50 protein-coding genes (2 of these 50 running past the window's edge) are annotated in these 57,671 nt (G+C 33.6%); 27 read left to right on the top strand and 23 right to left on the bottom strand.

All coding sequences use genetic code 11. The features are described 5' to 3' along the window. Window positions 1-424 carry the 5' end (the start) of a lytic transglycosylase domain-containing protein gene (locus tag HNV08_RS06850; protein ID WP_173280430.1) on the bottom strand. 530 nt of this gene lie to the left of the window's left edge, so the window shows 424 of its 954 coding nt (coding positions 1-424); it begins with the start codon at window positions 422-424; its stop codon lies beyond the left edge, outside the window. A gap of 55 nt (window positions 425-479) precedes the next feature. Beyond that, a complete protein-coding gene (locus tag HNV08_RS06845; protein WP_173280429.1) occupies window positions 480-1,142 on the bottom strand; it encodes an alpha/beta hydrolase in 663 nt (220 codons plus the stop codon). Window positions 1,143-1,304: 162 nt separating this feature from the next. Here HNV08_RS06845 and HNV08_RS06840 point away from each other — a divergent pair, with 162 nt between their 5' ends. Beyond that, the gene (locus tag HNV08_RS06840; RefSeq protein ID WP_173280428.1) at window positions 1,305-1,601 is read left to right on the top strand and encodes an N-acetyltransferase; all 297 of its coding nucleotides are present in this window, start codon (window positions 1,305-1,307) and stop codon (window positions 1,599-1,601) included. Between the two features lie 85 nt (window positions 1,602-1,686). Here HNV08_RS06840 and mtaB read toward each other — a convergent pair whose 3' ends face one another. After that, the gene (gene mtaB / locus HNV08_RS06835; protein ID WP_173280427.1) at window positions 1,687-3,000 is read right to left on the bottom strand and encodes a tRNA (N(6)-L-threonylcarbamoyladenosine(37)-C(2))-methylthiotransferase MtaB; all 1,314 of its coding nucleotides are present in this window, start codon (window positions 2,998-3,000) and stop codon (window positions 1,687-1,689) included. 145 nt (window positions 3,001-3,145) lie between these two features. On the opposite strand from mtaB, the gene HNV08_RS06830 reads away from it, so the two are divergent. The 3 genes from HNV08_RS06830 to HNV08_RS06820 are packed head-to-tail and all read left to right on the top strand — an operon-like array spanning window position 3,146 to window position 7,742. Further along, the gene (locus tag HNV08_RS06830) at window positions 3,146-4,297 is read left to right on the top strand and encodes an ATP-binding cassette domain-containing protein (RefSeq protein WP_173280426.1); all 1,152 of its coding nucleotides are present in this window, start codon (window positions 3,146-3,148) and stop codon (window positions 4,295-4,297) included. A 16-nt stretch (window positions 4,298-4,313) separates the two neighbouring features. After that, the gene (locus HNV08_RS06825) at window positions 4,314-6,107 is read left to right on the top strand and encodes a hypothetical protein (RefSeq protein ID WP_173280425.1); all 1,794 of its coding nucleotides are present in this window, start codon (window positions 4,314-4,316) and stop codon (window positions 6,105-6,107) included. A 3-nt stretch (window positions 6,108-6,110) separates the two neighbouring features. Next, the gene (locus tag HNV08_RS06820) at window positions 6,111-7,742 is read left to right on the top strand and encodes an ABC transporter substrate-binding protein (protein WP_173280424.1); all 1,632 of its coding nucleotides are present in this window, start codon (window positions 6,111-6,113) and stop codon (window positions 7,740-7,742) included. Between the two features lie 9 nt (window positions 7,743-7,751). Here the strand turns inward: HNV08_RS06820 and HNV08_RS06815 are convergent, their stop codons facing one another. The 3 genes from HNV08_RS06815 to HNV08_RS06805 form a co-directional block, all read right to left on the bottom strand. Continuing rightward, entirely contained in the window at window positions 7,752-8,705 is a 954-nt protein-coding gene (locus HNV08_RS06815; protein ID WP_173280423.1) for a TolB family protein, read from the bottom strand. Further along, window positions 8,674-9,849: a GlmU family protein gene (locus tag HNV08_RS06810; RefSeq protein ID WP_173280422.1), complete on the bottom strand. Its 1,176-nt coding sequence runs from the start codon at window positions 9,847-9,849 to the stop codon at window positions 8,674-8,676. The genes HNV08_RS06815 and HNV08_RS06810 overlap by 32 nt, the downstream gene beginning before the upstream one ends. 133 nt (window positions 9,850-9,982) lie before the next feature. Then, complete coding sequence (locus tag HNV08_RS06805) at window positions 9,983-10,234, bottom strand: type B 50S ribosomal protein L31 (protein ID WP_173280421.1); 252 nt, start codon at window positions 10,232-10,234, stop codon at window positions 9,983-9,985. Between the two features lie 158 nt (window positions 10,235-10,392). Between HNV08_RS06805 and HNV08_RS06800 the strand changes: the two genes are divergently transcribed. The 7 genes from HNV08_RS06800 to HNV08_RS06770 all read left to right on the top strand — a co-directional run bounded on the left by HNV08_RS06800 (window position 10,393) and on the right by HNV08_RS06770 (window position 17,529). Further along, window positions 10,393-10,905 (top strand): DUF4199 domain-containing protein, encoded by a 513-nt coding sequence (locus HNV08_RS06800; RefSeq protein ID WP_173280420.1) that lies wholly within the window; start codon window positions 10,393-10,395, stop codon window positions 10,903-10,905. Window positions 10,906-10,958: 53 nt separating this feature from the next. Beyond that, entirely contained in the window at window positions 10,959-11,909 is a 951-nt protein-coding gene (locus HNV08_RS06795; RefSeq protein ID WP_173280419.1) for a glycosyltransferase family 2 protein, read from the top strand. Between the two features lie 93 nt (window positions 11,910-12,002). Then, a complete protein-coding gene (locus tag HNV08_RS06790; protein WP_173280418.1) occupies window positions 12,003-13,730 on the top strand; it encodes a phospho-sugar mutase in 1,728 nt (575 codons plus the stop codon). 3 nt (window positions 13,731-13,733) lie between these two features. Next, the gene (locus HNV08_RS06785; protein ID WP_173280417.1) at window positions 13,734-15,560 is read left to right on the top strand and encodes an ABC transporter ATP-binding protein; all 1,827 of its coding nucleotides are present in this window, start codon (window positions 13,734-13,736) and stop codon (window positions 15,558-15,560) included. A 350-nt stretch (window positions 15,561-15,910) separates the two neighbouring features. Next, window positions 15,911-16,453: an RNA polymerase sigma factor gene (locus tag HNV08_RS06780; protein WP_173280416.1), complete on the top strand. Its 543-nt coding sequence runs from the start codon at window positions 15,911-15,913 to the stop codon at window positions 16,451-16,453. Window positions 16,454-16,526: 73 nt separating this feature from the next. Beyond that, entirely contained in the window at window positions 16,527-17,033 is a 507-nt protein-coding gene (locus HNV08_RS06775) for a hypothetical protein (RefSeq protein ID WP_173280415.1), read from the top strand. Window positions 17,034-17,085: 52 nt separating this feature from the next. Continuing rightward, the gene (locus tag HNV08_RS06770) at window positions 17,086-17,529 is read left to right on the top strand and encodes a hypothetical protein (RefSeq protein WP_173280414.1); all 444 of its coding nucleotides are present in this window, start codon (window positions 17,086-17,088) and stop codon (window positions 17,527-17,529) included. A gap of 35 nt (window positions 17,530-17,564) precedes the next feature. Here HNV08_RS06770 and HNV08_RS06765 read toward each other — a convergent pair whose 3' ends face one another. The 15 genes from HNV08_RS06765 to HNV08_RS06695 form a co-directional block, all read right to left on the bottom strand. Beyond that, window positions 17,565-18,686, bottom strand: a complete 1,122-nt coding sequence (locus HNV08_RS06765; protein WP_173280413.1) for a WD40/YVTN/BNR-like repeat-containing protein — start codon at window positions 18,684-18,686, stop codon at window positions 17,565-17,567. A gap of 81 nt (window positions 18,687-18,767) precedes the next feature. After that, window positions 18,768-20,066 carry a sulfatase-like hydrolase/transferase gene (locus tag HNV08_RS06760; RefSeq protein ID WP_173280412.1) on the bottom strand — a complete coding sequence of 433 codons (1,299 nt, stop codon included), beginning with the start codon at window positions 20,064-20,066 and terminating at the stop codon, window positions 18,768-18,770. A gap of 4 nt (window positions 20,067-20,070) precedes the next feature. After that, window positions 20,071-20,649 (bottom strand): hypothetical protein, encoded by a 579-nt coding sequence (locus HNV08_RS06755; RefSeq protein ID WP_173280411.1) that lies wholly within the window; start codon window positions 20,647-20,649, stop codon window positions 20,071-20,073. Further along, window positions 20,650-21,726, bottom strand: a complete 1,077-nt coding sequence (locus HNV08_RS06750) for a YHYH protein (protein ID WP_173280410.1) — start codon at window positions 21,724-21,726, stop codon at window positions 20,650-20,652. Window positions 21,727-21,881: 155 nt separating this feature from the next. After that, window positions 21,882-22,577: an SCO family protein gene (locus tag HNV08_RS06745; protein WP_173280409.1), complete on the bottom strand. Its 696-nt coding sequence runs from the start codon at window positions 22,575-22,577 to the stop codon at window positions 21,882-21,884. Beyond that, window positions 22,546-23,127, bottom strand: coding sequence for a toxin-antitoxin system YwqK family antitoxin (locus HNV08_RS06740; RefSeq protein WP_241697192.1), 582 nt, complete (start codon window positions 23,125-23,127; stop codon window positions 22,546-22,548). Before HNV08_RS06740 ends, HNV08_RS06745 begins: the two co-directional genes overlap by 32 nt. Before the next feature lie 50 nt (window positions 23,128-23,177). Further along, window positions 23,178-23,963 (bottom strand): YHYH protein, encoded by a 786-nt coding sequence (locus HNV08_RS06735; protein WP_173280407.1) that lies wholly within the window; start codon window positions 23,961-23,963, stop codon window positions 23,178-23,180. Between the two features lie 61 nt (window positions 23,964-24,024). Continuing rightward, a complete protein-coding gene (locus HNV08_RS06730) occupies window positions 24,025-25,170 on the bottom strand; it encodes a YHYH protein (RefSeq protein ID WP_173280406.1) in 1,146 nt (381 codons plus the stop codon). A 48-nt stretch (window positions 25,171-25,218) separates the two neighbouring features. After that, on the bottom strand, window positions 25,219-26,418 hold the full coding sequence (locus HNV08_RS16335; protein WP_173280405.1) for a YHYH protein: 1,200 nt from the start codon (window positions 26,416-26,418) through the stop codon (window positions 25,219-25,221). A gap of 54 nt (window positions 26,419-26,472) precedes the next feature. Continuing rightward, window positions 26,473-27,000 (bottom strand): EF-hand domain-containing protein, encoded by a 528-nt coding sequence (locus HNV08_RS06720; RefSeq protein ID WP_173280591.1) that lies wholly within the window; start codon window positions 26,998-27,000, stop codon window positions 26,473-26,475. Window positions 27,001-27,016: 16 nt separating this feature from the next. Continuing rightward, on the bottom strand, window positions 27,017-28,609 hold the full coding sequence (locus HNV08_RS06715; protein WP_173280404.1) for a carbohydrate-binding domain-containing protein: 1,593 nt from the start codon (window positions 28,607-28,609) through the stop codon (window positions 27,017-27,019). Window positions 28,610-28,827: 218 nt separating this feature from the next. Next, window positions 28,828-29,118, bottom strand: coding sequence for an EF-hand domain-containing protein (locus HNV08_RS06710; protein WP_173280403.1), 291 nt, complete (start codon window positions 29,116-29,118; stop codon window positions 28,828-28,830). Window positions 29,119-29,240: 122 nt separating this feature from the next. Continuing rightward, complete coding sequence (locus tag HNV08_RS06705; protein WP_173280402.1) at window positions 29,241-29,747, bottom strand: hypothetical protein; 507 nt, start codon at window positions 29,745-29,747, stop codon at window positions 29,241-29,243. 2 nt (window positions 29,748-29,749) lie between these two features. Then, complete coding sequence (locus HNV08_RS06700) at window positions 29,750-30,064, bottom strand: hypothetical protein (RefSeq protein WP_173280401.1); 315 nt, start codon at window positions 30,062-30,064, stop codon at window positions 29,750-29,752. A gap of 39 nt (window positions 30,065-30,103) precedes the next feature. Next, on the bottom strand, window positions 30,104-30,682 hold the full coding sequence (locus tag HNV08_RS06695; protein WP_173280400.1) for an RNA polymerase sigma factor: 579 nt from the start codon (window positions 30,680-30,682) through the stop codon (window positions 30,104-30,106). A 176-nt stretch (window positions 30,683-30,858) separates the two neighbouring features. Between HNV08_RS06695 and HNV08_RS06690 the strand changes: the two genes are divergently transcribed. From HNV08_RS06690 to purL, 4 genes are all read left to right on the top strand, one after another. Then, window positions 30,859-32,070, top strand: a complete 1,212-nt coding sequence (locus HNV08_RS06690; protein ID WP_173280399.1) for an RsmB/NOP family class I SAM-dependent RNA methyltransferase — start codon at window positions 30,859-30,861, stop codon at window positions 32,068-32,070. A 36-nt stretch (window positions 32,071-32,106) separates the two neighbouring features. After that, window positions 32,107-33,186 carry an endonuclease gene (locus HNV08_RS06685; RefSeq protein WP_173280398.1) on the top strand — a complete coding sequence of 360 codons (1,080 nt, stop codon included), beginning with the start codon at window positions 32,107-32,109 and terminating at the stop codon, window positions 33,184-33,186. Window positions 33,187-33,407: 221 nt separating this feature from the next. After that, on the top strand, window positions 33,408-35,192 hold the full coding sequence (locus HNV08_RS06680) for an endonuclease (RefSeq protein ID WP_173280397.1): 1,785 nt from the start codon (window positions 33,408-33,410) through the stop codon (window positions 35,190-35,192). Between the two features lie 150 nt (window positions 35,193-35,342). After that, window positions 35,343-39,002, top strand: a complete 3,660-nt coding sequence (purL, locus tag HNV08_RS06675) for a phosphoribosylformylglycinamidine synthase (RefSeq protein ID WP_173280396.1) — start codon at window positions 35,343-35,345, stop codon at window positions 39,000-39,002. 66 nt (window positions 39,003-39,068) lie between these two features. Here the strand turns inward: purL and HNV08_RS06670 are convergent, their stop codons facing one another. After that, a complete protein-coding gene (locus tag HNV08_RS06670; RefSeq protein ID WP_173280395.1) occupies window positions 39,069-41,681 on the bottom strand; it encodes a chondroitinase-B domain-containing protein in 2,613 nt (870 codons plus the stop codon). A gap of 261 nt (window positions 41,682-41,942) precedes the next feature. Here HNV08_RS06670 and HNV08_RS06665 point away from each other — a divergent pair, with 261 nt between their 5' ends. From HNV08_RS06665 to HNV08_RS06605, 12 genes are all read left to right on the top strand, one after another. Then, complete coding sequence (locus HNV08_RS06665) at window positions 41,943-43,712, top strand: AMP-dependent synthetase/ligase (RefSeq protein WP_173280394.1); 1,770 nt, start codon at window positions 41,943-41,945, stop codon at window positions 43,710-43,712. A gap of 141 nt (window positions 43,713-43,853) precedes the next feature. Further along, window positions 43,854-44,252, top strand: a complete 399-nt coding sequence (locus tag HNV08_RS06660) for a hypothetical protein (RefSeq protein WP_173280393.1) — start codon at window positions 43,854-43,856, stop codon at window positions 44,250-44,252. Between the two features lie 130 nt (window positions 44,253-44,382). Then, window positions 44,383-44,838 carry a MarR family winged helix-turn-helix transcriptional regulator gene (locus tag HNV08_RS06655; RefSeq protein ID WP_173280392.1) on the top strand — a complete coding sequence of 152 codons (456 nt, stop codon included), beginning with the start codon at window positions 44,383-44,385 and terminating at the stop codon, window positions 44,836-44,838. A 1-nt stretch (window position 44,839) separates the two neighbouring features. Continuing rightward, window positions 44,840-47,248: a 3-hydroxyacyl-CoA dehydrogenase/enoyl-CoA hydratase family protein gene (locus tag HNV08_RS06650; RefSeq protein WP_173280391.1), complete on the top strand. Its 2,409-nt coding sequence runs from the start codon at window positions 44,840-44,842 to the stop codon at window positions 47,246-47,248. A gap of 81 nt (window positions 47,249-47,329) precedes the next feature. After that, a complete protein-coding gene (locus HNV08_RS06645) occupies window positions 47,330-48,523 on the top strand; it encodes an acetyl-CoA C-acyltransferase (RefSeq protein WP_173280390.1) in 1,194 nt (397 codons plus the stop codon). A gap of 48 nt (window positions 48,524-48,571) precedes the next feature. Further along, window positions 48,572-48,922 (top strand): four helix bundle protein, encoded by a 351-nt coding sequence (locus HNV08_RS06640; protein ID WP_173280389.1) that lies wholly within the window; start codon window positions 48,572-48,574, stop codon window positions 48,920-48,922. Window positions 48,923-48,963: 41 nt separating this feature from the next. After that, window positions 48,964-50,772 (top strand): acyl-CoA dehydrogenase family protein, encoded by a 1,809-nt coding sequence (locus HNV08_RS06635; RefSeq protein ID WP_173280388.1) that lies wholly within the window; start codon window positions 48,964-48,966, stop codon window positions 50,770-50,772. A 108-nt stretch (window positions 50,773-50,880) separates the two neighbouring features. Continuing rightward, entirely contained in the window at window positions 50,881-52,149 is a 1,269-nt protein-coding gene (locus HNV08_RS06630; protein ID WP_173280387.1) for a nuclear transport factor 2 family protein, read from the top strand. Between the two features lie 7 nt (window positions 52,150-52,156). Then, window positions 52,157-53,308, top strand: coding sequence for a DUF6265 family protein (locus tag HNV08_RS06620; protein ID WP_241697191.1), 1,152 nt, complete (start codon window positions 52,157-52,159; stop codon window positions 53,306-53,308). A gap of 3 nt (window positions 53,309-53,311) precedes the next feature. Continuing rightward, window positions 53,312-54,658 (top strand): M28 family peptidase, encoded by a 1,347-nt coding sequence (locus HNV08_RS06615; RefSeq protein ID WP_173280386.1) that lies wholly within the window; start codon window positions 53,312-53,314, stop codon window positions 54,656-54,658. A gap of 4 nt (window positions 54,659-54,662) precedes the next feature. Then, window positions 54,663-56,300 (top strand): M1 family metallopeptidase, encoded by a 1,638-nt coding sequence (locus tag HNV08_RS06610; protein ID WP_173280385.1) that lies wholly within the window; start codon window positions 54,663-54,665, stop codon window positions 56,298-56,300. After that, entirely contained in the window at window positions 56,300-56,875 is a 576-nt protein-coding gene (locus HNV08_RS06605) for a YdeI/OmpD-associated family protein (protein ID WP_173280384.1), read from the top strand. Before HNV08_RS06610 ends, HNV08_RS06605 begins: the two co-directional genes overlap by 1 nt. Before the next feature lie 3 nt (window positions 56,876-56,878). Here the strand turns inward: HNV08_RS06605 and HNV08_RS06600 are convergent, their stop codons facing one another. After that, window positions 56,879-57,671 carry the 3' portion of a MoxR family ATPase gene (locus HNV08_RS06600; RefSeq protein ID WP_173280383.1) on the bottom strand. 662 nt of this gene lie beyond the right edge of the window, so only the last 793 of its 1,455 coding nucleotides appear in the window; its start codon lies off the right edge, out of view — the gene reads right to left on this strand; the stop codon is at window positions 56,879-56,881.

The following is a 57,671-nucleotide window of genomic DNA, read 5'->3' as shown; positions in this document are numbered from 1 at the left end:
AAACACCACTTGCACCAGCTGGCGATTTCGCGGTTTGAACTAATCCACTTTCTATGACTGCCAAATATTTAAAATCATCTGGAATACCATTTTTTTCGAGTATTGGCTCTATAATTGGAAAATACTTTTGAGCACGCTTAAACATTAAAAGTCCATTAGACTGCCAATAGGTATTCACCAACAATTCACGGTCCATACGCTCATAAATATCTGGATTTTCTACAGGTACAGGTTCACCAGCAAAGTTTAAGTTTTCTGGCATTTCTAAGGCATATACGTTATAATTATTAACGATAGGATCTTCCTTACCTAATTGGTAATCTGATGGTGCTTTTTCATCCGGAGATTTTTGCATTGCAAAAATAAATAAGCCAGATATACAAACAACTCCTATTAACGCTAATATATTTTTTAAGACTTTCATAAGTATTCTTTTTTCTAATTTATAAATGTAATCAATCTATAAGCAACATTCAAATTCAATGATTAATTAGTTTTGGTAAATTTTCGTTAAACCATTTATACTTATTAATAATCATTATATGAGAACCACCTTCTATAATGATAGAATTTCCTACACACGAATTCGGAAAAACAGCATCCTTACTTCCATGAATATATATCGCATCTGGATGCGCTTCTTCTTGATCCCAACATACCACTTGTTTTATTGACCAATCGAGATAAGTTTTATCATTAACAGAAAGGTACTTCTTATATAAATCTACACGTTTTTTAATGGTTTCACCAAACGCATACTTTGCTAATAAATCTATATTACTAACTAATTGTGTCGGTAAAAAATTATACGCTTTTGTAACTTTAAGTAATTTTAATCGTTTTGGCAGTTCATAATGTGATTTTACGCTAGACACAACAAACAATTTTTTTACGCTTATAAACTTACTCATTTCTTGCACTAATATGCCACCAAAAGAAACACCGAGCAACACAACATTATCATGCTTTATAAACGTACACATGCGTTGTGCATAGGCCTGAAGCGTCTCGCTTTTATTAGGAATTTGCCATTCTAACCAGTGTATCTTAAACTGGTCCTCTGGCAATTTAATATATTCAAATATCAATGGGTTTGCAGCCATGCCTGGCATTAAATATACATGTGTGATTTTGGGATCCATAGGTCTTAAAATAATTTAAATGGGACGTCCTAATTATTTACAATTTAAGGTTTTAACAACTACAATTAATTACTTTCGTTGATTTTTTGTACCTTTGCAAAGCAAAACTATATAATTTTATAGTATCTACACGCCAACCGCTAATCTTAAATTAAAGAAATTATGACAGAAACTGCTGAATTGATTGACAATGATTTTCTTCGTCAATTTGAATTAAAGGTTGAAAACGACATGGCCATTATTGAATATTCATTACAAGAACGTAAGATCTTCTTAACAAAAATGATTATTCCTGATGCCATAAGAACAGATGAATTTGAATTAGATTTTATAGACCTTGTATTCGCTAACATTAAAGAAAGAAACATTAGTGTAGTGCCAACCAGTCCTGAAATCGCAAAATTTGTAAGACGAAATAGAAAATATAAGCGCATGTTACCAGTAGGAATTCGCATATAATTTCAAAAACATAACAACTAAAAAATCCGAAACTAAACAGTTTCGGATTTTTTTTATTTATCAAAGTAAACTTGAGGAGTTCGATTTATAAAAACTCAAACCTAACCAAACCATCTTCATCAATTTTTTTGAGTTTAACTTTATGTAAGGTATTTACTAATTCTGGATTCCAAGGCGATTTTACTTTAACATAATTCTCTGTAAAACCATGGATATAACCTTCCTTATTTTCGCCTTCAAATAAAACCGTGCGTTCCGTTTCTAGTTGTTTTTCGTAGAATGCACGACGCTTTTTTGCAGATAAACCTCTTAGCATTTTACTGCGTTTTGCTCTTACATTTTTATACACCACACCTTCCATAGTTGCTGCTTCAGTATTATCGCGTTCTGAATAAGTAAACACATGCAGATACGATATATCGAGCTCGCTTAAAAAGTTATAGGTTTCTAAAAAATGCTCATCTGTTTCTCCCGGAAAACCAACAATAACATCCACACCAATACATGCATGTGGCATAACTTCTTTTATTTTAGCAACGCGATCTACGTACAATTCTTTCATGTAACGCCGTTTCATCTTTTTCAAAATATCGTTGCTGCCACTTTGTAATGGCACATGAAAATGTGGTACAAATGCTCTCGATTTAGACACTAAATCAATCGTTTCATTTTTAAGTAAATTGGGCTCTATAGATGATATTCTTAGCCGCTCTATGCCTTTTACCTTATCGAGTTCAGTGACTAAATCTAAAAAAGTATGTTCGTGTTTTTTATTCCCAAACTCTCCTTTACCGTAGTCGCCAATATTTACACCTGTTAATACAATTTCTCTAATGCCTTGTTCTGAGATTTCTTTTGCATTCTTTAAAACATTACTCATCGTATCACTACGCGATATGCCTCTTGCCAAGGGAATTGTACAATAGGTACATTTATAGTCGCAACCATCTTGCACTTTTAAAAAAGCTCTTGTTCTGTCACCTATAGAATAACTCCCAACATAAAAATCTGCCTCTTCAATTTCACAAGAATGGACTTCTCCAAAATCATTTTTTGTTAGATCATTTAGATAATCTGTAATCTTAAATTTTTCAGTAGCACCTAAAACTAAATCTACACCATGGACATCTGCCAATTCTTCTGGTTTTAATTGGGCATAGCAACCAATAGCCGCAACAAATGCTTCTGGATTATTCTTTTGCGCCTGTTTTACAATAGATTTAAATCGCTTATCTGCATTTTCTGTAACTGAACAGGTATTAATTACATAAATATCTGCTTTTTCCTTAAAGTCTACACGATAAAATCCTTCATCCGAAAAACTTCTTGCTATAGTCGAAGTTTCAGAAAAATTAAGTTTACAGCCTAAGGTATAAAAAGCTACTTTTTTTGATTCCATTTTTTGTCGTCCTAAATTTGTTTCAGGCTCTTTTTAATTTATATTTACTTATTGCAAAAATTTAAGTGCGCAAATTTACGTAAATGTTAGTGGTCTTGCAATCAAATAGACAGCACTAACGTTAAAATCATTAAATACTTAGTATATGTCTAAAGCCAAAAATCGAATTAGCGAAGTTATTTCATTTTATAAAAATAATGATACCGATCTTGGCTATCGTAAACTAATGGATTGTGTTATTGACACCCAAGACTTAGACTTGTATCGCGCTGTTATTGATTTAACAGAATGGAAAGAAAATAATCCTGATAAGACCTCTGAATTTATCGAAAAATCATTAGCTATTCTAGAGCGTGCATCTCAACTCCCAATTACAGTATACGCTACTGATATACCTGTAGTTTCTGGTAAAGCTTTAACCAAAAGTTATGGTACAAACCGATTTCAGCTAGGTCCTATTTCTGTAGATATCAACAAAGGAGAAGTTTATGGTTTGGTTGGTGAAAACGGAAATGGTAAAACAACCTTACTTCGCATATTAGCCAAAGAAATAAAGCACAATACAGGTTCTTTAGATTTTAATTTTGACACCTCTTACAACTCAAACTACGACCTAAGAACTAACTTAGTCTACATACCGCAGCGCACGCAAAAGTGGTATGGTAGCTTAAAAGACAATCTAAAATTTGTTTTGTCTAACTATGGTATTTCTCCAGAAGAAAACGAAACTAGAGTGCTTATGATGATCGCTCGTTTTGGGTTATGGAATTATAAACATTTAAAGTGGAATGAATTATCTTCTGGCTACAAAATGCGTTTTGAATTGGCCAGAACCTTACTTAGACAGCCTGAGTTACTTTTACTAGATGAGCCTTTGGCTAATTTAGACGTTTTAGCACAGCAAGTGATTTTAGAAGATTTAAAATCTATGTGTAATTCTCTCAATAACCCAATTGCATTGATTCTTAGTTCTCAACAATTATATGAAGTTGAAAAGATTTCAGATAAAGTAATATATCTGAAAGATGGAAAATACAAAGACAATAAAACTTCAAACAAGGCGGAAAGCAATCAATTAATTGTAGAATTAGATAGTACTGCAGAACGCCAAGCGTTACTTAATGTATTTAAAGACTTAAATCTTGAAAAATTAATCTTTAATGGCGGAATTTACGTAGCCTATTTTCATAACACTACCAGTTTTTCTTCTGTGCTTGAAGCCTTAGGAAAGCATAACATTGAAGTTACCTATACTAGAAATATAACCGCCTCAACCCGTCGTTTTTTTGTTTCTTAAATACTAGAATTTACTTATGAAAAAATTTATACATAAAACCAACCAATATTTACTAGAACGTTATCCTACCATTTGGAATACGCGGTTAGTTTGGATGCTATTAAGTGCCTTTTTGCTACACTTACTATTTTTTGTTGTTGGATTTCTGACCCTTACCAATCCAGAAATTCTACATGAACACAATGTAAAAGACGTCTTTTTTAAAAATGGAGCTGTCTATTTTACCACCATGGTTTCCATTCTGCTGCTAGTAGGTTGGCTCATTTATATGTTTAAAAACAATGGGTTTAAAAATTTCTACCCAACATCTAATTTAAAACTATATGGTCAATTTATCAGCTATATAATTATCATATATAGTTGTAGTACCTTTTTCTTATCGTATAATTTTGGAGTAAAATCATACATAGCGTTTAAATATCCAGACGCGCAGATATCTAAAGAAATTGGCATTGCCAATGATGTCGCCATGTTCTTTTCTGAAAACGTTAACGATTATACAATTAATCGTCGTAATTATCCTCAACTATTTTTCGATTTGTATTGCGAAACAACAGCTGATTTTATTGACGAGCGTTTACCCTTTGAAGAATTCGCTGGAGAGAAGTATCAATTTTTTAATTTAAGTACAAAAGAAATATCAATAGACGAATACCAGGTTTATAATTCTTACAATACAATAGAAGATACGACATTAATTACTCCTATTTATACAAAGGAATTAGACAGTACTGTTGTTTTATATTTTAAAGATTCAGTAGTGAATATTAAACCTTATTTAAAAACAATTAACCCAAGTTATTACAATGCTTCTTCTACCTTTTATATAGCCAAAAACGACACTTTAATTGACCATCACTTTAAAGACTACACATACAATTCTAATGTATATATTGATTATGAGTACAATTCTTATGACGATCGTGTATTTACATTGAGAGATTTTTACAGAAACAAAAAAAACGCTGAACTTTTAGACCGAAATGACAAAGCTGAAATCACTACTTTAATTGATGACTTTTTAAAAATTTCTGACACCTACAAAATACCGCACAACTTAACAGCAAAAAAATGGACGGATTTAGTTTACCATCCTGATACTTTTGAAGTTAAACACTTTATTAGAACAGAACCAAAAGACCCATATTTTAATTCAGAATTTATATATGAACAAACTAAGCTCGAACAATTTTACAGCGAAAGAGTTACCCCTTTGTTCTATCAAAACGCAGCATTAAAAAATACCTTTGAAAATATAGAAGACATAAAAGCATCCACACCATTTGCAGATAGTATTCATTTCTTTATGTGGTTTGCCTTTTTCTTTTCTTGTATTATTTTTATGTTTAGAACTACAGGTCTTAAACCGTTACTGTTTTCTGTAATAACCGTTGGTATTATTGCCTTAATTATTGCTTTACTAGGCACTGTTTTATCTTATGTACTGACGTCTATAGAAGATACAATTAGCTACACATTATTATATTTTTCATTAATTCTTAGCACTATCATTTTAGCAATCCCTATCTTATATTCAGATCGTATACGCAAAATAATAGTTGGTATTTGTGTAAACATTTCTATAATTGGTTTTCCGTTGTACTTATTATTAATTATAGGAACAATAGCAACGCATCAAGAAGATGCCTGTAGAGAACGCAAAGATTATTACCAATCTGGTTATCAATGTGATACAATATTCGATTGGTTTGATGTCAATTGGAGTTTTGTATTTTTCTTTGGCGCCTTGCTATTTTTATTCTTTTTTACGAATTCAATAAAAAAGTGGAAGGCACTTTCTGAAGGATAGATTATGACGCAGGCAATTCATTTTTTTAGTGCATCTTTTTTTAAAATACTATGTATTCCTTTTTTTATAGTGGTTTGTTCGTGTACAAATAATACTAAAATTAACAAGGATCATCTTGTATTTCGGTACAACGAGCATAAAAACATTGGGTCACTAGATCCTGCGTTTTCAAAAGATTTGGCAGATATTTGGGCTACACACCAGTTATTTAACGGTTTAGTACAAATGGACCATCAGTTAAATGTAAAACCTTGTATTGCAAAAAACTGGACCATTACTGATAGTGCCACCACCTACACATTTACGCTTAGAAATGACGTCTATTTCCATAAGCATCATTTTTTTAATAGTGATTCTACTAGGCGTGTAAATGCATCAGATTTTGAATACAGCTTCAGCAGATTACAAGATAAAAATGTGGCATCACCAGGAAGTTGGGTTTTAAATAAGGTTAAAGCTTATACGGCCTTAAATGATTCGATTTTTCAGGTGAAATTAAAACAACCGTTTCCAGCATTTTTAGGGTTATTAACCATGAAATATTGCTCTGTGGTTCCTAAAGAAATTGTAACGCATTTTGGCAATGACTTTAGATCAAACCCAATAGGGACAGGACCATTTAAATTTAAGCGTTGGGAAGAAAACCTGAAACTCGTTTTTAGAAAAAACAATCATTATTTCGAAACCGATTCCTTAGGTCAAAATCTACCATACTTAGAAGCCATTGCAATTACCTTTTTACCAGATAAACAGAGTGAATTTCTTCAATTTGCGCAAGGTAATATTGATTTTGTGTCGGGATTAGATGGCTCATATAAAGATGAAATACTTACCTCTCAAGGGAAACTAAAATCACACTATGCGAAGGACGTAAAAATGATACGTGGTCCATACCTCAATACGGAATATTTGGCTTTCTATATGGAAACAGACGTAAAAAGTATTCAAGCTTTAAAACTGAGAAAAGCAATTAATGTAGGTTTTGATCGTACTAAAATGATGACTTATTTAAGAAACGGTATAGGCATACCTGCTAATGGCGGTTTTATCCCTAAAGGTTTACCTGGTTTTGATCCTTCCATTGGTTTCACTTATCAACCAGAATTAGCGAAACAATTAGTTTCAGAATTTATAAACGAAACAGGCATAAAAAACCCAGAAATCACACTAACAACAACCAGTAATTATTTAAGTTTTTGCGAATTTATTCAACGCGAATTACAAAAAACGGGCTTACTGGTAAATGTAGATGTCATTCCGCCATCAAGCTTAAAAGATGCTAAAGCAAATGGACAGGTTGATTTTTTTAGAGCCAGTTGGATTGCAGATTATCCTGATGCTGAAAATTACTTGAGTTTATATTATAGCAAAAACTTTGCGCCTTTTGGTCCAAACTATACGCATTTTAAAAACGAAGTATTTGACAAAATGTATGAAGCTTCATACTTAGAAACTCAGCCAGAGGCACGAGCACAATTATATACCAAAATGGATTCCTTAATCATGGAAGCCGCTCCAATTGTACCTTTATTCTATGATGAAGTCGTGAGATTTACTCAAAAAAACATCACAGGCTTAGGTATAAATCCTAATAATTTATTAGAATTAAAATCCGTAAAAAAAACGAAAAATTAAATTTACGAATTACTTACCATCCTCTATTTCAAAATTTTTAAAGTAATACAAATCATCTCCACCTTCACCTTTTAATCGTCTTGAAGACACATAACCTGTAGATAAATCTTCGTTTAGAAAGAATGAAAAATCATCACCTTTACTATTAATAGGTTCTTCTAAAAGCAATACAGGTTTCATTAAATTTGAAGAATTTAAATCATAGCAGTATATATCTAAACCACCAATACCACCTCGTCTGTCTGAAGAAAAATAAAGTTTGTTATCAGCACTCACAAAAGGATAAATTTCAGTTCTTGATGAATTAATGTCTTCACTAAGTTTAGTGATTTCGCCATACGTTTCATGATCAGTTACCGACACTTTATATAAATCAGATTTTCCTTTTGTGCCCTTTATAGTAGATACAAAATATAATGTATTACCATCAGGACTTAAAGCAGGATGCAAATAGTTGAAATTTTTATCGCAAAATGGCAGCGTTGTAAAATTGGTCCAGCCTTTACCCTCTTCGTACTCTGCACGTTGGATTAAGAGGTTAAAAGTGTTTTTTCCTTGTAATTTATTATCGCCAGCTTCAGTTTGGTTAGATGTAAAATACATGTATTTTCCATCTTTAGAATAGGTTGCAGCTGTCATATTGTGCATACCTACTTCTTTTCTTTTTACAAGTTGTGCATCTTCTATTTCACCATCTTCTGCTACAACACCTTCATAAATACCATAAAGTGTTTGAGAAAATTTATCTAAAATAACACGTCCATTTTTTCTGGTAAGATTAGAACTAAAATACACTTTATCTTTTACGACTCTCGCTGCGAAATGATCGAGTTTATTATTTATTTTAAGTTTTTTAACTTCAACATCTTGAGCAAAACCAAATGTTACAATAAATAAAAAAAGTAGGTTTAATTTGGGTTTTAATTTCATATTATTCTCTTCTATATTGTTTTGTTTCTTCATATACATGCTCTAAAATAGCCTTGTCTTGCTCTGTAAATTCAATAGATCTTCTAGACATTACTACTTTAGCGACTTCAAATACTTTTTGGGTTTTATAGGTTACAAAACCACTGTTTCCGCCCCAAGAAAAACTTGGAACAAAATTACGTGGAAAACCACTTCCAAAGATATTAGAACTTACACCAACAACCGTACCAGTATTAAACATGGTATTAATTCCACATTTACTGTGGTCTCCCATCATTAGTCCACAAAATTGTAATCCGGTTTTTGCAAAACCTTCGGTTTCATAATTCCAAAGTCTTACCTCTGCATAATTGTTTTTTAAATTACTGTTGTTTGTATCTGCACCTAAATTACACCATTCACCTAAAACAGAGTTGCCTAAAAACCCATCATGACCTTTATTAGAATAGCCGAAAATCACAGAATTACTAACCTCACCGCCTACTTTACTGTGTGGACCAACAGTTGTAGGACCATACACTTTTGCTCCTAATTTTAAAGTAGCATGATCACAGAGTGCTAAAGGTCCTCTAACCATAGCGCCTTCCATAATTTCTGAATCTCTACCAATATAAATTGGACCAGCACTTGCATTTAAAGTTGCAAAATTTAAAACAGCTCCTTTTTCTATAAAAATGTTCTCGCTATTTATAGTTTGCACTGTATCTGGTATCGGTTCAGATTCTCTATCCTTGGTAATTAATTTAAAATCCTCATCTATTGCTTCACCATTTTTAGCAAATATGTCCCAAGTGTTTTCAATTTTTAGAATTGAGCTTTGTAACTCAATCGCTTCAAACTGTGAAAAATCTTTATGCTCTTCTCCTTCTTTAGCATAGAAGGCTATAACATCTTCATCTTTAAATAATGCTTGGTTATGTTTTAAATTTTTAACAATTTCAACAACTTCAAGATTTGGAAGAAAAGACGCATTAATCATAATATTTTCTTCCATCTCTACCATAGGAAACTTATCAGATAAATAATCTTCCGTTATCGTTGTTGTAGTATATTCTAGAAAGGATTCCCATTTTTGACGAATGGTTAAAATACCTACTCTAATATCTGCTACAGGTCTCGTAAACGTAAATGGTAATAAATTATTTCTGTAAGGACCGTCAAATAGAATATAGTTCATATTGAAATTATAGATTTAAGTTTATAGTGCTACTAATGAGGTAGTCTAACACGTCAAAAGTAGCTTAAATGTACAAAACAGAAAAGCCTTTCTGTTAATTAGAAAGGCTTTTTCGATTATCGGTAAGCTAGGTTTATTTCTTAAACTTAGCGTATTTGTTTTTAAACTTATCAATACGACCAGCAGTATCTACTAACTTAGATTTACCAGTGTAAAACGGGTGAGATGTTCTAGAAATTTCTAATTTTACTAATGGGTATTCTGTTCCATCAACATCAATAGTTTCGTTTGTATCTGCTGTAGATTTTGTTAAAAACACTTCTTCATTAGACATATCTTTAAACGCTACTACTCTATAATTTTCTGGATGTATTCCTGCTTTCATCGCTAAATTCTTTAATTGTATTCAATTTTCGAGGTGCAAATTTAAGTAATTTTTACAAACCTACAATCTTTTTTACTAAATTTTATTATACAAATGTATGTAACATTTATGTAACTTTGAGTACTAACTAATTAATTAACCAATAAATTAACACTATTATGGATCAAAATAAACCACCAATTAAACCTATTGCTTATAATTTCGGCATCTATTTAGGGCTTTTAACTATCGCCAGTCTTGTAATTTTATATGTATTGAATATTGAAAGCCATTGGATTGCAAGTGTACTTAGTACCATAGCGACTATCGTCATCTTTTTTTACGGAATTAATACTTACAAAAAGCAAAATGCCAATGTATTAAGCATTAAAGATGGTTTAAAAACAGGAATGGCTATGGCACTAATTGGCGGACTTATTTCTGCTATATACGCGGCAATTCATTATGCATACGTAATGCCTGAGTTTTTATTAGGAAAAAAAGAAGAAGCTTATAACCAAATGATGCAGCAAAACCCTAACATGAATGGCGAGCAATTAGAAATGGCAACTAAGATGCTCAATATTTCTACCTCTGAGTTTTTTATAGCTACCATGATGCTGCTTGGAAGTTTATTCTTTGGTTTTATTGTTTCTTTAATTATATCTGCAATTCTAAAAAATGACCGTTAGTATCCTTAATTATTTTCTCTATTTTTGACCTTTAGTAATTAGACCAATACTCAATGGATATATCAGTAGTAATACCACTACTTAACGAAGACGAATCTTTAAAAGAATTACATAACTGGATAATATCTGTGATGCAATCGCATCAATTTTCTTATGAAATTTTATTTATTGATGATGGCAGTACTGATAAATCTTGGAAAATTATTACAGAACTTAGTGATATAAATCCTGCTGTAAAAGGCATTAGATTTCTAAAAAACTTTGGAAAATCACAAGCTTTACACGCTGGTTTTGCAAAAGCCAAAGGCGATGTCGTAATTACTATGGATGCCGATTTACAGGATAATCCTGAAGAAATCCCAGAACTCTTTAAAATGATAAAGGAAGAAGGATATGAACTTGTTTCTGGCTGGAAAAAGAAACGTTTTGATTCTTATTTTTCTAAAAATTTACCATCTAAACTATTTAATTGGGCTGCAAGACGTACCTCTGGTGTTACCCTTAATGATTTTAATTGCGGATTAAAAGCCTACAGTAATACTGTGGTAAAACATATAGATGTTTACGGCGAAATGCATCGTTACATCCCTGTTTTAGCTAAAAATGCTGGCTTTGTCAACATAGGCGAAAAGGTAGTAAAACACCAAGCACGTAAATATGGTCATACCAAATTTGGCATGAATCGATTTATCAATGGGTTCTTAGATCTCATTACCATTTGGTTTATATCTCGATTTGGAAAACGGCCTATGCATTTATTTGGAGCACTTGGCGTTATCATGTTTTTTATTGGCTTTGGGTTTGCCTTTTATTTAGGCATAGACAAGTTATTTCTTAACCCAACTGGTCGACTTATTACAGAGCGTCCACAATTCTATATTTCCCTCTCTACAATGATTATAGGTGCGCAATTATTTATTGCAGGATTTTTAGGCGAACTTATTTTACGCTCTAACCGTCAGCAACAACGCTATTTTATTAAGGAAAACCTTAATCTAAAATAAGGCTTAGATTTTTAGGTCAGTTAGTCGGTTTCAATTTGCGAATTGTTTATTTTTGTTTAACTATATATGAAACTTATCTTAAACTAAACAACCATGATACATATTAAACCAGAAATTTTAGACCGTGTAAATGCTTGGCTGACTCCAACGTTTGATCAAGATTCTCAAAAACTTATTAAAGATATGATTGCTTCTAATCCCAAAGAATTAGAAGAAAGTTTTTATAAAGATCTAGAATTTGGAACTGGTGGAATGCGTGGTATTATGGGTTTAGGCACAAACCGAATTAACCAATACACCTTAGGTAAAAACACGCAAGGTTTAAGTAATTATCTAAAAACATCATTTCCTGATGAAGACCTAAAAGTAGCTATAGCCTATGATTGTAGACACAATAGTAATACGTTTGGTAAAGTTGTAGCAGATGTGTTTTCTGCCAATGGCATAAAAGTATTTTTATTTGAAGACCTTAGAGCAACACCAGAATTATCTTTTGCTCTAAAACATTTAGGATGTCACTGTGGCATCGTATTAACAGCATCTCACAATCCACCAGAATATAATGGCTATAAAGTGTATTGGCAAGATGGAGGGCAATTAGTTCCGCCACAAGACGCTGGTGTAATTGCCGAAATTAATAAATTAGACTATGCTGAGATTAAGTTTGAAGCCAACTCAGATTTAATTCAATATATAGGAAAAGATGTAGATGATGTTTTTATAGACGCTTCAGTAAAAAATGGAAGTTTTGACACTGCTTCAGCCGCTAAAGAAAATTTAAATATCGTCTTTACCTCATTACATGGCACATCTATAACCGCAATACCAGAAACTCTAAAACGTGCTGGGTTTACTAATGTAAATATTGTTGAAGAGCAACGTGTACCAAATGGCGATTTTCCAACGGTTGTTTCTCCAAATCCAGAAGAACCAGAAGCTTTAAAAATGGCAATGGAACTGGCTCAAAAGGTAGATGGTGACATTGTAATTGGTACAGATCCAGATTGTGACCGTTTAGGTGTAGTAACACGAAATTTAGAAAACGAATTGGTTATTCTTAACGGTAACCAAACCATGTTATTAATGACAGACTTTCTGTTGAAACAATGGAAAAATTCAGGTAAAATCAACGGTAATCAATTTGTAGGTTCTACAATTGTTTCTACACCAATGATGACCGTGTTAGCCAATGCCTATGATGTAGAATGTAAAATTGGCTTAACCGGATTTAAGTGGATTGCTAAAATGATTAAAGATTTTCCAACTATGGACTTCATTGGTGGTGGTGAAGAAAGTTTTGGATTTATGGTTGGCGATTTTGTACGTGACAAAGATGCTGTAACATCAACGCTTCTAGCATGCGAAATTGCGGCACAGGCCAAAGCAAATGGAAAAACATTGTACCAAGAATTAATAGATTTATACGTAGAACATGGATTCTTTAAAGAGCGTTTAATCTCATTAACTAAAAAAGGAATTGAAGGTGCTCAAGAAATTAAGCAAATGATGATTGACGCCAGAGATAATCCATTAAAAGAGATCAACGGCCAAAAAGTGGTATTAATAGAAGACTACGATTTATCTATTTCTAAAAACCTTCAAACCAACGAAAACACTACAATTGATATTCCTAAATCTAATGTATTAATTTATTATACTGAAGACGGAAGTAAAATTGCATTACGACCAAGTGGTACTGAACCAAAAATAAAATTCTATATCAGCGTTAATACAGATCTTGACAATTCGTCAGATTTTGAAAAAACGGAGCAATTGTTGGATAACAGAATTGATGCTATCCTAAAGGATATGAATTTGTAATGAATGGATTATATAAAAAAGTTATCTAGGTTTATTGTTCCTTATAAACGATATGCTTACCTCAATATATTTTTTAACGTACTGTATGCTTTATTTAGTACGCTAGCCATGGTGTCATTGATGCCAATGATTAACGTATTGTTTGGTGAAACTAAACAACTCAACACCAAACCTGTATATAAAGGAATTACAGCACTAAAATCTTATGGCGAAGATTATTTAAATTATTTTGTAACCACAACTAACGCAAGTGATGGGCCACAGCGCACCTTGCTTTACATGATTATATTAATCATAGGTCTGTTTTTACTGAAGAATATTTTTAATTACTTAGCCTTATTTTTCATAACTTTTTTAAGAAATGGTGTTCTCAAAGATCTTAGAGATTCTATTTATAATAAGGTAATGACCTTACCGATTTCCTATTATTCTGAAAAGAAAAAAGGAGATATTATCGCTAGAATTTCTGGAGACGTCAACGAAGTTAAAAACTCTTTGCTCGCTATATTAGAACTGATTGTAAAAGAACCGTTAACCATAGTTTTTGCCATTGTAACCATGTTTACAATCTCTATGAAACTCACCATTTTTGTATTTCTATTTATTCCTATCGCTGGATTAATAATTTCTAGAATTGGAAAAAGTTTAAAGAAAAAATCGAATCGTGTGCAAACAGAACAAGGTGTATTTCTTTCTACTTTAGAAGAAACATTAAGTGGACTTAAGGTGATAAAAGGGTTTAATTCAGAAAAACGATTTAACGATAAGTTTCAAGAATCTACAAATCGATTTTACAACTTCTCTAATACCTTAATGAATCGTCAAAATTTAGCTTCACCAGCAAGTGAATTTTTAGGCATAGCCACTATAGCTGCTCTATTATGGTATGGAGGCAGTATGGTTTTAATAGACAACAGTCTTTCTGGTGGTGCGTTTATAACATATATGGCATTAGCATACCAAATATTAACACCTGCTAAGGCAATTAGTAAAGCCAGTTATAAAGTTAAAGCAGGTAATGCAGCAGCAGATCGTGTATTAGAAATTATTGAAACACCTTCAATACTTGAAGACAAACCAAATGCATTGGTAAAAACAGATTTCACTTCTGAAATTAAACTAAATAACATCTCATTTAAGTATGAAGATGATTTTGTACTTAAAAACTTCACATTAGAAGTGCCGAAAGGCAAAAGTGTGGCTTTAGTAGGCCAATCTGGTAGCGGAAAAAGTACTATTGCCAATCTGGTAACTCGTTTTTACGACGTAAATGAAGGCCATATATCTATTGATGGTACCGACATTAAAGACATTACAAAACACTCATTGCGCCATTTAATGGGATTAGTAACTCAAGATTCCATTCTATTTAATGACAGCATAAAGAATAACCTTTTATTAGGTAAGGAAGATGCCACTGACCAAGAAATCATAGACGCATTAACTATAGCAAATGCTTGGGAATTTGTAAAAGATTTGCCAAATGGCATTGATACCAATATTGGCGATTCAGGTGGCAAATTATCTGGTGGGCAAAAACAACGCCTTAGTATTGCAAGAGCTGTACTAAAAAATCCGCCAATTATGATTTTAGATGAAGCCACTTCAGCTTTAGATACAGAAAGCGAACGATTAGTACAAGATGCTTTAGAAAATATGATGAAAAACAGAACCTCCATTGTCATTGCGCATCGTCTTTCTACGATTCAAAATGCAGACCAAATAGTCGTAATGCAAAAAGGAGAAATTGCAGAACAAGGCACACATACTGAACTTATTTCTAAAAATGGCGTCTACAAAAAATTAGTAGAAATGCAAAGCTTTGAATAATACACAAGCTTCACTAACAGACTGACCTAGTAATACTTATATTTAAATATAAACGAAAAAAGGATGTGTAATTAAACACATCCTTCTCTGTTGTTATCAGATTTGGGGAACTGATAACGGTTAATAGGTTAAGCTGGTACAAACATATATTAAATAAACATACAAAGCAAGAAAAAAATGCATTTTATCGATTATTTTTGCATTTAATCGTTATAATATATTTTATCTATCTGATTATAAGCGACTTGCAAATAACTTAAATTTAAAATATTTAGTCCCCTAAACTTTTAGTAAATTCACAAGTCTAATTAATACTATTTCTAATCATAAAATAGCATAAAATAAATCAATTGATTGACGAATCAGAATTTATAGTGCGTCTAAAAAACCCTATTCAAAAAGAAGCCGCTTTTAGAGAATTATTACAACTCTATAAAGAGCGCTTATATTGGCATATCCGAAAAATTGTTAAAAACCATAATGATGCCGATGATGTTCTACAAAATACGTTTATAAAAATTTATCGCAGCATTGATAAATTTAAAGGCGATAGCCAATTGTTTTCATGGATTTATAGAATTGCCACCAACGAATCTATAACACTCATTAATAAAAACGCAAAACGCTTACAGATTACGAACGAAGAATACCAGACAAAAGCCATAAATAATTTAGAATCTGACGTCTATTTCGAAGGTGATGCTATACAACTAAAATTACAAAAAGCCATTGCGACATTACCAGAGAAACAACAGTTGGTTTTTAATATGCGTTATTTTGAAGATTTAAAATATAAAGATATGGCTGAAATTTTAGAGACAAGCGAAGGTGCGCTAAAGTCATCGTACCATATTGCAGCAAAAAAAATTGAAGCCTATTTAACTTCAAATTAAACCATTTTAAAAATTTGAAGTCTTATATATAGAAACAGTTAAAAAAGAAGTACTGAATCAAGTTCAGCTTAAAATGAAAAAAGAACACATACATAACATTAAATCATCTGGGTTTAAAACACCTGATAATTACTTTAATTCAATAGACGATCAAATTTTAGGTCGAATTAATAAAAGTGATGCGTTAAGTGGTATAGAAGCACCAGGCTTCACTGTTCCTTCATCTTACTTTGACACTGTAGAAGCGTCAATTCTAGAAAAAATTGAAGACAAAGCAAAAACGCCTGTCATTCAATTAAAACCTAGACGTACCCTTTATTATGTCGCAGGCATTGCTGCTAGTCTATTATTATTAATTGGTTTGGTGTTTAATAATGAGGAAGAACTTAGCCTTAATACCATAGACACTGCAAGTATAGAAAACTATCTATACCAAGAAGAATATAGCTATGACGAATTAGCAACATTATTTAAAACTGAAGACATCTCTGAAACTGACTTTATTGATATTAGTATTTCAGAGGATTATTTAGACTCATATTTAGAAAACATAGATACAGAAGATTTTATTTTAGATTAAATTAAATGAACGTATCAAAAAATAGAAATTCATTATTGAAAATAGAAATACAATGAATAAGACTTTATTAACCATAGTAATAACGCTATTTATTTCCGTTAGTGCATTTGCACAACGCTTAGACAGAGCAAAACTTAAAACATTAAAAATTGCGCACCTTACAGAGCAACTCGATCTCACGGAAGCAGAAGCGCAAAAATTTTGGCCAGTATATAATGCCAATGAAGATGCCAAGTCTAAATTAAGAGAGCAATCTTCTAAAAGACGCCAAGAAAAAAAAGCAGACGAGCTTTCTGAAAGTGAAGCCAAGTCATTATTGTTAGAAATGGAAAAAATTGAAAAACAAAAAGTAGAATTACAATCTCAACTACTAAATCAATTACTTGAAATTTTACCAGCAAAAAAAATAATAAAACTGTACCAGGCAGAACGCTCTTTTAGACAAAAAATGTTTGACGAGTACAAAAAACGACATAGTAAGGAAAAGAAAAAATAAACCAGATCACAGGAAGCTCAAAAGGCTTCCTATTTTTATTCTCTAAACGTTAATTTACTAATTCTCCCTTTTCCTGCTGCGTAAGCCACAGAATCGTTTGCAAAACGAATAGTATAAAAACCTTCGTCACTGAGATGTTGCCATGAATTCCCTGCATCACTGCTATAATCTATACCTTTAAAACCAATGGCAACAAGTTCTTTTCCTTTAGAATTAGGAATATATTGCACACAACTTCTGTAACCAGGTCCTATTCCGTTAGCAACCACTTGCCAAGTTTTTCCACCATCATGCGTTCTAATTTTATTATTTATTGTGGCATTAGGTTTGGTATAATCACCTCCAATTGCAAAACCATTTTTTTCATCATAAAAATCTACGGAATACATACCTGTTGTTTCTTTACCTTGTATAATTGGTGTTTCAAAAACTTCCCATGTTTTCCCTTTATCTGATGAATATATAATTCTACTTGCCTTCCCTCCTGTTGCCACCCAAGTATGGTCGCCAACAATAGCAATATTGGTATCACTAGCAGCAAATGCAGCTTCGCCTTCTTTTGCTTTTGGTAACTCCTCACAAGATAGTTTTGTCCATGTGTTTCCGCCATCTCTAGTAATAATAACACTCATACAATCGTCTGTTGGGTCTCCAATAGCAATCCCTTCTTGGTCGTTCCAGAAGTCCATAGAATCATAGAACACTTTTGGATGGTTTTCTTGATAAACAACCTTATTTTTTTCCAAATCTGCATCTAAGCTATACACCATAGCAGGATTGCCAATAGTGATCCCATAACCATATTCATCTCGAATGGCCATGGCTCTAAAATTTAACTTTAACGAATCCTTAGACAAATTAATTTTATGATTATAAAATGGTAAATCACTTAAGGAATCTACATGCTCAATGAAATATTTAGGAAGCAACACGCCAAATTCGCCTCTAGATGTCAAATACACAAGAAACTCTTGAGGTTTTTTAACAAGGTCAATGGCTCTAACATTTAGTGTAGAATCTTCAACCAATGTTTCTATACTAACTGTTTTTCGCTTTGTGTTTAGGGTGTCAAAATTATTATTAAATATATTTAAACAGAAACTACCAATTCCTATACTTACAAACGCTATAACAAGATTTAAAAACAATTTATTCATAGTGCTATATTTTCCTTAAATATAAAAAAGCTTTACGGCATATTTACCACAAAGCTTTTCTAATTCTTAAACAACCTATTTTTAATTTATAGTATTTTCTAATTCCGTTTTTAATGCGTTGTAAATAGCCAACTCAGCACTCGTCATGGTTTGGTCTAATAAATTGAAATCTTCAAATGGATCTTCTGCCAAATGGAAAAAGGCTTCTGTATTATCCGCGAATCTAATGTACTTATGTGTTAAATTTCTTGTTGCAAAGTCTGCGGTACCACCAACATAACTGACTTCAGAAAACAAATAATCTCTATTTACCGCAGTTGCATGAGACAACACATCTTTAAAGCTTTCGCTATCATTATGTTGTACAGTTGTATTTCCAGATAATTCTACAATAGTATCATACAAATCAGTTGCGCTAATTAAGTTATTGTCTGTGGCATTTAATCGTGTTACGTTTTTACCAGAAATAACCATTGGTACATTCACACCTCCTTGATACATAGAGCCTTTTGCTTTTCCTTGTCCATAAGCTTGTGCAACTTGTCCTGGCGAGCCGTTATCTCCAATAAAAATAATGATGGTATTGTCGCGCTCCTCAGCAGTCATAGATTGTAATAATCTTCCCATTTCAGTATCAAGGGCTTCTAATGCTGCTAAATAATAAACCAATCGGTTAGCATTTATACTGGACTGATTTGTCGGTAAATCGCCTTGACTATGTAAGTCTGTTGGTGGTAAATGAAACGGTGTATGTGGTGCATTGTACGCCATCCATAAAAACCAAGGTTGATCTTGATCTTCTACCCAATCAATAGCAAGATCTGTGAGTTTTGTAGTTACATATTCCGTACTTGTTGTGGTTACACCTTCTTCTATAAGATCCCAACTTTCGTAATCATCAACACCTCCAGACAAAATACCTGCATAATAATCAATACCCATTGATAATGGCTGATTTACATCATTAGACAAATGCCATTTCCCAATTAGAGCTGTTGCATAATTTGGCATATCATTTTGTAAAATATGCGCCGAATTACTCAATTGATGTCCTACACGTGTCACGCCATTATTAGTTCCGTAATGTCCTGTTAGAATTGAAGCTCTCGTTGGACTACATACCGGATTTGCCCAAACATTGGTAAACGTAATGCCGTTAGCCATTAAATTTTGAAGGTTAGGCATATTAGGTTTCTGACTACCTATAGCATAATTTGGAGTAGCATCTAAACCCATATCATCTGCTATTACGAGCAAAATATTAGGAACAGAAGGTTGCATAGTTTCTTCATCATCTTGAGTTCCGCTATTATCATCATTACCACAAGACACTAATAGCAGAATACATAATAGGAAAACAATATTTCTATTAACCATCATAACATTACTTATTTCTTCTTTTATACGCTATCCCTAAAAATACAACAACGACACTTAATAACACCAAGCCTATTAAAAACAAGTCGTTATAATTTTCTGCTGAAGTGTCTTGTAATTTAAACGTATCGGCATCTATGGAGGTTATAAATTTTATAGAATTCGGTTCAATTAAGATTTCGTGATAGTTTTCTTGATCTTTATAAATATTGAACAATATTGTATTTTTAATCGTATCGAACGCATTACCTTCATATAATAATACAAAATTATTTTGATGCGAATGACCAGAATGAGCCACCTCTTCTACAGCTACTAATTTTAAAGCTGAATTACCATGAGCTATCTGAAAATGATGGTCTATGTATTGAAAAAAAGCGGCTTCAAAATCAGATTGTAAATTCGAGTTTTCTAAATCTGGAAACGCCTTGATAACAGCATTCCTTATGCTCCAAGGAAATTCGGCTTGTACCTCAACATTTTGACCTTTTTGCTGTATTTTGAAAAAAGACTTATTGGCATCATGCGCAAAACTAAATGTTGAAAATATTAGCGTAACGACTAAAAAGAAACGCAAATGATTCATTTAATTATTTCCTATTTTAAAATCATTTGATGGCGTCCCTCTAAAATATCTTGGAATACTTGGAAATTCATCTGTGAGCACATAATAATACGTACCAGTTGGATATTCTGGTGTAACACCTGTTCTTCCATTGGCTTCATCTAACGTTCCTAAACCTGAAATATATTCGTAATCATTAGAATACACACCATCAAAAACACCACATGGTGCAGTAACACCATCACCTCCTCTATTTCCAGATTTTAACTGATAACTAGAAGCCATTGAAACAACGGACGAGTTAGAATCTGATGCATCGGAATAGGCATATTTGTAGTAGATAGGAAATCCATCTGCTGCATAACCAATTAATGTCATGGCATTGGTTGGCACATTTAAAGCGTCTAAAAATAATACAGGCGAACCATGATAATGGTATTTCCCTGTAGGTTGTACATGAGCACTATTACAATCTAACCCTAAATTAACGTTGAGAGCTTCTAAATTCCACTCCCAATTAACATTAGCACTCATTACACCTTCATGCGGAAAAGGTTCAGCAGCTACAGGATCTAATTCCACACCATTTAATAATACACCGAATGAATATTGAGGTCCTACATTTGGACCATTTCCTGTAGTTGATAATAATGCTGTAAATGTATTCGCAACTTCAGGATTCAGAGTGATTATATACGATTCATTTTGTTCTGAAATCGCATTAGGATTCAATGAACCTGCGCCCATTCCAAAACGGCCAACCATATGTTCTGGGATACTATTTGATGAAATGATTCTATTTGATCCGGAAATAGTCTGAGTATAAGAACTGACAAAACTTAATGTTTCGTTACATGCGCCTCTAGAACTGTCTAACACTTGAGTAGATTCGCAACCAGAATCATCTGTATCTGAGTGATTTGACACATAACCTATTGGTTGCTCACAAGCTTCAATTGTCACATCTAGGTTTCCTAATCCATCTTCATCTAAATCTTGGTACCAAATAGATGTGGTACAAGACGTGTCGTCAGAATTTGAGCATGTCATAACACTTGATGTTACAATAACAAGGATTAACTTAAATAGTTGTTTCATTATTTATTTGGATTGGTCATATGTATTACACTAAATTTTCTTTGTTTGGTTTAAAATCCGATTAACATATTCCCATTTAAACCAATAAAAAAGCTTTGCGAATAATCACAAAGCTTTTTAGCTATCAATCAATCAAAATGAAGTTAACCATCACATTAACTTTCTTCTTTCAAGGCTTTTACATCAATAATAAGCTGCGCTATTGATGCTCTATTTAAACCATTATAAATACCTCTAATATGTTTATTTTTATCTATCAACAAAAAATTCTCGGTATGCAAAAAATCATCATTGCTTTTAATTTCGCCTAAATCATTTTCTACAAAATACTGTTCTCTCCCAAGCGCATAGATTTCATTTCTATCGCCTGTTGCCAAATGCCATTTACTATCTATGACATTATTCTGCAAGGCATAAGATTTTAAAATTGAAACAGTATCAACACTTGGCATAACCGAATGGGACAACAATAATATATCATTATCTTGCTTAAATTCTTCTTGTAATTTTGCCATATTACCAGTCATTTTAGGACAAATCCCAGGACAGGTTGTAAAAAAGAAATCGGTTATATAAATCTTATTTGCAAAGGTGTGTTGTGTTATTGTATCTCCTAACTGATTTAGTAATTTAAAATCTGCAATTTTATGAAAATTTCGTTCCTCTTCGCTACCAGGAATTATCCAGTATGGCGTAAAGGATTCATCTTTATAAAATGGCAAATAATCTACTCTGCTAGTGTCTTCAACTGCCTTATCTTCTTTTTTAACTTGTTCCTTACAACCCATGGTTGTGACCAATAAAAAAAGCAAATAAAATCTATATCTTTTTATTTCTAATAATAACTTCATCTTCTAATCTTACACATGAATTTGCTCTTCTCATTCCAAAAATTCGTCCATTTTTGGCTTCATAATTAACATATAATGTACCATTGTCTAACCAAGCTTTTTGAAAACCTTGTTCTTTTCCATCTACTAGATTACGCAGTTTTGCAAGCTGGCCTGTTGCATACCATTTTTTTTCTACGCCTTGTAACAATCCATTTTTATAATAAGCCAAACTCGCTATGGAATCATTCTCCCACCAACTTTTATAAACACCGTTTAATCGGTTATTTTTATAATACGATTCTACTTGAAGCTTTCCATTTTTTGTCCAACGTTTTGCAACACCTTCCCTTTTCCCATTATAAAAACCCCATTTTTCTTCCAAAACGCCATTAGGATAGTATTTTAAAGAATATCCATTAAATGGTTTATCATTAAAAAACCATTGTCCAATATTTCCATTCAGTACTAATTCTTCTTTTAAAACCTCTAAGGAATCTATAACTATGTAAGAGTCATCTTTAAGGTTGTTAATTACTGTTTTTTCGGGCTTTACTTTCGTACAACTCATTATAAAAAACATACTCATCACAACAAAAGGAAGCCTCAGATTTCCCATATTTAGTAGCCTTGAAATGGTCCTGCAAAAAGTACGATAGCTTCATCATAGCCATATAATGGTGCATTATACTCTTCATTAATAATGTGATAATGATATTCGCCATCTGGATTATGTGGTGTAGGTCCAAAATGTCCTCCAGACGCATCTAAATCTGTAGGGTAATCGTTAGAAGGGTAATCTCTTCTTCCGTATATAAATACACCATCGAGAAGAATACCTACCAATTTATCATCATCATTAGATATTGATCTAGGCTCTAAATGGTAATGATATACACCTGGACCTTTATGTGCGCCATTGTAATCTAAGCTACCTGCAGCCTGATCTAAATCTCCTGCACCTTCTTGATCGTTAAATATAGCTGCGCCACTAACTGCAATACCTATAGTATTTAACTGCGTAGCAACCGTAGAACCTGTTAGATTTGGTGTTGCATCGACGGTAAAACTAGATGCTTCACCTGTTCCACCTCCAATATACGTATCTTGAGTTGTTTTTGTTACTGTTGGTTCATCTATATAAAGCGCATGATCTGTTTCCCAATATATAGACGTGTGGTTTGGAAAACCTGTAGTTTCAATATAAATTTCTGTACCATCATCAGATAACATTACAGTTACAGCATCTGTATTGAATTCTGCAAATGCGGCATGTAATTCTGTTACCACTTCATCATCTGACCCATCAATATCATCTGTAGAAGTTGTACTGTCATCTGAAGAGCACGCCATATTAATTGAAAAGACGACTATCATTAAACCCAATAATTTAAATATATTCTTCATGTGTATTTTTTTTATGTTTTATATTTAGATGTGAACCTTAAAAAAAACTTGCGCTGCTCTATCAATTATTTTTAGGTGGTCTGTTTCCTTTTCTATTACCTTCATTTTCAAACTCTTCTTTTGTCAAAAAACCATCTTTGTTTTTATCAAAATCTTCAAAGTTTTCATTAAGCGGTCCTTTTGCTTCCGTTTTAGAAATTTTATTATCACTATTAGCATCCATCATTTCAATAATTTCGTCAAAGCTTGGTCGTTTTCCACCAGGTCTTCCATTTGGTCCTTGACCTCCTCTACCTTGACCTATTCCCGCTGCACGACCTTCTTTTTGAGATACCGCTCCCATTAAGCATCTACCAATGTATGGAAACTCATTGGTAACCAAATACATATACTTACCCTCAATTGTAATACCGTTACACTCGTCTAAATCTCCAGATCCTTCAACGTATTCAAAATCTGATGTATAGGTACCATCATGATGACCTCCAACAGAAATATCAATGGATTGGTGCGGGTTTTCATAAGAACAATCTTCGCCTTCTCTGTCGCCATCTAAAGCCTTAAAACTTGGCTTATATTTACCACTTTTTGAGTAATACATTGGAAAACCGTCATGGGCAAAACCAACATGAACTAAATCTTCTCCAGTATCAAAATCATTAATTACTGATGTTGGTGTACCATGATAATGATACGCTCCTGTAGGTTGCACGTGTGCATGATTAAAATCTAAGCCTAAATCAATCACATCTTGAAGTGCCTCAACTCTATAACTCTCACCGGTTTCACATGCTACAACTTCAGCTGTACCAGGTTCAAATTTAATACCGTTGAGTGCAACTCCAGGTTCTCTTGCCCAAGTTGCATTACCTATATATTTTGGATGCAAAGGAAAATTATACGTTCTGTTTTGAGCCGATATGGCATTTGGATTTCCAGGGTTTGGAAATTCTCCTGTTTTATGATTTGGCAAAGCATTAGTTACCATAACGCGTTCCGTAGCTGTAAGCGTTACTTTTGTTTTGGTACCATAGGATTCATCTACCAATTCATAGGCACCAAAATAATCATTTACATTAGCGAGGTTTTCACTAGCGTGTGAATGTGGTTCTGAACCATCGTGTGTGTGATCACCATTCTTCTTTTGGCTATTGCAACTTACTAAGATACCCATAGCAAAAACACCCATTATAAATATATTTTTCATGTTTTTATTTATCAGTTTCTAAAACAAATTTATTCACGTTTCATTTTTTTAATTCTCTACGGTTAATGATCCACTGATACCATGCAAGCAACCTAAAATCTTATTGCTTCCTGCATCTCCTGCATGGTAATGATATCCTCTAATAGTATCATAATGACCATTACAATCATCCAAATCTGTAATTGCTTTTCCGTTACTGTCTTTATGTGCGTAGATGCCAAAACCATCTAAGGCATAGCCAAGCATTGGCGCGTGCTCATCGGTTTGCGCCACCTCTTTTGTTGCACCTGTTACGGCATGGTAATGATATCCAGAATGAGGATTGACATGTCCACCAGCATCATCTAAAGGTGCCAAAGTATGTGCTGCAAGAATAGCATGTGTTGGTGCCGCAGCATCAAAATTAACACCATTAAAAGCAATTCCAATACCATTGCCTCCTAATGAATTTGGGCTTTCTAAATACATCGGTTTTACCGGAATTACATAAGTGGAGACTTTTTCTTTGTAATAATCTGGTAAACATTGTACGCAATAATTATGGTACTTCTCATCAACGTCTGGCCTCGCTGCTGCTTCACATTCATCTTGAGTTTCTGTTACCTTTATAGAACCGTCTTCTCTAAACAAAGCCCATTCCTCATCGCTATAAAAATCTTTTAGGTTAGCTATAAAATGACCGTCTACATCATAGACTTTATCATCTTTAAACCAGATTCCTCCTTTATCCTTACTATCATTAATATGTGTTGGACACCATGGTCCCATTTTATGTTCATGTGGTTGAGATGCTGTTGTGATAATATAACAAAGCGCTACAGTTCCATCTGCAAGAGTTCGCTCTTCTTGTTTAATTTCTTGTAACATACGCTCTTTTATAAATAAAGAAGGATTGACATTTACAGTGACTTCAAAATCTGTTTGAACATTATTAGAATTGTCCACCTTTCTAGATTTACCGCGCTCTGGTTTTGGTGCATTTTCTAATTCTTCTTGAGATAGAAAACCGTCATCATTGGTATCAATTTTTGAAAAATCATCTGCTAAAGGCCCATGAACTTCAGATTTTGATAGTTTATGATCTGTATTAGCATCCATTTCTTTTATTAATTCAGTAACAGAAGGACGTCCATCTTCTGGATAATCCTCATGGCTATCTGCCTCTGATTTAATAGTTTGCTTACAACTCACTAAAGCTGTAATCAATGAAAAAAAAATAATGGATTTAGAAAAAATGGAATACTTCATAGAATGTTGTTTTGTGGTTCTCTTTTAATTTACAAAAAAACCATTGAATATGGTTTAATCCTTTCGTTTTCTTTTCTTCTTACTATCATCCTTAGCATTATAAAACGCTTCTAATTCTTCTAAATCTAATTGGCCATCTCCATTACTATCAATTTCTGAAAAATGCTCCATTAAATCGCGTTTATCCTTCGCTGCAACTTCTAATTCATTTAAAGTACCATCTTCATCTTGATCAACTTCTTTTAATAGTTTTTTAGCAGATACTTTTCGCGGTCCTTTACGTTCAATTTCTGCTTTAAGCTCTTCTAAATCTATAAACCCATCTTCATTGGTGTCTATTACATCAAAATCCTTTGCTATTTTTCCTCTTTCGTCTTTTGAAGCTTCTTCTTTATCTATTTTATCATCGCCATTGGTATCCAATAACTTTAAAATTTCTGAAGCCTCTGGTTTTTCTCCTTTTGGTGGTCCGCCTTGTCTACCTCCTCTACCGCCTTGACCTCCTCCAGGAGGTCCTTGTGCTAATCCTATTGCAGAGCATAATAACGCTAAAATTGTGAATGCTAATGTTTTACTTTTCATATGTTTATTTATATTATTAATGACCTCCTGGACCACCTTCTCCTGGCTCACCAGTTGGTCCCATTTCGCCTCCTATTTGTGTTACTGTATTAGTTATAGTAAATGAATTACTTGATGCTATACCTCCTGTATAAATACCTGAAGTGTACAATCCATTGATGGCTGTTCCATTACTTACACTGCCACCTGTATAAATATGATAAGTTTGTCCTGATTCTAATTTTCCATTAGAATATATAATAGTATTTACACTATAAGGCACTTCAAACGTCAAGGCTTCTGTACCATCTTCCGATTGTATATTTAATAATTGATTGGCATTTATTCCATCGAAAATAACAGTGTTTTGTGTACTTTCAGTTTCTGAAGGAAAGGAGGTGTTTAAGCCTAACCCTAAAATGGTTCCGCCTGTGATTTTAAAAATGTCGTCATCACAATCAAAACTACCATCTGGTTCATCGGTTCGTATTGCTATCGCAATGGTAGTTCCTCCTGTAACTGTAATATTTGAATTACTATCTATAGCATCATTTAATGTACTATACACATAATGATTTCCTCCATTAATATATAAATTTCCACCTGAATTTAAACCATCGTCATAAGCGCTGATATTAATATTACCGTCGTTAATTGTTAAAATACCTTTGGCTTCAATTCCTTCTCCTTCAGTTGTAATAATAACAAAATCGCCACCATTTATTGTAACGTTAGGCAAAACAGAATCATCAGGTTCATCTTCTTCATCTATATCATATGAAGCTGCAATTCCATCATCAATAGCATTTATATTCAACGAGCCATCATTAATTATGACATAACCTTCTTCGCAATCCAAACCATCACTACCTACAGATAAGTTAAGCGTACCACCATCGACAATTATGTAATCATTGGCATGTATACCATCAGAGACAGCTTCTGTTACAGAAATTGTTCCGCTGATCACTCTAACATAATCATCACTGACAATTCCATGTTTATAAAGACCTGCTATATTAAGAGCTCCAGATCCACTAAACACTAGTTGTCCTTCACTAAAAAAAGTGGCTTTTGCATCTTCATCATCAGGAATATTACTGTAAGTTGAGGCGTCAGTTAAGTTATTAGTGCCTTCTAGAATTACAAAAACAGTTTTTGACGATTGAATATTAATTGCAGGACCATCTGCATTTGTGATGCTTAAATCACTTAACGTTAGTTTAAATTTTTTATCGCTGTAAATTTTCAACATACCATCTGTAGTAGATCCTGAAACTTCGTATGCTACTTCTGAAATGGTTGAGTTAATAGTAACATCTGCGCCATCTAGAGTGACTACAACATCATAAGGAACAGGATTGGTAATTGTCACATCTGTATCTGAATATACAATTTGAACAGTGTTTGCAAACGTTGCATTTTCTACTAAATCATCTTCATCGTAACCTGTGTTATACGTATCTCCTTCTGCAGTACTTGTTATATTACCATCAGTAATAATAACATCGTCTGAGTATGTTACAATAGTTTCACTTTCATCATCACTACATGCATTAAAAGTAAATAAAGACACACCTATTAATAACGCTGCTAAAGCAGGTTTTCTTATCTTTTTAAGTCTTATCATCTCTATAAATTTTTAGGTTCGTATTATTTTAAAATTCTTATCATTTATTTATGGCCATAATCTGTTAGGTCATGTAATTTTAGATGTGTTTCTCATTTTAAACTTGTGCTTCCTTTTTATTTTATTTTAAAAAAAGCTTCGTAATTTCTTACGAAGCCTTTAGTATCCAATCTATCAATCAATCAAAAAAAATTGGATTAACTCATTTTATCATTAAGCTATTTATTGCGCTTCTTACGTTCTGGTTTCGGTGCATTTTTAAATTCTTCTTCTGAAATAAAACCATCTTCGTCCGTATCAATTTTTGTAAAATCATCTTTTAAAGGGCCTTTTAATTCATCTTTTGCCAGTTTACCATCTTCATTAGCGTCCATTTCTTTTAATAGTTGAGCATAAGTTGGTGGTTCTTTTCTTGCTTGTCGGTCTTGAGATTGACCATAAGAATAATTTGACATAAACAATGCCATTCCAAATACTAATAATACCGTCTTCAATTTGCTATTTTTCATCTTTTAAGTTTTAAGTTATATAAGTTTAGATGATTTATAATTAAATTACTTGTGTTTGTCTTTGTTAAATAAAACATAAAAAAAAGACCTTCAATCATTTTAAAGGTCTTTAATTTCAATTCTTAATTATGTCTTGGTGGTGGAGGTCGATGTCCTTCTGCACCATCTTGAGGAGGTGGCCTATTTCCTCTATCTCCTTGTCGTAATGCATCTAACAAAATCGTATTAAATTTTTCTCGCTGCTCTGCATTAGCGATATCTCTAATCATTTTAAAATGATAAAAAATCTCCTTTTCTTTTTCCTTTTCAATTTCACATATTAAATTAGAAATGGAATCTATTGTTGCTTCGTTTATTGTTTCATCAGACAATGTACCAAACAGTTCGTCTTTTAGTTTTCTTACATCATCAGTTAATCGCATCATCGTTTTATGATGGCCTTTGCTCTTTTCTTTAAATTCTTTGGTCTGACTCGCATTAAAACCAAGTTCTTCTACAATAAATTCTTTATTCTGCTGAGATTTCTTGGGATCATTTGTCGGTTCATATCCAATATGATTAAATAAGAAAAATCCGTTAACCGCAATTAGAAAAACCAATAATATGTAAAGAATTGTATTTTTTTTCATAATTAATTTAATATCGTCGATTCTGTAGTTGTAGATAATCCATAAGATTCTGCAAAACTATTTACACTTTCAATATAATCACTTTTTTGCAAACTATTAAACGCTATTATGTTTAAAACGACAACACAAACCAGCGTCGCTAGCTGCAATTTTGGTGTAAACCAAGACCACGTTGCATCTTGAATTTCTTCAGATGTATTACGAATCTTATGCATTACATTAGCTTTAAAAAAAGGAGACACGTCAACCTTCTGTATAGATTCTGCAGAATCTATAGTGTTTTTAACTTTATTATTCATGTCAACATTTTGTTTCATACTTATAGCTTTAGATGTAAAATTTTACCAAAACTTGCGTTAGAGTTCATTTTTATAATAATTTTCTAAAATCTTTTGGAGATTTTTTTTGGCTCTAAACATTAATGATTCTACCGAAGACACACTGCGCGTCGTGATTTCAGAAATTTCTTGATAACTCTTTCCATCAATTTTATGAAGTGTAAATACAACGGCTTGACGTTCTGGCAGACTTTGTATTGCTTTAAACAATGTTGCATTTAACTCTTTATTTTCTAATAAAATCCCAGGATGATTCATTTCTGTAAAGTAATCCGTTTTATCCATAGGTATTGCGTTTCCTGTTATAGATTGTAAAAATGCAAACCTTTTCTTGGTGTTCTTTTTTCTAATAAACTCTAAGCATTTATTTGTTGTAATTCTGTAAATCCAAGTTGATAATTTTGATTCACCTTTGAATTTAGTAATAGAATTAAAAACCTCTACAAAAACGTCTTGAGCAATATCTTCTGCATCTTCTTTATTAGGAACAAAAGAAATACATGTGCTAAACACTTTTTGTTGATAGTCATCTAAAAGCTTACTATACGCTTTTGTGCTTTTTAATTTTAATTCTTGTATAAACTCTGCTTCAATCAAATACTTAAATGGTGTTTATCATTGTTACAACACTTTTTATTTAGGACATAAACCTATACCATTGGTTTCAAATGTAACACTTTTGAATAAAGTCACACAATTTTAATCTTTTAGCTTACCTTTGCACGTTATTTTTATACACGATTTAAACGTGTACTGAAAACTAAATATTAGTTATGAGATTACATAGAAATTTATGCTTTGCCGTAATAGACGGATTACACCTTATTTTTAATGAAGGCGAATACGCAGATAAGGTTATTCAAAGTTTATTAAAAAGAGACAAACGTTGGGGAAGCAGAGATAGAGGCTTTGTCGCAGAAACCGTATACACAATTGTACGATACCAAAGACTTTATGCAGAAATTGCAAATGTAAAGGCACCATATCACAGAGATGATCTTTGGCGAATGTTTGCCGTATGGGCCACCTTAAAAGGCATAAAATTACCAGACTGGAAATACTTTACAGATACACCTACACGAAAGATAAAAGGACGTTTTGATGAGTTATCTAAAATAAGAAAATACAGAGAATCTATTCCTGATTGGATGGACGACTTAGGTGTTAAAGAACTTGGAGCGACGGTATGGACAAAAGAAATCGCTATGCAAAATGAGCAAGCTGAAGTAATTTTACGTGTTAATACACTAAAAACAACAAAAAAAGACTTGCAACTTAAGTTGCGTTCTGAAGACATAGAAACAGAAACTTTACCTAATCATCCATATGCATTAAAACTTGTTGAACGCGCTAATGTCTTTAAAACAGAAGCATTTAAAAATGGGTGGTTTGAAGTACAAGACGCTTCATCGCAACTAGTTGCCGATTATTTAGACGTTAAACCTGGCATGAAAGTCGTTGATGTATGTGCTGGCGCAGGTGGTAAAACCTTGCATTTAGCCTCATTAATGGAAAACAAAGGCCAATTAATTGCAATGGATATTTACGAAAGTAAATTAAAAAAACTCAAAATAAGAGCACGTAGAAATGGCGTTCATAATATAGAAATGAAAGTTATTGACTCTACTAAACCTATTAAAAAATTACATGCTAAAGCAGATCGCCTATTAATTGATGCACCCTGTTCTGGCTTAGGAGTTTTAAGACGAAATCCGGATGCAAAATGGAAATTACAACCTGAATTTATAGAAAACATCAAGAACACACAATTTGAAGTTTTACAACAATATTCAAAAATGGTAAAATCGGGAGGAAAAATGGTTTACGCTACGTGTTCTGTCCTACCATCAGAAAACCAAGAACAAGTCGAAAAGTTCTTAGCTACAGAGTCTGGCAGTGATTTTATTTTGAAAAAAGACAGAAAAATACTATCTTTTGCGTCTAGTTTTGACGGTTTTTACATGGCTCTACTAGAGAAAAAATAAAATAATATTTCCCCAAATACTATTAACTTACTGATTATGAAACACATCTACTTGGCATTTTTATGCATAGTAAGTATTGGAAACGCTCAAATCCCTTCTAATTATTACGACAGTGCAAACGGATTATCTGGCTATGCACTAAAGACTGAATTAAAAAATATTCTATCCAATGGTCATGTAGACCAAGGCTATAACACCCTCTTTACTGGCTATATTTCAACCCACTCAGATAATGTTGTCGAAAGTGGCTACGAAAATGATGGTACTATTTTATTATATTATGGTGAAAACCCTAATGGCGTAGATTCTTATTCTTACACGCATGGATCATCTAATCAATGTGGTAGTATTAGCGCAGAAGGCGATTGCTATAATAGAGAATCAATAGTACCTCAAGGTTCTTTTAGCGCAGCATTACCTATGAAAAATGACATACATCATGTGGTGCCAACAGACGGTTATGTAAATAGCCAAAGAGGTAATTTACCATTTGGCACAGTAGGAACTGCAACCTGGACATCTTTAAGTGGCTGCAAAAAAGGAAACAGTACTTTATCCAATTATTCTGGAGAAGTATTTGAACCTATAGACGAATTTAAAGGTGATATTGCTAGAGCAATTCTCTATTTTGCTACGCGATATGAAGATACGGTAGATAGCTATACTAGTTTTGTGATGTTTAATGGTACAGAAGACCAAGTGCTACACACTTGGGCATTAGCAGTTTTGTTAGATTGGCATAACAATATAGACCCTGTAGACCAAAGAGAAATTGATAGAAACAATGCAGCATATAATTATCAAGGCAATGCTAACCCGTTTGTAGATCATCCTGAATATGCAGATGCTATATGGGCTAACGCTTTAAGTATTGAAGAAAATATTGCTTCAGAAATAAGTATTCACCCTAATCCAGTAAAGGATAATCTTACTATAAAATTATCATCGAATTCTGATACTAACATAGAGATTTATGACATCCTTGGTAAGCGTGTATACCAAAACACTATTAGTAAAACGAGCACACTAAATATACAAGATCTCAAAACAGGGATTTATGTTATAAAAATGACACAGCATAACAAAACAATAACGAAAAAATTGGTAAAACAATAATTTCGCGAACATATACAGAATGAAAAAGGCAGCATTGAGCTGCCTTTTTTGATGTATAAAAAGATCATTATAAAACAACAATATCTTCCTTCTATTTAAATTAACACTAACTAATAAAAAACTACTTTTGTTAAACCAAAGAAGTATTAACTTTCAAAGTTGGAAATCACCAATTTTATATACTACTTTTATAAAAAATTTGATCATTAATCTCATTTCGAATGAAACACCTTTACATTTTACTTTTTTTAGTTTCCAATATTGCAATGGCTCAAATTCCTTCAGACTATTATGATAGTGCGAACGGATTAACAGGTTATGCACTTAAAACACAATTAAAAAACATCATTAGTAATGGTCATAATGATCAAGGTTATGGTGCATTATATAGCGGATACGTAACTACGCATACAGACAATTCAACGGAAACAGGATATGAAAATGACGGTACAATATTAATGTACTACACAGAAAACCCAAATGGAACAGATCCGTATACTTTTAATCATGGTTCAAACCAATGTGGCAATTACAATGCCGAAGGAGTTTGTTATAATCGAGAGCATACTATTCCGCAATCTTCCTTTGGAAGCGCTTCACCAATGCAAAATGATATTCATCATGTTGTACCTAGTGATGGTTATGCTAATGGTCAAAGAGGCAGTTTACCATTTGGTACTGTAGGCTCTGTAAGCTGGACCTCTCTAAATGGATCTAAAAGAGGCAGCAGTAATGTATCTGGATATTCTGGAAATGTTTTTGAACCTATTGATGCATTTAAAGGTGATATTGCAAGAGCCATTCTATATTTTGTAACACGATACGAAAACAGTGTTGACGGTTATACCAGTTTTGACATGTTTAACGGAACCGAAGATCAGGCTTTAGAGGATTGGGCCATAACTATGCTACTAGATTGGCATTACAATGTAGATCCTGTAGATCAAACAGAAATAGATAGAAATAACGCAGCATACAATTACCAAGGCAACGCTAATCCGTTTGTAGATCATCCAGAATACGCGAACATGATTTGGAATCCTGTTACAGATACGCAAGCACCTACCAACCCAACCAATCTAGTTGCTTCTAATCCTACTGATAACAGTATTGATTTAAACTGGACACCCTCTACTGACGATATTGCTGTAACCTCATACGATGTTTATATAGATAATATTTTTTCCTTTAACGTCGTTTCTAATAGCGCAACAGTAACTGGTTTATTAGCAGATACAAATTATTGTTTTAAAGTTAAAGCAAAAGATGCAGCTAATAATACATCCGATTTTAGCAATGAATCATGTGCTACTACAACCAATAATGGAACAAGTAATTCTGAATGCTTAACCGAAACTTTTGAAAATATTGGCACCTCTTCTGGGTCATATGACGATGTCACTTGGACAGGTGATGAAGGCGGTACTTGGAATGCATCAGATGCAAGAACAGACCAAACCTTAAACACAAGAGCAATTACTGTAAGAAATGGAGCTATCACATTACCAACCACATCTGGAGGCATTAGTTCATTGACCGTAACAACACAACGTGTTTTTAGTGGAGGAAGTGGCACATTTAACGTTAGTGTTAATGGAACCGTTGTTGGCACAATACCTTATGGCGATACGGAGCAAACCACTACTATTCCAAATATAAATACTGAAAACACTGTTTCTGTAATCATTGATAGCAACTCTAACACAAGCAATAGAGTAATGTTTGATGACCTATCATATACCTGCTACGCAGGCTTAAGTATCAATGACAACAGCATTGAAACGGTTCAATTACACCCAAACCCAGTAAAGGATAATTTAACTGTACGTTTAAACTCTGCAATTGACACATCTGTAGAAATCTATGATATTCTAGGAAAACAAGTCGTCACACAATTAATCAACAAATCAAGTACGTTTAATCTACAACATTTAAAAACCGGAATTTATATTGTGAAAATTTCGCAAGGCGACGCTACAGTAACAAAAAAACTAGTAAAACAATAAACATACTGAATATTAAAAAAAGCAGCTCATTGAGCTGCTTTTTTGTTTAAAACTTGTTGAATACTTCATAATTTGAAATGCCAATCGTAATCATTATATCTTAAAATGAATTAACTTTGCATTTTATTTTCACGCTAAAAACAACCTTAAATGATTCATTTCTTCGGAAACCAAAACAGTAAAGTATTTGCTGTTCAAGCCACAAAAGAATTATCAACTACAACCATAGCAAAATTGACATGGTTATTTGCTAACCAACCTAAAATAGAACAAGCATCACTAGATGCTTTTTTTGTTGGACCAAGAGCAGCGATGATAACACCTTGGAGTACAAATGCAGTAGAAATTACTCAGAATATGGGAATTTCTGATATCATTAGAATTGAAGAATTCACAGCGGTAACGCAAGATTTTTCAGGATACGACCCAATGATATCTGAAAAATATCAAAGTTTAGGTCAAGACATATTTGATATTAATATTCAACCCGAAGCGATTTTAAACATTGAAGATATTTCTGCATATAACGCACAAGAAGGATTATCCCTTAGCGAAGAAGAAGTTGCATATTTAGAAGGTGTTGCCAAAAAAATTGGGAGACCACTTACCGACTCGGAAGTATTTGGGTTTTCTCAAGTGAATTCTGAGCATTGTCGTCATAAAATATTCAACGGAACATTTATCATAGATGGCGTAGAAAAAGAAACCTCATTATTTAAGCTTATTAAAGAGACCTCAAAACAAAATCCTAATGATATTGTTTCGGCTTACAAAGACAACGTTGCTTTTATAAAAGGCCCTATTGTAGAGCAATTTGCTCCAAAACGTGCAGACGTTCCTGATTATTATACCACTAAAGATTTCGAATCTGTAATTTCATTAAAAGCAGAAACACATAATTTCCCTACAACCGTTGAGCCATTTAATGGCGCAGCTACAGGTTCTGGAGGAGAAATCAGAGATAGACTAGCTGGTGGAAAAGGCTCATTACCTTTGGCAGGAACTGCAGTTTACATGACCTCATATTCTAGATTAAACGATGAACGTCCTTGGGAAAAAGCATTTCCAGAACGTAAATGGTTGTACCAAACACCAATGGATATTTTAATTAAGGCAAGTAATGGAGCTTCTGATTTTGGAAACAAATTTGGTCAACCCTTAATCTGTGGTTCGGTATTAACTTTTGAGCATAGCGATACCAACGGTAAAATTGGTTACGATAAAGTAATTATGCAAGCTGGAGGCATTGGGTATGGAAAAGCAAAACAAGCACTTAAAGATGTACCAGCAGCTGGTGATAAAATAGTAATTCTTGGTGGTGACAATTATAGAATAGGTATGGGAGGCGCAGCAGTGTCTTCTGCAGATACTGGTGCTTTAGCGTCTGGTATTGAGTTAAATGCTGTTCAACGTTCTAACCCTGAAATGCAAAAACGTGCAGCCAATGCCGTTCGTGGTATGGTAGAAAGTGATGAAAATTTCATTGTTTCTATCCACGATCATGGTGCTGGTGGACATTTAAATTGTTTATCAGAATTAGTGGAAGATACAGGTGGACACATTGATTTAGATAAATTACCAGTAGGTGACCCAACGCTTTCTGCTAAAGAAATCATTGGCAATGAATCTCAAGAACGAATGGGATTAGTCATTGCAGATAAACATTTAGAGACTTTACACAAAATAGCAGAAAGAGAACGCGCTCCAATATACGATGTTGGCGATGTCACAGGCAAACACAGATTTACTTTTGAATCTAAAACCAATGGAGCTAAACCGATGGATTTAGCCTTAGAAGACATGTTTGGAAGCTCTCCAAAAACGATAATGACCGATGTTACTGTAGAAAAAATATACAGTGGTATTTCGTACAAAACGGATAAATTCTATGATTATTTAGATCAAGTATTACAACTTGAAGCTGTAGCCTCTAAAGATTGGTTAACAAATAAAGTAGACCGTTGTGTAGGCGGAAAAGTTGCTAAACAACAATGTGTTGGACCATTACAATTACCACTAAATAATGTTGGCGTAATGGCACTAGATTATAAAGGGAAAGAAGGTATTGCAACATCAATTGGGCACTCTCCTATTTCTGGCTTAATTAATCCTGAAGCAGGAAGTAGAAATTCAATTGCAGAAGCTTTAACAAATATTATTTGGGCACCATTAAAAGATGGTCTTCAAAGTATTTCTTTATCTGCCAATTGGATGTGGCCTTGTAAAAACGAAGGCGAAGATGCACGTTTGTATGAAGCGGTAAAAGCGATTTCAGAATTTTCAATAGACTTAGGTATTAACGTGCCAACAGGAAAAGATTCATTATCCATGAAACAAAAATATCCTGATGGTGATGTTATTTCTCCTGGTACAGTGATTATTTCTGCTGCTGCAAATTGTATTGATATTACTAATGTTATAGAGCCTGTTTTTCAAAAAGGAAAAGGATCAATCTATTATATTAATCTATCCCAAGATTCTTATGAATTAGGTGGAAGTTCTTTTGCACAAATCAATAATAAGATAGGAAATACAACACCTAATATTAAAAGTGCTGCATACGTAAAAACGGTATTTAACACCATTCAAAATTTAATAAAAGACCAAAAAATTGTAGCCGGACACGATGTGGCTTCTGGTGGATTAATTACCACCTTATTAGAACTTTGTTTTGCTGATAATAATTTAGGTGCTGAGTTAGATTTAACCAGTCTTGGGGAAAAAGATTCCTTTAAAGTATTATTTGCTGAAAATGCAGGACTTGTTTTTCAATCTGTTGACGACTCTATTGAGTCTGTATTATCGAATGCAAATATTGAATTCCATAACATCGGAGAAGTCACTGAAAGTGATGTATTAGGTATTATTAACGGTAATGAAGTATTTACCATGACGGTTTCAAGATTAAGAGATATGTGGTTTAAGACGTCATATTTACTTGATGAGAAACAAACAGCGAATGGTTTAGCGAAAGATAGATTCGACAACTATAAAAATCAAGCTTTAGACTTTAAATTCCCTTCACATTTTACTGGTAAATTAACAAAACCAGAAGATAATAAACCGAGGCCAAAAGCAGCAATTTTAAGAGAAAAAGGAAGTAATTCTGAACGCGAAATGGCAAATGCTATGTATCTCGCTGGTTTTGATGTGAAAGATGTGCATATGACAGATTTAATTTCTGGACGTGAAACATTAGAAGATATTCAATTTTTAGGCGCTGTTGGTGGATTTAGTAATTCTGATGTATTAGGTTCTGCCAAAGGTTGGGCTGGTGCCATAAAATATAATGAGAAAGCCAATAAAGTTATTAATGAATTCTTTAAAAGAGAAGACACTTTATCAGTTGGTATTTGTAATGGTTGCCAATTAATGATGGAATTAGATTTGGTAAATCCAGAGCATGAGAATCATGGAAAAATGACCTATAATAATTCTCATAAGCATGAAAGTGGTTTTACTTCGGTTAAAATTCAAGAAAACAATTCTATTATGCTATCTAGTTTAGCTGGCAGCACATTAGGAGTTTGGATTTCACATGGCGAAGGTAAATTTAGCTTACCATATTCTGAAGATCACTATAATATTGTAGCGAAATATGGTTATGCAGAATATCCTGCAAATCCTAATGGTTCAGACTACAATACGGCCATGCTCACAGATAAAACTGGCAGACATTTGGTGACCATGCCACACATAGAACGTTCTATTTTTCAATGGAACTGGGCCAACTATCCACAAGATAGAAACGATGAAGTGTCACCATGGCTAGAAGCATTTATTAATGCTAAAAACTGGTTAACTAAATAAATTAAAATCTTACAAAAAAAAGGCTTTTACATAGTGTAAAAGCCTTTTTTATGATTATCAATTAATTTAATCTTTAACGATAAACTTAGATAAATTCAATCCTGTTGCGTTAGACAAATTTAAAATATAGGTACCTTTAGACAATTTAGAGATATCTATAGAAAATTCAGGTTTATCAAATTCACTATTTAAATTTAATATCAACTTTCCATCTAACCCAATTATTTTTACAGTTTCAATTTGGATATCATTTAACACGTTGATGTTTAAAGTATGTGCTGCAGGAATAGGATAAACTTGAAGGTTTTTATCAAAATCTGACTCATTAATAGATAGTGCTTCTGATCCAAAAAACTCTATTTCCGCAATCGTACTCCAAGCACTAGTCCTTGTATCACCAGCACTGTTAAACCTACCAAAACCAATCATCTTCACATAACGCGCAGGTGTTGACAATTGATATTGATTAAAATCCATTGTATTCGTTGCGGTTAATAATAAATCTTCAGTCTCTGGTAAAATTTTGGTAAAGTCAGCATCATTTGTTCCATTAGTAGACACCCAAATTTGATATCCGAAAGCATCAGACTTATTGGTTGTACTAAATTGAATTAAGTCTAGGTTATACTCAGACCCTAAATCATATATAATATATTCACCGTCTCCCTTATAATCACCAGAAATGACAGACCCATCTTGTGCTGCCCAAATAGATGAACTTGTATTTACTTTATCTAATGTATTTATCGCAATTTCTGGTGGACTATCACTCGCATTATCACTAGAGAAAGCATGTATAGAAACCGGACCTCCTCCTGCAACATCATTAATAAGATCATACAAATCTGTTAAATCTGCACCTTCTTGTGAAACATTTAATACACGCACTATATCATCACCTCCTGGATCTTGTGAAAAAGTTACAGACCCAGTCCTTGCGTTAACATCTGTATTTTCAGTTACTGTAACAGCTACAGTAGCATCACCAGGACTCGCGTTTACATCAATAGAAATCCAAGAGTCATTAGAAACTGCTGTCCAACTTACATTAGCATATACAGAGACATCATAACTTCCAGCTTCAGCATCTAATACGTCTAAACTTCCAACGGTAAGTGACTCTGGTATTTCAATATTACAATTACCATCAATAATGTTACTACCTAAATTATCTAAAAAACAAGCGCCTATACCATAACCAACCATATCGTCAGTTATAGGCAAATATGAGCCCATGTCTGCACCTTTTCCGGCAGAACCAGTTCCCGAAAAAGTAAAAATCTCACCATCGGCTGTAGCTGTGATTCCCGATTCTTCAGAAAAACCAGCGTTTGTTTCACCTAAAGCGCTTCCTGTATAAACGTTTCCTGTATAGTTTAATGTCGTCCCCAAATCTGCATAAGAGGTAGCGGTATCACCTGTAATAACATCAGTTATATTTGCATTACCTGTGGTAAAATAAATTAGGTTATTAGTCACGGAACCTGTAGGATCTGTTGAACCTTTATCTGTATTATAAAACAAAGGGGCATTGGTATTAATTATGGTATTGTTAGAAACAGTGATATTTTCTGATTTTTGATACCCATTAGACACACTTGTAGATGTACAAGCAACAGAGTTGTTAGCACTACCTCCTAAAAAGGTAACGCCATTGTTCCACTTGGCTTGGCTAACAACAGTTATACAATCTTGTATGTAATTATTTGTTATTAAATGCTCACTATCCGTAATTCTTATTCCACCAGTGCCATCAATATTTTCTCCTAAGAAATAATTACCTTCTACAATGGCATTAGATCCATGACGCAATACTAAAGAGCCTCTACATCGTCTAAATGTATTATTGATATAGGAATTATTTTTACTCTTATTTGTAATGATTTCATTCTCTCCATCTGCCTTTACAAAATAATTATTACTGACTGTCGCATTACTATTTACATTTTGGTATTCACTTGTTCCAATACGAATAGTTTCACTATCTCCAGAATTACTTAAGGTATTATCTATTTTTACATAATTATAAAAATAATTATTACTAATTGTGTGCCCAACGATATCACAACGCGTATTTGTTACGCCTTCATCTGGAGTAGCATTATAAGCATACTCGGCTAAAATTAATGCACCAGCACTCTCCTTATTCATAAAAGAACAATTAAGAACTGAATTATAGGTACCATACAATACAATCCATCGATGTTTAGTAATAGAACCGTCAGCTATATCATCTGCAACATCATCAGGATGAATTTCTAATCCGTCAATCGCACAATTTTGAATTGTACTATGATTAGCATAATCGAAGCCATTTCTAAACTGAATAAAATTACTAGCACCATAACCACCTTGCCAATGAAAACCGTCAACAACAACGTAATCTCCGCCAATATTCATTTGTAAGCCTCCTGTAAACTTTACACCACCTGGTGTTTCTGCTCTAAATACAATTGGGTTTGCTGCTGTCCCATTGCCTACAAAATCAATACGTTCATCAGAATCATAAATTCCATTTGCTAAGATAATTACATCTCCTGGCACATAAGATTGATCTTCTAAATCCTCAGGATCACTAATATTATACGTAGTTTGCGCGTTCAACGTAAACAATGAGGTCATCAATAATAAGATGATTAAAAAGTACATTCTTGATTTAAAGACGTAAAAAGTTTTCATACCGTTATGAATAATTGATTTAAAATAAAATTAAAACTAAAAAAATTGGAATACCAGATTGGTCAACCAATTAAAAAATCAATCTAAAAGTAGTTAAAATTTTTATATAATTTTCAAAATAAATTAAATTAAAAAAATAAATAAATTATGAATACTCTAAAAAAACTATACCTTTATTAATAAGTTGCCCTAATTTTACAACCAAATTTAGAAAATCCTTTTTATTTTCATAATTTGCAAAGTTATAATTGCAGTATACATATGACAGAGATAACCAGACTTTTTGATTTCCCATATTATCAGCTAGAGAACAAACCAAATAAATCGGCTTTTGTTACCAAATACGATGGAAAGTGGACGCACACATCCACAGCAGAATATATTTCTAAAGCGAATTCTATAAGTAGAGCTCTACTAAAATTAGGCGTTCAAAAGAACGATAAAATAGCTGTTATTTCCTCAACTAACAGAACAGAGTGGAATATTATAGATATAGGTGTGCTTCAAACAGGTGCGCAAAATATTCCTATTTACCCAACAATATCTGCCGAAGATTACGAATATGTTTTAAATCATAGTGAATCTATCTATTGTTTTGTTTCTGATTTCGAAGTTTTAGAGAAAGTTAGAAAAGTACAAGCAAACACAAAATTAAAGGAGGTTTATTCATTTAATCATATCAAAGGCTGTAAACATTACTCAGAATTATTTGAATTAGGAAAAGATGAGAGTAATCAATCAGAAGTTGAGGCAAGAAAAGATGCTGTAAAACCGAATGATTTAGCGACTATCATATATACTTCTGGAACTACCGGAAAACCTAAAGGTGTAATGCTATCTCACTGGAATATTACCAGTAATGCTCTAGATAGTTCACCACGAGTTCCTTTGGTGGAGGGAGAAAATCGTATTTTAAGTTTTTTACCTATCTGTCACATTTTTGAACGTTTATTAATTTATGTCTATCAACATGCTGGTGCTTCAATTTATTTTGCAGAAGGCATTGATAAAATTGGAGAGAACGCTAAAGAAATAAAACCAAATCTAATGAGTGTTGTTCCGCGACTACTTGAGAAAGTATTCGATAAAATAATGCTAAAAGGAGAAGAGTTAACAGGTATAAAAAAATCACTATTCTTTTGGGCTGTACAATTAGGTGAACGATGGGAACCTTATGGCGCAAATGGTCCTTGGTACGAATTTCAACTTAAAATTGCCAATAAACTAATATTTAGTAAATGGAGAGAAGCCTTAGGCGGTGAATTAGGAACAATGGTCTCTGGTAGTGCTGCATTACAACCACGTTTAGCACGCATTTTCGGCGCTGCAAAAATGTTAGTCATGGAAGGCTATGGATTAACCGAAACCTCGCCAGTTGTAGGCGTTGGTGTGTACAAAGGTAATGGCTACAAAGTCGGAACTGTTGGAAAACCCATTAGAAATGTTGAAGTTAAAATTGCCGAAGACGGCGAGCTTCTAATTAAAGGCCCTAATGTAATGTTAGGTTACTACAAGGATCCCGATAAAACGGCAAGTGTTATGACTGGAGATTATTTCCACACTGGAGATAAAGGAGAAATTGACGCTAAAGGCTTTGTAAAAATAACAGGACGTAAAAAAGAAATGTTTAAAACTTCTGGTGGAAAATATATTATTCCGCCATTATTAGAAAATGACATGAAACAGTCACTGTTTATTGAACAAATAATGGTCATAGGTGAAGGCGAAAAAATGCCAGCTGCCTTAATTCAACCAAATTTTGATTTCATTAGAGATTGGATTGATCATAAACAAAATGGTGTTGGTAAAACGGATGCCGAAATTGCTAAGTCAGACATTGTAATAAATCGCATTCAATTAGAAATCGACAAATACAACAAAAATTTTGGGAAATGGGAACAAATTAAACGTTTTGAACTCACACCAGATGTTTGGTCTATTGACGGTGGACACCTTACACCTACCATGAAAATGAAACGTGTCATAATTAAAGAAATCTATCAAGAATTGTATGATAAGATTTATCGATAAACTTTACGCATAATTTCTAATAGCAATCAAACTTAACCAAATGTTTAACGTTTCCCTAAAAAACAAGCCGTTAAACGCTGATATTTAGAGGTTTAATTCTATTTTAATATATTAGAACGTCAGAACTAATATAGTTTAAATATGAAAACCAAAACATTTATCCTTGCTGGTTGCTGTGGTGGCATTGTTAATTGGGCTTTAAGTTGGTTGAGTTACGGTTTAATTCTCCAAAGTTACTTTCCACAACCAAAAGATAATTTTAGCTCTTTAACTTTTGTGTTTTTAGGTTGCCTCACAATGGGATTCTTTTTGTCTTATTTTTATAATCGTTGGGCGCAAATTTCAACAATTACAACTGGTGCAAAAGCAGGTGCATTTATTGGTTTTTTCTTATCGCTATCGTATGGATTAATTTCTAAGGCAATGGATCCTTCCTTTACTACAGAATTATTAACCTTAAGATTAGGCACTACCATTTTAGTTGTTGGTGTTACAGGCGCTGTTGTTGGCTATGTCAACGGAAAAGTGCGACAATCGTAATATTTAAGCCTAAAAAATACATTACTAAAAATATTTCCTCTACTTTTTTTATATATTCATATATAATTTTTTTAATTTATTATGCACGCATAGTAATTTTTATTATATTTGAAATCAATACAGAATAAACATGAAGGACAAAACCATTGATTATGTACTTAGAACTACATGGCTTGCAGTAAATAAAATGTACAATGAAGAAGCTCTAAAATTTGAATCCACTATGGCAACAGGATTTACGCTTTTAAGTATTGATCCAGAAAATGGCACACCTTCAACGTCATTAGGACCAAAAATGGGCATGGAAGCTACTAGCCTTTCTCGAACTCTTAAAACCATGGAAGAAAAAGGATTAATTATTAGAAAACCCAATCCTGAAGATGGTCGTGGCGTTTTAATTTTCTTAACCGAATTTGGAAGAGAAAAAAGAGAATACTCAAAAGAAAAGGTTTTAACCTTCAACAACGCTATTAAAAATAATGTTACCCAAGAAGAGCTTCTAAACTTCTACAAAGTAGCTGAGGTCATTAATAATATGATTTCAAACAAAAAAATATACAACAACAAAGAACACATTTTAAAATAAGATGAGTAAACGCAGAATTAAAAAAATAGCCATTATAGGCTCAGGAATTATGGGAAGCGGTATCGCCTGCCATTTTGCCAATATTGGCGTAGATGTTTTATTACTAGACATCATACCTAGAGAACTTAATGATAAAGAAAAAGCTAAAGGCTTAACTTTAGAGGATAAGGCAGTTAGAAATAGATTAGTTAACGATGCCCTAACAGCTTCAATAAAATCTAAGCCGGCACCACTCTATCATCCTTCTTTTAAAACTAGAATTACAACCGGTAATCTAGAAGATGATATTGCTAAAGTAAAAGACGTCGATTGGATAATGGAGGTTGTTGTAGAACGACTAGACATTAAACAACAAGTCTTTGAAAAACTCGAAAAATATAGAACACCAGGTACGTTAATTACATCGAACACCTCTGGTATTCCTATTAAATTTATGAGTGAAGGACGTAGCGAAGATTTTCAAAAGCATTTCTGCGGAACGCACTTCTTTAATCCTGCACGTTACTTAAAGTTGTTCGAGATTATTCCAGGACCTAAAACAGATCCTGCTGTTCTAGAATTTTTAAATGGTTATGGCGAACAATTCTTAGGAAAAACATCTGTTGTCGCTAAAGATACACCAGCATTTATTGGTAATAGAATAGGAATATTTAGTATTCAAAGCTTATTCCATACCGTTAAGGATTTAGATTTAACCATCGAGGAAGTTGATAAATTATCCGGACCAGTAATTGGTCGTCCTAAATCTGCAACCTTCCGTACGGTCGATGTTGTAGGTTTAGACACTTTAGTACACGTTGCTAATGGTATTAGAGAAAACTGTCCTAATGACGAGCGTTTAGAGCTTTTTGAATTACCAGATTTCATCAATACCATGATGGAAAACAAGTGGTTAGGAAGCAAAACCGGTCAAGGATTTTATAAAAAGAATGTTTCAGCAGATGGTAAAAAAGAAATTTTATCGCTAGACTTAAACACTTTAGAATATCGCGCTGCTAAACGTGCAAAATTCGCCACCTTAGAATTAACAAAAACCGTAGATAAGGTTGTAGATCGTTTTAAAATATTAGTAAAAGGAAAAGATAAAGCTGGCGAATTCTACAGAAAGAGTTTCTCTGCTTTATTCGCTTATGTGTCCAACCGAATTCCAGAAATTACAGACGATTTATATAAAATCGATGATGCCATGAAAGCAGGATTTGGATGGGAACATGGTCCTTTTCAAATTTGGGATGCTATAGGCGTTGAAAAAGGTATCGAAATGATGCAAGCAGAAGGTTTAAAACCTGCTAATTGGGTGCAAGATATGCTGCAATCTGGTAGCGATAGCTTCTACTCTATTAAAGATGGAGCAACGTATGCTTATAACATTCCAACGAAAACTCAAGAAAAAATTCCTGGTCAAGACAGCTTTATAATTTTAGATAATATCCGTAAAACGTCTGAAGTATTTAAAAACTCAGGTGTTGTGGTAGAAGATTTAGGCGATGGTATTCTTAATGTAGAATTCCAATCTAAAATGAATACGATTGGAGGCGATGTTCTTGCAGGATTGAACAAAGCAATTGATTTAGCTGAAAAAGATTTCGCCGGATTAGTAGTTGGTAATCAAGCTGCAAACTTCTCTGTTGGTGCAAACATTGGAATGATTTTCATGATGGCTGCAGAACAAGAATACGATGAGCTAAATATGGCTATAAAATATTTCCAAGACACCATGATGCGTATGCGTTACTCGTCTATTCCAACTATTGCTGCACCTCATGGTATGGCACTTGGTGGAGGCTGTGAGTTATCTATGCACGCAGACAAAGTAGTTGCAGCAGCAGAAACTTACATCGGATTGGTTGAGTTTGGTGTTGGTGTTATTCCAGGTGGTGGAGGTTCTAAAGAAATGACTTTAAGAGCATCAGACACGTTTAAAAAAGGAGATGTACAACTCAACACGCTTCAAGAGTATTTCTTAACAATCGGAATGGCGAAAGTAGCAACATCTGCTTACGAAGCTTACGATTTAGGCATCCTTCAAAAAGGGAAAGATATTGTTGTTGTAAATAAAGACAGGCAAATTGCCGTTGCCAAACAACATGCTATGCTTATGGCCAATATGGGTTATACACAACCTGTAAAACGTACCGATGTTAAAGTCCTTGGAAAACAAGCTTTAAGTATGTTTATGGTGGGTACAGATTCTATGCAAGACAGCAACTATATTAGTGAACACGATAGAAAAATCGCCAATAAACTTGGTTATGTAATGGCTGGTGGCGACTTATCTGAACCAACTTTAGTAAGCGAACAGTATTTATTAGACCTAGAACGTGAAGCATTCTTGTCTTTATGTACTGAACGTAAAACTTTAGAAAGAATTCAGCATATGTTAACCAAAGGGAAACCTCTTAGAAATTAGAGACAAGAAGCAAGACCTTAAGATTCAAGATAATCATCTTGTTTCTTGACTCTTGATTCTATAAATCTTAAAGAAATAAAAATGAAAACAGCATATATAGTAAAAGCATACAGAACCGCAGTTGGTAAAGCACCAAAAGGCGTGTTTCGTTTTAAAAGAACAGATGAATTGGCAGCAGAAACCATCAAATACATGATGAAAGAACTGCCAGGTTTAGACCCAAAGCGTATTGACGATGTTATTGTTGGGAACGCAATGCCAGAAGGTTCGCAAGGATTAAACATGGCGCGTTTAATCTCACTTATGGGATTAGAAGTGATTGATGTTCCTGGTGTTACCGTTAACCGTTTTTGCTCTTCTGGAGTTGAAACTATCGGAATGGCAACAGCAAAAATTCAAGCAGGTATGGCAGATTGCATCATCGCTGGTGGTGCGGAAAGTATGAGTAGTGTACCAATGACTGGTTTTAAGCCAGAATTAAATTACGATGCCATTGTAAAAAATGGTCACGAAGATTATTATTGGGGCATGGGAAATACCGCAGAAGCAGTAGCTCAACAATTCAACGTATCTCGTGAAGATCAAGATGAGTTCGCCTACAACTCACACATGAAAGCGTTAAAAGCACAGGCAGAAAATCGTTTTCAAGATCAAATTGTACCAATAGAAGTTGAACAAACATATATAGATGCCAACGGAAAAAAAGCAACAAAATCTTACACAGTTACTAAAGATGAAGGTCCTCGTGCAGGAACTAACAAAGAAGCTTTAGCTAAACTAAGAGCAGTATTTGCTGCTGGTGGAAGTGTAACCGCAGGAAACTCTTCGCAAATGAGTGATGGAGCCGCTTTTGTTATGGTAATGAGTGAAGACATGGTTAAAGAATTAAATCTAGAACCTGTTGCGCGCATGGTAAACTACGCTGCTGCAGGAGTTGAGCCTCGTATTATGGGAATTGGACCCGTAAAGGCCATACCAAAAGCATTAAAACAAGCAGGTTTAAAACAAGACGATTTAGCCTTAATTGAGTTGAATGAAGCCTTTGCTTCTCAATCATTAGCCGTTATTAGAGAATTAAACCTTAATCCAGATATCATTAACGTAAACGGAGGAGCCATTGCATTAGGGCATCCATTAGGATGTACAGGTGCCAAACTATCTGTACAACTTTTTTATGAAATGCGTAAGCGTGACATGAAAGGAAAATATGGTGCAGTTACCATGTGTGTTGGTACCGGTCAAGGGGCTTGTGGCGTGTTTGAGTTTTTAAATTAGAAACAAGAGGTTTAGAGCCTAGAATCAAGACTAAATAGATTGTAAACTATGCATAATTTCAAGAAATTAAAAATTTGGAATGAAAGCATGGAGTTGGTTTCAGAATCTTATAAAATAACTCGAAGTTTTCCAAAGTTTGAAACCTATGGGCTCATGAGTCAAATGAATAGATGTGCTGTTTCAATTCCTTCAAATATATCTGAAGGCTCAAGTAAAAGCTCAAATAAACATTTTGCAACCTATTTAGAACATAGTTTGGGTTCTGCTTTTGAATGGGAAACACAACTGAATGTTGCTTTTAACGAAAACTACATTTCAGAAAAAAAATTTAAAGAATTAGAAGACAAAATAAAACAAATACAAAAAATGATATCAAGTTTCAAATCTAGACTCAAATAGTCTTGATTCTTGGTTCTTGTATCTAATAATCTAATAAAAACATGGCAACAGAAGAAAAAGACATCCTTCGTGGAGGACAATTCCTTGTAAAAGAAACAAATTGTGAAGATGTATTCACACCTGAAGATTTTTCAGAAGAGCAAACAATGATGAAAGAATCCGTAATGGAATTCAACGATCGTGAAATTATTGCTCATAAACCAAGATTTGAAGCTAAAGATTACGCCTTAACAGAAGAAGTAATGCGAAAAGCTGGCGATATGGGCTTTTTAAGTGTTGCTGTTCCCGAAGCTTATGGCGGAATGGGAATGGGCTTTGTCTCTACGGTATTAACATGCGACTATATTTCTTCGGGTACTGGATCTTTTAGTACAGCCTTTGGTGCGCACACAGGCATTGGTACTATGCCGATAACCTTATATGGTACAGAAGCACAAAAACAAAAATACGTTCCTAAACTGGCCTCTGGCGAATGGTTTGGAGCATATTGTTTAACAGAACCTGGAGCTGGCTCTGATGCTAATTCTGGTAAAACAACTGCCGAATTAACTGAAGACGGAAAGTCATATAAAATCAATGGGCAAAAAATGTGGATTTCAAACGCAGGTTTCTGTAGTTTGATGATCGTTTTTGCACGTATTGAAGATGATAAAAACATTACAGGATTTATTGTAGAATACGATGGCGATAATCCTAACGGCATTACTTTAGGTGAAGAAGAGCACAAACTAGGTATTAGAGCAAGTTCTACGCGTCAAGTATTTTTTAACGATACCGTTGTACCAGTCGAAAATATGTTAGCTGGTCGTGGTGAAGGCTTTAAAATTGCAATGAACGCCCTAAATGTTGGTCGTATCAAATTGGCTGCGGCTTGTTTAGATTCGCAAAGACGAATTTTAACAACAGCAGTTGAGTACGCAAATGAGCGTAAACAATTTAAAACACCAATATCTAATTTTGGTGCTATAAAAACTAAAATAGCAGAAATGGCAGCTAGTGCTTATGCTGGTGAGTCTGCAACATATAGAGCTGCTAAAAATATTGAAGACCGCATTGCTTTACGTGAAGCTGCTGGTAACACACACCAGGAAGCAGAGCTTAAAGGCGTAGAAGAATACGCTATAGAATGTTCAATCTTAAAAGTAGCAGTATCAGAAGATGTACAAAATTGTGCAGATGAAGGTATTCAAATTTTTGGTGGTATGGGATTCTCTGAAGAAACGCCAATGGAAGCCGCTTGGAGAGATGCTCGTATTGCACGTATTTACGAAGGAACTAACGAAATCAACAGAATGTTAGCTGTTGGTATGTTAGTAAAAAAGGCTATGAAAGGTCATGTCGATTTATTAGGTCCTGCACAAGCGGTACAGGAAGAATTAATGGGTATTCCTTCGTTTGATACACCAGATTATTCCGAATTATTTTCTGAAGAAAAGCAAATGATTGCAAAACTTAAGAAAACCTTTTTAATGGTCGCTGGTGGAGCTGTTCAAAAATTTGGACCTCAATTGGAAGAGCACCAACAATTATTAATTGCAGCTGCAGATATCTTAATTGAAATCTATATGGCAGAATCTGCAATTTTAAGAACAGAGAAAAACGTAAAACGCACTAGCGAAAAAGAGCAATCTGCTCAAATTGCTATGGCAAAACTATACCTATATCACGCTGTAGATATCGTTGAAGAAAAAGGAAAAGAAAGTATTATTTCTTTTGCTGAAGGCGACGAACAACGTATGATGTTAATGGGTCTTAAGCGTTTTACAAAATATACAAACTATCCAGATATTGTAGATCTACGTATTGAGATAGCTGAAAAAGTAAAAGCAGAAAATAAGTACTGCTTCTAATGATTCAATAATTAGACTAACTCAAATAATTCTAATTAGTAAGCCAATTCATTTGTTTGAATTGGCTTTTTTTATTTTACTATCTTTAGTTCTTTCTAAAAAACAATCATGAAAATCAAACACCTTCTTTTTTTTAGTTTTTTTTCTTCCATTTTGTATTCACAATCTAACACCGAAATATTACTTTTCGATTTAAAAATTAACGATTTTAAAATAGAATTGCTTAACCCAACAAATATTTCAAATAATGAAGGCTATGACAACCAACCTTCGTTTTTAGATGATCGTTATATTATTTTTTCATCTACAAGAAATGGCCAAACTGACATTGCTAAATACGATACACGTTACCAGGCAAAGGTTTGGGTGAACCATACAGATGGTAGCGAATACACACCTTTAAAAATTCCAAATAAACATGAAGTTTCCGCAGTACGCTTAGATCAAGACGGCAAACAACGTTTATATGCTTATAGTTTAAGTAACGGACAATCTACAGAACTCATACAAGATATGGTTGTAGCCTACTATACATGGTATGACGATTCAACTATTGTAGCATCAGTCATTACAGAAGCTAATCTAAATCTTTATGTTTTTGATATAGAAGGTAAAGTGCATATAAAGGTTAACGAAAATACGGGTAGATCAATTCATAAAATCCCAAATTCTAATCTCATAAGTTTCATCTCAAAGAAAAATGACGATCAATGGCAGATTAAGTCCTTAAATCCAATGACAGGAGATATCAAAACTGTTGCAAACACATTGCAAGGCGTTGAAGATATTTGTTGGTTAGATGATAAAACAATTCTTTCCGGAAAAGACAATATCCTTTATAAATTGACATTAAATAAAGATAATAACTGGAAAACAGTCGCCGATTTATCCTCAGCTGGCATTCAAAATATAACACGACTTTCTGCGAATTCTTCAACTTCAAACTTATTAATAGTAGGCGATGTTAACCTTACTACAGAAGTAACTGAGGACACAAATAGTGACGCTGTAGAAGCACAAAATACTGTTACTGATGACACTGCTGAAATTTCAGAGGTTGAACAAATCGTTCAAAGAAATTTAGACGCTTATAATTCTAGAGATATTGATGGTTTTATGAAAGATTATGCCGAAAACATAAAACTATACAACTACCCAAACACCTTGCGCTCTGAAGGCAAAGAAGCCATGCAAAAAAGTTATAAAACATGGTTTGAAAACGTACCAGACTTAAGAGCATTTGTTAAAAAACGTATCGTCATTGGCAATAAAGTAATTGATGAAGAGCAAGTCACTGCCAATGGCAAAATTTTTAATGCAGTCGCTATCTACGAAGTAGAGAATGGATTAATTACTAAAGTGACATTCATACAATAACTTAAATATGAAAAAAATTATAATTCTATTTTTACTATCTACCTTAATTTGCCAAGCTCAAGAGGAAAAAACCTTAGCACCAAAACTAGAAAACCTAGCATGGATTTCTGGATCGTGGCATGGTGAAGCCTTTGGTGGTATTACAGAAGAAATTTGGAGCGAACCCTCTGGTGGTTCTATGATGGCTACATTTAAATTGATACACAATGGCGAAGTTTCCTTCTATGAAATTGAAGTTATTCGTGAAATAGAAAACACACTCATTTTACAACTCAAGCATTTTAGATGGGATTTAAAAGGTTGGGAATCTAAAGATGCAACCGTAGATTTTCCTTTGATTAAGATCACAGAAAACAAAGCCATTTTTGAAGGAATGGTTTTTGAGAAAGTATCAAAAAATGAAATGAACGTCTACGTAGATATTGACAACAAAGGAAAAACTGAAACTGTAAAATTTAACTATAAAAGGAAAAATGAACCCACAAAACCTATGAATCAGTTTATAACGGTAAAAAAAGCAACCGCTAAACCTACAATAGATGGTATCGCAAATGAAACTATTTGGAAAAATAGTAATTGGTTACCCTTAGACCAAACCTGGCTAGGCAATGCATACACACCAGAAGATTTTTCTGGTCGTTATAAACTTGCTTGGACAGAAGATGCACTTTACCTTTTAGCAGAAACTACAGACGACAAGTTAGTTGATAATAACGTTGATCCATTAACAGCATGGTGGGACGATGATTGTTTAGAAATATTTGTAGACGAAGATAATAGTGGTGGCGAACATCAATTTAATCATAATGCCTTTGCCTACCATATTGCTTTAGATGGTAATGTAGTGGATATGTCTACAGATAAAACAGGAAAGTTGTACAATTCTCATATAGAATCTAAACGCGTTACTATAGACAATACAACAACATGGGAAGTAAAAATCTCATTGTATAACGATTTGTATAACGACCACGCAGATAACACGCCTATTACATTACACACCAATAAATTGATTGGTTTCGCATTAGCCTACTGCGATAATGACTATAGTATAGAACGCGAAAATTTTATTGGCTCACTACATGTTGAAGGTACAGACAAAAACAAAGGTTGGATTGACGCCAATATTTTCGGAACTTTAAAGCTTATAAATGACTAAAATATGAAGCAATACATTTTACTATTTACCCTAACTTTAGTATTAAATTCTTTCGCACAAACAGATCAAAAAATCTACGATATTATCGATGCTATTTCTGAGAAAAACCTCCGTAATGACGTAAAAAAACTATCGGACTTTGGTACACGACATACCCTTAGTGATACCGTCTCAAAAACCAGAGGTATTGGAGCCGCAAGACGATGGATAAAATCGCAATTCGATATTATTTCTAATGATTGTAATACGTGTCTTAACGTATTTTTTCAAAATAATTTTATAGAAAAAGGTGCTAATCAACGTATCGTCAAAGATGTTAACGTGGTTAATGTTGTGGCTATTCAAAAAGGTACTAAATATCCTAATCGCTATATCATAATGAGTGGCGATATTGATTCAAGAGTCACAGATCCTAATGACTTTACCTCAGATGCACCTGGCGCAAATGATAATGCCACTGGTATGGCTGGAGCATTAGAAGCGGCTCGCGTATTGTCTAAATATAAGTTTGACAATAGTATTATATATGTTGGACTTTCTGGTGAAGAGCAAGGCTTATTTGGTGGACAAGGTTTGGCAAACTATGCTAAAGAACAAAACTGGGACATTATTGGCGTTTTAAACAATGATATGATTGGCAATATTTCTGGTGTAGATGGCGTCATTGACAACCGTACATTCCGCATTTTTTCTGAACCTACAACAACTGCAGAAACAGATCCTAAAAAATTAGCCATTCAAAATAGAACACGTCGTTACTATGGAGGCGAAATTGATGGTATTTCGCGTCAATTAGCGCGCTATGTCTATAAAACGACAACTACTTATATGCCAGAAATGAACCCAATGTTGGTGTATAGATTAGATCGTTTTGGCCGTGGTGGTCATCACAAGCCTTTTAATGATATGGGATTTGCAGGTATAAGAATTATGGAAGCTCATGAAAACTATACGCAACAACATCAAGATATAAGAACAGAAAATGGGATTGATTATGGCGATACTTTTGAGCATGTAAATTTTGAGTATTGTAAAAAATTAACGGCAGTTAATGCTATAACATTAGCTAGTCTTGCATCTGCTCCACCAGCACCTACAGAAGTAGCTATTGGTGGCATTGTAGAACCTTCAGCAAAATTAAAATGGTCTAATGTCAGTGGTGCAAAAGGATACAAAATATATTGGCGAGATACCACATCACCTACTTGGGATCATAGCAGATATGTAGAAAATATTACAGAGTTTACCCTAAATGGAATTGTCATTGACAATTCATACTTTGGAGTTGCTGCAGTAGGCGAAAACGGACATGAAAGCGCTGTTGTTTTCCCCAATAAAATTATGAGATAGTAACATGAAGAATTTTTTATACATATTTATAACTCTACTCTGCGCAACGAACTGTCAAGGTCAAGGTTTACTTAGTGACAAATCTAATTTTACACGGCAAGATACTTTAAGAGGAAGTATAACTCCAGAACGTGAATGGTGGGATTTAACGTATTATCATCTTGATATCGAAGTTCTACCAGAAGAGAAATTTATTTCAGGAAAAAACACCATTCAATATAAGGTTTTACAATCGCAACAAGTGATGCAAATCGATTTACAAAACCCATTAAAGATTACTAAAGTACTTCAAAACGGAAAGGTATTAGACGTAAAACATGATGGTAATGCACATTTTATTACACTATTAGAAACTCAGAAAACAGGAACCGTAAATGCTATCGAGGTCTATTACGAAGGGCATCCAAAAGAAGCGAAACGCGCACCTTGGGATGGCGGATTTTCATGGAAAAAAGATAAGAATGGTAATCCTTTTATAGCGACGTCTTGCCAAGGATTAGGTGCTAGTGTATGGTGGCCAAACAAAGACCATATGTATGATGAAGTGGATAGTATGCTGATTAGCGTTACGAATCCAAAATCTTTAACTAATGTTTCTAATGGACGATTACGAAAATTGGTTGAGAACGACAATAATACCGTAACCTCACATTGGTTTGTCAATAACCCAATTAATAATTATGGTGTGAATATAAACATTGGTGACTACGCTAATTTTTCTGAAGTTTACCAAGGGGAAAAAGGCGATTTAGACATGAATTACTACGTGCTTAAAGACAACCTTGAAAAAGCAAAGATTCATTTTAAAGATGCGCCTAAAATGATGAAAGCGTTTGAGCACTGGTTTGGTCCTTATCCTTTTTATGAAGACAGTTTTAAACTCGTAGAAGTTCCATATTTAGGTATGGAACACCAAAGTTCTGTAACCTATGGCAATACATACAAACAAGGCTATTTGGGTCGTGATTTATCTGGCACAGGCTTAGGTCTTAAGTTCGATTTTATTATTATTCACGAAGCAGGTCACGAGTGGTTTGCCAACAATATTACCAATAAAGATATTGCAGACATGTGGATTCATGAAGGATTTACCTCTTATTCAGAAAATCTATTTTTGGACTATTATTACGGAAAAGCAGCTTCTGCCAAATACGTAATTGGTACACGTAGAAATATTCAAAATGATAAACCATTAATTGGCCATTATAACGTCAATAATGAAGGCTCTAGCGACATGTACTATAAAGGCGCAAATATGCTACATACGTTGCGTCAGTTAGTTGAAGATGATGACAAATGGCGCCAAATCTTAAGAGGAATGAATTCTAAATTTTATCATCAAACCGTAACCACAGAACAGATTGAAAATTATTTAAGCGAACAAACTGAGAAAGATTTAACAGCATTTTTCAATCAATATTTAAGAACAATTAAAATTCCGACTTTAGAATATTCAATTACAAATAATAAATTAAAATTCCGTTGGACCAATACTGTAGAAAATTTTGATATGCCAATACAAATTGAAACAGGACATCTGTCGGAATGGATTTTTCCGACAACCGAGTGGAAATCAAAAGTAATGACTTCAAATGATATACAAATTGATAACGACTTTTACGTCAATTCTAAAAAAATATAATGTCTGATATAAAGGAGCTCTATTTTAAAACAGATACCGAATGGCGAGATTGGTTACACCAAAATCACAAATCTGAAAACGGTATTTATCTCATATTCTATAAAGTAAATCACGTCATGGCATCAATGCGTTGGGAAGAAGCTGTACGCGTTGCCCTTTGCTATGGTTGGATAGATGCAACCGTAAAAAGCTTAGGCGATGGTAAACGACGTCAATATTTTTGCCCAAGAAAACCAAAAAGTGTTTGGAGCGCTGTGAATAAAAAACACCTCATAGCGTTAGAAAAAGAAAATTTAATTCATCCTTCAGGCTATGAATCAATTAAAATCGCAAAAGAAAACGGAAGTTGGTCTTCGTTAGACGCTGTTGAAAATGGCATAATCCCTAAAAACCTGCAAATCGCATTTGATGCGCATCCAAATGCTTATCAAAATTACCTCAACTTTGCACCGAGTTACAGAAAAAGTTATTTGTATTGGTTAAACCAAGCTAAAAGAGAAGCGACGCAACAAAAAAGAATCGCAGAAATTATAAAACTCTGCGATGCTAATATTAAAAGTAGTGATAATTGGTAAATTCTACAGTCCACTGATATAACTTCCGTAAGGATCTTTAAATTGAAGTCCTTCAGCATATCGATACTTGCTGAGTTTTTTAAATTGTGTTAAACCCCAAAGTATAAACTCTTTTTCAAAATAGACATCTTTTGGATCAATCTCTGGCTGATAATCTGCAATTAAAGCATCTAAAGGTGTTACCTCATCTAATTTAGCTTTATAAGTAGCATCGTCTAAATCATCTAAAAGTTCAAAACCATCACCATTAAAAAACCAAGAGATTAAATCATCATAAGGTGTTTCTTCATCTTGTTTTTGTAATTTTTCTACCTTTGGAAAATACTTAGGGAATAAGGTTTTCACAGCGTCTTCCATTAATGCATTAGCCACAAAATCTGCACCTTCTTGTTCACCTTCGTAAACCAATTCTACTTTTCCAGTTATCGCAGGAATGACACCTATAAAATCAGATAGTCTCACTGCTGTTTTAGCATCACCAGAAATTAATGCACGTCGTTCTGCTGTACTTAGTAAATTTTCAAAAGCTGTAATACTCATACGTGCACTTACACCACTTTTTACATCAACGTACTCACTTTCTCTAGCTTCAAAACTAATCTGTTCTAATAAATCTTTTGCCAATTCTGGTACGTAAACCGATTCTGATTGTCTGGTATCTAACTTCGCTTCTTGAGATGTGATGGTTCTGGCAACTACCACAGATTCTGGGTAATGCGTTAAAATCTGAGACCCAATTCTATCTTTTAATGGTGTAACAATACTTCCTCTATTGGTATAATCTTCAGGATTTGCT

It is taken from the genome of Winogradskyella eckloniae (genome assembly GCF_013249045.1).
GTDB classification, from domain to species: Bacteria; Bacteroidota; Bacteroidia; order Flavobacteriales; family Flavobacteriaceae; genus Winogradskyella; species Winogradskyella eckloniae.
This window is presented reverse-complemented; position numbering and strand designations above follow the sequence as displayed.

Bases quoted from the DNA above. Each gene is read 5' to 3' on its own strand.
- HNV08_RS06845 (WP_173280429.1), bottom strand. From the start codon at position 1,142: ATGGATCCCAAAATCACACATGTATATTTAATGCCAGGCATGGCTGCA.
- HNV08_RS06840 (WP_173280428.1), top strand. From the start codon at position 1,305: ATGACAGAAACTGCTGAATTGATTGACAATGATTTTCTTCGTCAATTT.
- mtaB (WP_173280427.1), bottom strand. From the start codon at position 3,000: ATGGAATCAAAAAAAGTAGCTTTTTATACCTTAGGCTGTAAACTTAAT.
- HNV08_RS06830 (WP_173280426.1), top strand. From the start codon at position 3,146: ATGTCTAAAGCCAAAAATCGAATTAGCGAAGTTATTTCATTTTATAAA.
- HNV08_RS06825 (WP_173280425.1), top strand. From the start codon at position 4,314: ATGAAAAAATTTATACATAAAACCAACCAATATTTACTAGAACGTTAT.
- HNV08_RS06820 (WP_173280424.1), top strand. From the start codon at position 6,111: ATGACGCAGGCAATTCATTTTTTTAGTGCATCTTTTTTTAAAATACTA.
- HNV08_RS06815 (WP_173280423.1), bottom strand. From the start codon at position 8,705: ATGAAGAAACAAAACAATATAGAAGAGAATAATATGAAATTAAAACCC.
- HNV08_RS06810 (WP_173280422.1), bottom strand. From the start codon at position 9,849: ATGAACTATATTCTATTTGACGGTCCTTACAGAAATAATTTATTACCA.
- HNV08_RS06805 (WP_173280421.1), bottom strand. From the start codon at position 10,234: ATGAAAGCAGGAATACATCCAGAAAATTATAGAGTAGTAGCGTTTAAA.
- HNV08_RS06800 (WP_173280420.1), top strand. From the start codon at position 10,393: ATGGATCAAAATAAACCACCAATTAAACCTATTGCTTATAATTTCGGC.
- HNV08_RS06795 (WP_173280419.1), top strand. From the start codon at position 10,959: ATGGATATATCAGTAGTAATACCACTACTTAACGAAGACGAATCTTTA.
- HNV08_RS06790 (WP_173280418.1), top strand. From the start codon at position 12,003: ATGATACATATTAAACCAGAAATTTTAGACCGTGTAAATGCTTGGCTG.
- HNV08_RS06785 (WP_173280417.1), top strand. From the start codon at position 13,734: ATGGATTATATAAAAAAGTTATCTAGGTTTATTGTTCCTTATAAACGA.
- HNV08_RS06775 (WP_173280415.1), top strand. From the start codon at position 16,527: ATGAAAAAAGAACACATACATAACATTAAATCATCTGGGTTTAAAACA.
- HNV08_RS06770 (WP_173280414.1), top strand. From the start codon at position 17,086: ATGAATAAGACTTTATTAACCATAGTAATAACGCTATTTATTTCCGTT.
- HNV08_RS06765 (WP_173280413.1), bottom strand. From the start codon at position 18,686: ATGAATAAATTGTTTTTAAATCTTGTTATAGCGTTTGTAAGTATAGGA.
- HNV08_RS06760 (WP_173280412.1), bottom strand. From the start codon at position 20,066: ATGATGGTTAATAGAAATATTGTTTTCCTATTATGTATTCTGCTATTA.
- HNV08_RS06755 (WP_173280411.1), bottom strand. From the start codon at position 20,649: ATGAATCATTTGCGTTTCTTTTTAGTCGTTACGCTAATATTTTCAACA.
- HNV08_RS06750 (WP_173280410.1), bottom strand. From the start codon at position 21,726: ATGAAACAACTATTTAAGTTAATCCTTGTTATTGTAACATCAAGTGTT.
- HNV08_RS06745 (WP_173280409.1), bottom strand. From the start codon at position 22,577: ATGAAGTTATTATTAGAAATAAAAAGATATAGATTTTATTTGCTTTTT.
- HNV08_RS06740 (WP_241697192.1), bottom strand. From the start codon at position 23,127: ATGAGTTGTACGAAAGTAAAGCCCGAAAAAACAGTAATTAACAACCTT.
- HNV08_RS06735 (WP_173280407.1), bottom strand. From the start codon at position 23,963: ATGAAGAATATATTTAAATTATTGGGTTTAATGATAGTCGTCTTTTCA.
- HNV08_RS06730 (WP_173280406.1), bottom strand. From the start codon at position 25,170: ATGAAAAATATATTTATAATGGGTGTTTTTGCTATGGGTATCTTAGTA.
- HNV08_RS16335 (WP_173280405.1), bottom strand. From the start codon at position 26,418: ATGAAGTATTCCATTTTTTCTAAATCCATTATTTTTTTTTCATTGATT.
- HNV08_RS06720 (WP_173280591.1), bottom strand. From the start codon at position 27,000: ATGAAAAGTAAAACATTAGCATTCACAATTTTAGCGTTATTATGCTCT.
- HNV08_RS06715 (WP_173280404.1), bottom strand. From the start codon at position 28,609: ATGATAAGACTTAAAAAGATAAGAAAACCTGCTTTAGCAGCGTTATTA.
- HNV08_RS06710 (WP_173280403.1), bottom strand. From the start codon at position 29,118: ATGAAAAATAGCAAATTGAAGACGGTATTATTAGTATTTGGAATGGCA.
- HNV08_RS06705 (WP_173280402.1), bottom strand. From the start codon at position 29,747: ATGAAAAAAAATACAATTCTTTACATATTATTGGTTTTTCTAATTGCG.
- HNV08_RS06700 (WP_173280401.1), bottom strand. From the start codon at position 30,064: ATGAAACAAAATGTTGACATGAATAATAAAGTTAAAAACACTATAGAT.
- HNV08_RS06690 (WP_173280399.1), top strand. From the start codon at position 30,859: ATGAGATTACATAGAAATTTATGCTTTGCCGTAATAGACGGATTACAC.
- HNV08_RS06685 (WP_173280398.1), top strand. From the start codon at position 32,107: ATGAAACACATCTACTTGGCATTTTTATGCATAGTAAGTATTGGAAAC.
- HNV08_RS06680 (WP_173280397.1), top strand. From the start codon at position 33,408: ATGAAACACCTTTACATTTTACTTTTTTTAGTTTCCAATATTGCAATG.
- purL (WP_173280396.1), top strand. From the start codon at position 35,343: ATGATTCATTTCTTCGGAAACCAAAACAGTAAAGTATTTGCTGTTCAA.
- HNV08_RS06670 (WP_173280395.1), bottom strand. From the start codon at position 41,681: ATGAAAACTTTTTACGTCTTTAAATCAAGAATGTACTTTTTAATCATC.
- HNV08_RS06665 (WP_173280394.1), top strand. From the start codon at position 41,943: ATGACAGAGATAACCAGACTTTTTGATTTCCCATATTATCAGCTAGAG.
- HNV08_RS06660 (WP_173280393.1), top strand. From the start codon at position 43,854: ATGAAAACCAAAACATTTATCCTTGCTGGTTGCTGTGGTGGCATTGTT.
- HNV08_RS06655 (WP_173280392.1), top strand. From the start codon at position 44,383: ATGAAGGACAAAACCATTGATTATGTACTTAGAACTACATGGCTTGCA.
- HNV08_RS06650 (WP_173280391.1), top strand. From the start codon at position 44,840: ATGAGTAAACGCAGAATTAAAAAAATAGCCATTATAGGCTCAGGAATT.
- HNV08_RS06645 (WP_173280390.1), top strand. From the start codon at position 47,330: ATGAAAACAGCATATATAGTAAAAGCATACAGAACCGCAGTTGGTAAA.
- HNV08_RS06640 (WP_173280389.1), top strand. From the start codon at position 48,572: ATGCATAATTTCAAGAAATTAAAAATTTGGAATGAAAGCATGGAGTTG.
- HNV08_RS06635 (WP_173280388.1), top strand. From the start codon at position 48,964: ATGGCAACAGAAGAAAAAGACATCCTTCGTGGAGGACAATTCCTTGTA.
- HNV08_RS06630 (WP_173280387.1), top strand. From the start codon at position 50,881: ATGAAAATCAAACACCTTCTTTTTTTTAGTTTTTTTTCTTCCATTTTG.
- HNV08_RS06620 (WP_241697191.1), top strand. From the start codon at position 52,157: ATGAAAAAAATTATAATTCTATTTTTACTATCTACCTTAATTTGCCAA.
- HNV08_RS06615 (WP_173280386.1), top strand. From the start codon at position 53,312: ATGAAGCAATACATTTTACTATTTACCCTAACTTTAGTATTAAATTCT.
- HNV08_RS06610 (WP_173280385.1), top strand. From the start codon at position 54,663: ATGAAGAATTTTTTATACATATTTATAACTCTACTCTGCGCAACGAAC.
- HNV08_RS06605 (WP_173280384.1), top strand. From the start codon at position 56,300: ATGTCTGATATAAAGGAGCTCTATTTTAAAACAGATACCGAATGGCGA.